51 protein-coding genes (2 of these 51 only partly in view) are annotated in these 56,541 nt (G+C 65.5%); 29 read left to right on the forward strand and 22 right to left on the reverse strand.

Annotated features, from left to right (window positions below; all coding sequences use genetic code 11):
• The 4 genes from ACSQ23_RS15805 to ACSQ23_RS15820 all read left to right on the forward strand — a co-directional run.
• Positions 1–1,227 carry the 3' portion of a hypothetical protein gene (locus tag ACSQ23_RS15805; RefSeq protein WP_436091161.1) on the forward strand. The gene continues 315 nt to the left of window position 1, outside the view, so 1,227 of the gene's 1,542 nt are visible here — the last part of the coding sequence; the start codon falls outside the window, past its left edge; its stop codon occupies positions 1,225–1,227.
• A 62-nt stretch (positions 1,228–1,289) separates the two neighbouring features.
• A complete protein-coding gene (locus ACSQ23_RS15810) occupies positions 1,290–2,267 on the forward strand; it encodes a glycerophosphodiester phosphodiesterase family protein (RefSeq protein WP_436091162.1) in 978 nt (325 codons plus the stop codon).
• Between the two features lie 110 nt (positions 2,268–2,377).
• Entirely contained in the window at positions 2,378–3,361 is a 984-nt protein-coding gene (locus tag ACSQ23_RS15815; RefSeq protein ID WP_055882268.1) for a DMT family transporter, read from the forward strand.
• Positions 3,362–4,321 carry a DMT family transporter gene (locus ACSQ23_RS15820; protein WP_436091163.1) on the forward strand — a complete coding sequence of 320 codons (960 nt, stop codon included), beginning with the start codon at positions 3,362–3,364 and terminating at the stop codon, positions 4,319–4,321. It abuts the gene before it with no gap.
• Between the two features lie 288 nt (positions 4,322–4,609).
• On the opposite strand, the gene alaS is transcribed toward ACSQ23_RS15820, so the two are convergent.
• Together alaS and recA are read right to left on the reverse strand one after the other, a co-directional pair.
• Positions 4,610–7,249, reverse strand: a complete 2,640-nt coding sequence (gene alaS / locus ACSQ23_RS15825) for an alanine--tRNA ligase (protein ID WP_436091164.1) — start codon at positions 7,247–7,249, stop codon at positions 4,610–4,612.
• 446 nt (positions 7,250–7,695) lie between these two features.
• Entirely contained in the window at positions 7,696–8,772 is a 1,077-nt protein-coding gene (gene recA, locus ACSQ23_RS15830; protein ID WP_082528255.1) for a recombinase RecA, read from the reverse strand.
• A 255-nt stretch (positions 8,773–9,027) separates the two neighbouring features.
• Between recA and araD1 the strand changes: the two genes are divergently transcribed.
• The 4 genes from araD1 (at position 9,028) to ACSQ23_RS15850 (ending at position 15,619) form a co-directional block, all read left to right on the forward strand.
• On the forward strand, positions 9,028–10,020 hold the full coding sequence (araD1, locus tag ACSQ23_RS15835; RefSeq protein WP_055882580.1) for an AraD1 family protein: 993 nt from the start codon (positions 9,028–9,030) through the stop codon (positions 10,018–10,020).
• 257 nt (positions 10,021–10,277) lie between these two features.
• On the forward strand, positions 10,278–12,377 hold the full coding sequence (locus ACSQ23_RS15840) for a calcium-binding protein (protein WP_436091165.1): 2,100 nt from the start codon (positions 10,278–10,280) through the stop codon (positions 12,375–12,377).
• 232 nt (positions 12,378–12,609) lie between these two features.
• Positions 12,610–14,328: a type I secretion system permease/ATPase gene (locus ACSQ23_RS15845; RefSeq protein ID WP_436091166.1), complete on the forward strand. Its 1,719-nt coding sequence runs from the start codon at positions 12,610–12,612 to the stop codon at positions 14,326–14,328.
• Positions 14,321–15,619, forward strand: a complete 1,299-nt coding sequence (locus ACSQ23_RS15850) for an HlyD family type I secretion periplasmic adaptor subunit (RefSeq protein WP_056000374.1) — start codon at positions 14,321–14,323, stop codon at positions 15,617–15,619. The genes ACSQ23_RS15845 and ACSQ23_RS15850 overlap by 8 nt, the downstream gene beginning before the upstream one ends.
• On the opposite strand, the gene ACSQ23_RS15855 is transcribed toward ACSQ23_RS15850, so the two are convergent.
• Complete coding sequence (locus tag ACSQ23_RS15855; RefSeq protein ID WP_056000377.1) at positions 15,616–15,831, reverse strand: hypothetical protein; 216 nt, start codon at positions 15,829–15,831, stop codon at positions 15,616–15,618. The genes ACSQ23_RS15850 and ACSQ23_RS15855 overlap by 4 nt on opposite strands.
• Before the next feature lie 125 nt (positions 15,832–15,956).
• Between ACSQ23_RS15855 and ACSQ23_RS15860 the strand changes: the two genes are divergently transcribed.
• Both ACSQ23_RS15860 and ACSQ23_RS15865 read left to right on the forward strand, forming a co-directional pair.
• Complete coding sequence (locus tag ACSQ23_RS15860) at positions 15,957–16,988, forward strand: aldo/keto reductase (RefSeq protein WP_056000380.1); 1,032 nt, start codon at positions 15,957–15,959, stop codon at positions 16,986–16,988.
• Positions 16,988–17,599, forward strand: coding sequence for an HAD-IA family hydrolase (locus ACSQ23_RS15865; RefSeq protein WP_056000383.1), 612 nt, complete (start codon positions 16,988–16,990; stop codon positions 17,597–17,599). Before ACSQ23_RS15860 ends, ACSQ23_RS15865 begins: the two co-directional genes overlap by 1 nt.
• A gap of 261 nt (positions 17,600–17,860) precedes the next feature.
• On the opposite strand, the gene ACSQ23_RS15870 is transcribed toward ACSQ23_RS15865, so the two are convergent.
• The 8 genes from ACSQ23_RS15870 to flgB form a co-directional block, all read right to left on the reverse strand.
• Positions 17,861–19,048 carry a class I SAM-dependent methyltransferase gene (locus tag ACSQ23_RS15870; protein WP_436091167.1) on the reverse strand — a complete coding sequence of 396 codons (1,188 nt, stop codon included), beginning with the start codon at positions 19,046–19,048 and terminating at the stop codon, positions 17,861–17,863.
• 33 nt (positions 19,049–19,081) lie between these two features.
• The gene (gene cckA, locus ACSQ23_RS15875; RefSeq protein WP_055882287.1) at positions 19,082–21,646 is read right to left on the reverse strand and encodes a cell cycle histidine kinase CckA; all 2,565 of its coding nucleotides are present in this window, start codon (positions 21,644–21,646) and stop codon (positions 19,082–19,084) included.
• 360 nt (positions 21,647–22,006) lie between these two features.
• Entirely contained in the window at positions 22,007–23,089 is a 1,083-nt protein-coding gene (gene flhB, locus ACSQ23_RS15880) for a flagellar biosynthesis protein FlhB (protein WP_055882290.1), read from the reverse strand.
• 104 nt (positions 23,090–23,193) lie between these two features.
• Positions 23,194–23,964 carry a flagellar biosynthetic protein FliR gene (gene fliR, locus ACSQ23_RS15885; RefSeq protein ID WP_244488495.1) on the reverse strand — a complete coding sequence of 257 codons (771 nt, stop codon included), beginning with the start codon at positions 23,962–23,964 and terminating at the stop codon, positions 23,194–23,196.
• Positions 23,965–23,966: 2 nt separating this feature from the next.
• On the reverse strand, positions 23,967–24,233 hold the full coding sequence (gene fliQ / locus ACSQ23_RS15890) for a flagellar biosynthesis protein FliQ (protein WP_055882293.1): 267 nt from the start codon (positions 24,231–24,233) through the stop codon (positions 23,967–23,969).
• A gap of 200 nt (positions 24,234–24,433) precedes the next feature.
• Complete coding sequence (gene fliE / locus ACSQ23_RS15895) at positions 24,434–24,757, reverse strand: flagellar hook-basal body complex protein FliE (RefSeq protein WP_055882295.1); 324 nt, start codon at positions 24,755–24,757, stop codon at positions 24,434–24,436.
• Between the two features lie 23 nt (positions 24,758–24,780).
• Complete coding sequence (gene flgC, locus ACSQ23_RS15900; protein WP_055882301.1) at positions 24,781–25,194, reverse strand: flagellar basal body rod protein FlgC; 414 nt, start codon at positions 25,192–25,194, stop codon at positions 24,781–24,783.
• 2 nt (positions 25,195–25,196) lie between these two features.
• Complete coding sequence (gene flgB / locus ACSQ23_RS15905) at positions 25,197–25,595, reverse strand: flagellar basal body rod protein FlgB (RefSeq protein WP_436091168.1); 399 nt, start codon at positions 25,593–25,595, stop codon at positions 25,197–25,199.
• A gap of 200 nt (positions 25,596–25,795) precedes the next feature.
• On the opposite strand from flgB, the gene ACSQ23_RS15910 reads away from it, so the two are divergent.
• Positions 25,796–26,401: a hypothetical protein gene (locus tag ACSQ23_RS15910; protein ID WP_436091169.1), complete on the forward strand. Its 606-nt coding sequence runs from the start codon at positions 25,796–25,798 to the stop codon at positions 26,399–26,401.
• Positions 26,352–27,146 (forward strand): flagellar type III secretion system pore protein FliP, encoded by a 795-nt coding sequence (gene fliP / locus ACSQ23_RS15915; RefSeq protein ID WP_407065074.1) that lies wholly within the window; start codon positions 26,352–26,354, stop codon positions 27,144–27,146. The genes ACSQ23_RS15910 and fliP overlap by 50 nt, the downstream gene beginning before the upstream one ends.
• A gap of 190 nt (positions 27,147–27,336) precedes the next feature.
• Here the strand turns inward: fliP and ACSQ23_RS15920 are convergent, their stop codons facing one another.
• From ACSQ23_RS15920 to ACSQ23_RS15940, 5 genes are all read right to left on the reverse strand, one after another.
• Positions 27,337–30,642 carry a tetratricopeptide repeat protein gene (locus ACSQ23_RS15920; protein WP_055882311.1) on the reverse strand — a complete coding sequence of 1,102 codons (3,306 nt, stop codon included), beginning with the start codon at positions 30,640–30,642 and terminating at the stop codon, positions 27,337–27,339.
• Positions 30,643–30,815: 173 nt separating this feature from the next.
• Positions 30,816–31,814 carry a MotE family protein gene (locus ACSQ23_RS15925; protein ID WP_436091170.1) on the reverse strand — a complete coding sequence of 333 codons (999 nt, stop codon included), beginning with the start codon at positions 31,812–31,814 and terminating at the stop codon, positions 30,816–30,818.
• Positions 31,814–32,245 carry a DUF6468 domain-containing protein gene (locus ACSQ23_RS15930; RefSeq protein ID WP_055882316.1) on the reverse strand — a complete coding sequence of 144 codons (432 nt, stop codon included), beginning with the start codon at positions 32,243–32,245 and terminating at the stop codon, positions 31,814–31,816. The genes ACSQ23_RS15925 and ACSQ23_RS15930 overlap by 1 nt, the downstream gene beginning before the upstream one ends.
• Entirely contained in the window at positions 32,245–33,408 is a 1,164-nt protein-coding gene (gene fliM, locus ACSQ23_RS15935) for a flagellar motor switch protein FliM (RefSeq protein WP_055882318.1), read from the reverse strand. Before fliM ends, ACSQ23_RS15930 begins: the two co-directional genes overlap by 1 nt.
• The gene (locus ACSQ23_RS15940) at positions 33,408–33,893 is read right to left on the reverse strand and encodes a flagellar basal body-associated FliL family protein (protein ID WP_436091171.1); all 486 of its coding nucleotides are present in this window, start codon (positions 33,891–33,893) and stop codon (positions 33,408–33,410) included. The genes fliM and ACSQ23_RS15940 overlap by 1 nt, the downstream gene beginning before the upstream one ends.
• A 277-nt stretch (positions 33,894–34,170) precedes the next feature.
• On the opposite strand from ACSQ23_RS15940, the gene flgF reads away from it, so the two are divergent.
• From flgF to ACSQ23_RS15990, 10 genes are all read left to right on the forward strand, one after another.
• Positions 34,171–34,908, forward strand: a complete 738-nt coding sequence (gene flgF / locus ACSQ23_RS15945; protein WP_436091172.1) for a flagellar basal-body rod protein FlgF — start codon at positions 34,171–34,173, stop codon at positions 34,906–34,908.
• Between the two features lie 14 nt (positions 34,909–34,922).
• Complete coding sequence (flgG, locus tag ACSQ23_RS15950) at positions 34,923–35,708, forward strand: flagellar basal-body rod protein FlgG (protein ID WP_436091173.1); 786 nt, start codon at positions 34,923–34,925, stop codon at positions 35,706–35,708.
• Between the two features lie 14 nt (positions 35,709–35,722).
• Positions 35,723–36,670, forward strand: coding sequence for a flagellar basal body P-ring formation chaperone FlgA (gene flgA / locus ACSQ23_RS15955; RefSeq protein WP_436091174.1), 948 nt, complete (start codon positions 35,723–35,725; stop codon positions 36,668–36,670).
• A gap of 14 nt (positions 36,671–36,684) precedes the next feature.
• Positions 36,685–37,431, forward strand: a complete 747-nt coding sequence (flgH, locus tag ACSQ23_RS15960) for a flagellar basal body L-ring protein FlgH (protein ID WP_407065075.1) — start codon at positions 36,685–36,687, stop codon at positions 37,429–37,431.
• A 245-nt stretch (positions 37,432–37,676) separates the two neighbouring features.
• Complete coding sequence (locus ACSQ23_RS15965) at positions 37,677–39,188, forward strand: carboxypeptidase M32 (RefSeq protein WP_436091175.1); 1,512 nt, start codon at positions 37,677–37,679, stop codon at positions 39,186–39,188.
• Between the two features lie 13 nt (positions 39,189–39,201).
• Complete coding sequence (locus ACSQ23_RS15970; RefSeq protein ID WP_055882342.1) at positions 39,202–40,830, forward strand: MFS transporter; 1,629 nt, start codon at positions 39,202–39,204, stop codon at positions 40,828–40,830.
• 194 nt (positions 40,831–41,024) lie between these two features.
• A complete protein-coding gene (locus tag ACSQ23_RS15975) occupies positions 41,025–42,605 on the forward strand; it encodes an ABC-F family ATP-binding cassette domain-containing protein (protein WP_436091176.1) in 1,581 nt (526 codons plus the stop codon).
• A gap of 115 nt (positions 42,606–42,720) precedes the next feature.
• The gene (locus ACSQ23_RS15980) at positions 42,721–43,695 is read left to right on the forward strand and encodes an ABC transporter substrate-binding protein (RefSeq protein WP_055882348.1); all 975 of its coding nucleotides are present in this window, start codon (positions 42,721–42,723) and stop codon (positions 43,693–43,695) included.
• A 70-nt stretch (positions 43,696–43,765) separates the two neighbouring features.
• Positions 43,766–44,890 carry an ABC transporter permease gene (locus ACSQ23_RS15985; protein WP_055882351.1) on the forward strand — a complete coding sequence of 375 codons (1,125 nt, stop codon included), beginning with the start codon at positions 43,766–43,768 and terminating at the stop codon, positions 44,888–44,890.
• Positions 44,887–45,657 (forward strand): ATP-binding cassette domain-containing protein, encoded by a 771-nt coding sequence (locus ACSQ23_RS15990; protein WP_055882354.1) that lies wholly within the window; start codon positions 44,887–44,889, stop codon positions 45,655–45,657. The genes ACSQ23_RS15985 and ACSQ23_RS15990 overlap by 4 nt, the downstream gene beginning before the upstream one ends.
• A gap of 173 nt (positions 45,658–45,830) precedes the next feature.
• On the opposite strand, the gene ACSQ23_RS15995 is transcribed toward ACSQ23_RS15990, so the two are convergent.
• The gene (locus ACSQ23_RS15995) at positions 45,831–47,315 is read right to left on the reverse strand and encodes a Na+/H+ antiporter NhaC family protein (protein ID WP_248310560.1); all 1,485 of its coding nucleotides are present in this window, start codon (positions 47,313–47,315) and stop codon (positions 45,831–45,833) included.
• 312 nt (positions 47,316–47,627) lie between these two features.
• Here ACSQ23_RS15995 and ACSQ23_RS16000 point away from each other — a divergent pair, with 312 nt between their 5' ends.
• Entirely contained in the window at positions 47,628–48,203 is a 576-nt protein-coding gene (locus tag ACSQ23_RS16000; RefSeq protein WP_082528257.1) for an SH3 domain-containing protein, read from the forward strand.
• A gap of 41 nt (positions 48,204–48,244) precedes the next feature.
• On the opposite strand, the gene ACSQ23_RS16005 is transcribed toward ACSQ23_RS16000, so the two are convergent.
• A complete protein-coding gene (locus ACSQ23_RS16005; protein WP_436091177.1) occupies positions 48,245–48,610 on the reverse strand; it encodes a VOC family protein in 366 nt (121 codons plus the stop codon).
• Positions 48,611–48,621: 11 nt separating this feature from the next.
• Complete coding sequence (locus tag ACSQ23_RS16010; protein WP_436091178.1) at positions 48,622–49,587, reverse strand: alpha/beta fold hydrolase; 966 nt, start codon at positions 49,585–49,587, stop codon at positions 48,622–48,624.
• Positions 49,588–49,735: 148 nt separating this feature from the next.
• On the opposite strand from ACSQ23_RS16010, the gene ACSQ23_RS16015 reads away from it, so the two are divergent.
• Positions 49,736–50,395 carry a TetR/AcrR family transcriptional regulator gene (locus ACSQ23_RS16015; protein WP_436091179.1) on the forward strand — a complete coding sequence of 220 codons (660 nt, stop codon included), beginning with the start codon at positions 49,736–49,738 and terminating at the stop codon, positions 50,393–50,395.
• Positions 50,392–50,895, forward strand: a complete 504-nt coding sequence (locus tag ACSQ23_RS16020) for a GFA family protein (protein WP_436091180.1) — start codon at positions 50,392–50,394, stop codon at positions 50,893–50,895. Before ACSQ23_RS16015 ends, ACSQ23_RS16020 begins: the two co-directional genes overlap by 4 nt.
• 24 nt (positions 50,896–50,919) lie before the next feature.
• Here ACSQ23_RS16020 and ACSQ23_RS16025 read toward each other — a convergent pair whose 3' ends face one another.
• On the reverse strand, positions 50,920–52,344 hold the full coding sequence (locus ACSQ23_RS16025) for an FAD-binding oxidoreductase (RefSeq protein WP_436091181.1): 1,425 nt from the start codon (positions 52,342–52,344) through the stop codon (positions 50,920–50,922).
• A 175-nt stretch (positions 52,345–52,519) separates the two neighbouring features.
• On the opposite strand from ACSQ23_RS16025, the gene ACSQ23_RS16030 reads away from it, so the two are divergent.
• Positions 52,520–53,503, forward strand: coding sequence for an AraC family transcriptional regulator (locus ACSQ23_RS16030; RefSeq protein WP_056000416.1), 984 nt, complete (start codon positions 52,520–52,522; stop codon positions 53,501–53,503).
• 45 nt (positions 53,504–53,548) lie between these two features.
• On the opposite strand, the gene dksA is transcribed toward ACSQ23_RS16030, so the two are convergent.
• Together dksA and ACSQ23_RS16040 are read right to left on the reverse strand one after the other, a co-directional pair.
• Positions 53,549–53,962 carry an RNA polymerase-binding protein DksA gene (dksA, locus tag ACSQ23_RS16035; protein ID WP_055882371.1) on the reverse strand — a complete coding sequence of 138 codons (414 nt, stop codon included), beginning with the start codon at positions 53,960–53,962 and terminating at the stop codon, positions 53,549–53,551.
• Between the two features lie 115 nt (positions 53,963–54,077).
• The gene (locus ACSQ23_RS16040) at positions 54,078–54,494 is read right to left on the reverse strand and encodes a flagellar assembly protein FliX (RefSeq protein WP_436091182.1); all 417 of its coding nucleotides are present in this window, start codon (positions 54,492–54,494) and stop codon (positions 54,078–54,080) included.
• A gap of 217 nt (positions 54,495–54,711) precedes the next feature.
• Between ACSQ23_RS16040 and ACSQ23_RS16045 the strand changes: the two genes are divergently transcribed.
• The 3 genes in view from ACSQ23_RS16045 to ACSQ23_RS16055 are tightly spaced (each overlapping or abutting the next) and all read left to right on the forward strand, a layout consistent with a single transcriptional unit that may run on beyond the window.
• Positions 54,712–55,836: a flagellar basal body P-ring protein FlgI gene (locus ACSQ23_RS16045; RefSeq protein WP_082533449.1), complete on the forward strand. Its 1,125-nt coding sequence runs from the start codon at positions 54,712–54,714 to the stop codon at positions 55,834–55,836.
• Positions 55,836–56,195 (forward strand): rod-binding protein, encoded by a 360-nt coding sequence (locus ACSQ23_RS16050; RefSeq protein WP_436091183.1) that lies wholly within the window; start codon positions 55,836–55,838, stop codon positions 56,193–56,195. Before ACSQ23_RS16045 ends, ACSQ23_RS16050 begins: the two co-directional genes overlap by 1 nt.
• Positions 56,192–56,541: the 5' portion of a hypothetical protein gene (locus tag ACSQ23_RS16055; RefSeq protein ID WP_436091184.1), read on the forward strand. The gene runs 124 nt beyond the window's last position; 350 of the gene's 474 nt are visible here — the first part of the coding sequence; the start codon lies at positions 56,192–56,194; the stop codon falls past the right edge of the window. The genes ACSQ23_RS16050 and ACSQ23_RS16055 overlap by 4 nt, the downstream gene beginning before the upstream one ends.

A 56,541-nucleotide genomic window follows, 5' to 3' on the forward strand; every position in this document is an offset into this window, starting at 1 on the left:
GCCACCGTCGTCGAGCGCGGCAGCGGTTGCTATTCCGCTTGCGCTTTCGCTTTCCTCGGCGGTTCCGCCTGGTCCAGCCAGGACGGCGTCGGCACCTATGTCGACCGGATGGTCGAGCCCGGATCCGTCGTCGGCTTCCACGCCCCCTATTCCGACGAAGTGTCCTTCACCAATGCCCTCAACGAGCGCGGCGCCATGGCTATGCAGGGCCAGACGCGGGATTTACTCGCCCTGATGGTCAAGGAGCTGGTGAAGTGGAACGTCGATCCCGAGGTGATCTTCAAAATGGTCGGCATGGGCCCGGAGGAAACCTACAACCTGGTGACCGCGGAAGACCTCTATTTGGCCCGGGTCACCCTGCCGCCCACACCGTCCTCCGGTTGGATCACCGACCTGCCTTCCGCCATCCGTGAGGCCTGCCTGCGCCTCCTCGCCATCGACGAGCGCGCCGCCCCGTACGACATGCAGTGGCGCTTCGTATCCGACTACACGCCGGCCATCGGCAAAGCCGAATTGGCCGGACCGATCTCCGGATACAAGCTGGGCGACCGGCTGCTCGATATCGGCAGCTGCTCGGCCACCGACGCCTCGATGGCGACGGATGGCAACTACGAGATCGCGCTCTACTTCACCCCCGGCCTCGATGGCCTCAATGCCGCGAGCACCAGTTTCTTCAACCGCCAGCACGGCTGGTCCACAGCCGGCGTCGGGCGCGACCCGCTGAAGCGCATTTTCGCCAAGGGGCCGCTCAACAGTTTCTTCCTGCCGCTCGACGCCGATATCGACGGCCTCGACCTGCCCGGCGAAGCCGATATCGACGCCAACCGCTTCGACACGGCGCTGCCGCCGCTGCTGCCGACCATGCCCAGCGACCTCGTCGTCGACGCCAGCACGCCCAGCTCACGCGTCTCGCATTTGGGCGATGTCTTCGTCTTCGAACGCGTCGGCACTCGCCAGCTCTATGACAGCGCGTTCGACCAGGGCGCGTTGGGCCGCGCCTACACCAACGAGGTCACCAGCGACACTGGTTTCGTGCGCGAAGGCGCCTTCGTCGATACGGCCGCGACCTTTGTCTGGTTCGGCATCCTCAATGGCGAAAGCAGCGCCGTGGTGGAGGCCATCGTGGTGAAACCCAACGGCGAAGCCCCCGCCGACGAGGACCTGGCTAACCTCCGGCGCATCCAGTGCGAAGCCGATTTCCAAGGCTCCAAACTCAACTGCGGCTGAGGCCATCCGGTCATACTTGGGCCATGAACCCACCTGAGCGTCAGCCGCATTGAGGGGTATTGATGTTCAAAAAGATTCTGCTTGGCCTCGCGGTCATTGTCGCCGCGGTCTACGTCTGGAATGCGTCCTGGCGCGTCGCGCCGCCTCAGGGAAAGCTCGAGCTGATCGCCCATCGCGGCGTGCACCAGACCTTCGATCGCGCCGACCTCAACAACGATACCTGCACCGCCGAGCGGATCGATCGGCCGACGCACGACTACCTCGAAAATACCCTCCCCTCGATGCAGGCGGCCTTCGCCGCGGGGGCCGACATTGTCGAGCTAGATGTCCATCCGACCACCGATGGCCAGTTCGCCGTGCTGCATGACTGGACCGTCGATTGCCGCACCGAAGGCAGCGGCGAGACCCGTGGCCACGACATGGCGTCACTGAAGCTGCTCGATATCGGCTACAGCTACACCGCCGATGGCGGCGCGAGCTTTCCGTTTCGCGGCAAGGGCATCGGCCTGATGCCCGAACTCAAGGAGGTGTTCACCGCCTTCCCCGCCGAGCGCTTCCTCGTCAACTTCAAGAGCAACGAGGCACGCGAGGGCGATATGCTGGCCGAGCTGCTGTCGTCGCACCCGCAATGGCGGCCGGCCGTCTGGGGCGCCTATGGTGGTGATCCGCCAACCTACCGCGCCGCCGAGCTGATCGGCGATCTCAATGTCTGGTCGCGCAAGGGTCTGGTCGATTGCCTGCTGCAATATGAGGGGTTTGGCTGGACCGGGTTTGTTCCGGACGCTTGCCGCAACACCAAGGTGATGCTGCCGATCAATGTCGCGCCATTCGTCTGGGGCTGGCCGAACCTCTTCATCGAGCGCCTGCAGCAGGCCGGCTCGGAGGTGATCCTGCTCGGCCCTTACAGCTCCGGCGATCCCGGCACTGCCGGCATCGATACGCCCGAACTGCTGGCTCAGGTGCCCGACAACTTTGCCGGCTACATCTGGACCAACAAAATCGAGACCATCGGGCCGCTGGCGCGTGAACGCTTCAAGTAGAGACGAAATAATTAGGCCCTGTGGCATTCCCGCCCATCGACGGTGCGGCCGGCCCATCGTATAGGACTAACATACCAGTTGCCGTCCCTCCCCTCTTGGATGCCCAGAAGATGCCCTCCGGCGTCGCTTTCGCGCTTTTTGCCTACCTCCTCTATTCCTGCTGCGACGCCATCATCAAAGGGTTCGGCACCAGCCTCTCCGTCTTCGAAATTGCCTTCTGGACGGCGCTGTTTTCCTTCATTCCCGCGATCTTCACCAAGCCCAAGGGCGAGCACTGGCGGCACCTGCATCGCATGCGCCACCCCTATCTGGTGCACTTGCGCAGCATTGCCGGGGTGATCGGCAACCTCTGCATCATCTACGCCTTCACCCATATTCCGCTGGCCGAGGCCTACTCGATCGCCTTCCTGGCGCCGATCTTCGTGGTGGCGCTGTCGCGGAGCTTCCTCGGCGAGACCGTGACCTGGCAGCGCTGGCTGTTCCTTGGCGCCAGCTTCTGCGGTGTGCTCCTCGTCGTCCGGCCGGGCTTCCGCGAACTGCAACTCGGCCATCTCATGGCGGTCGGCGCCGCGGTGATGGGCGGCATCGCCACCACCACGCTGCGCAAGGTCGCCCCGGTCGAAAAGCGCGTCAGCCTGCTCGGCCTGCCGCTGGGCTACGTTGTCGTGATCAACTCCATCCTGATGCTCATCGCCGGGTTCCATTGGCCGACGCTGCAGGAATTCGCCTTCCTGGTTCTGATCGGGGCTCTGGGCGGCACCGGCAACATCCTGTTCATCACCGCGACCCGCACCGCGCCGATAAGCATGATCGCGCCGGCCCAGTACAGCCAGATCGCCTGGGCCATCGTCTTCGGCGCGATATTCTATGCCGAGTATCCCGATACCGTCGCCTATTGTGGGCTCGTCGTCGTTGCCATCTGCGGCATCCTCAACGTGATGTCGGACGAAACGCGCATCCGCATCTTCTCGCGCCTGTCGGTCTTCGGTCCGGCCAGTGCCGTTTCCGAGGTCAGTCCGCCGCTCGGCGATGACGCCAAGCTGCCGCGACGCGGCGATGCCGACGACCAGGCGCAAGCGGCGCCAGGCAAGTAGATGCTGCGCTCCCTCTCACCGGTTTCGCTCGGCGTGCTCTGCGTGCTGGGCGGCATGGCGTCATTCTCGACCGCCGATGCACTGGTCAAAGCGCTGGGCGGCTCACTCAGCGTCTTCGAGATTGGCCTGTTCACCACCGTCTTCTCGTTCCTGCCGGCTCTGTTCTCCAAGCCGCGCGAAGAGCGCTGGCGCGACACCTTCAAGCTCAACCGCCCGGCGCTGATGCTCCTCGTCGCGTTCTGCCGGACGCTGAGCGCCGTGCTGATCACCTACGCCTTCGTCACCATCCCGCTGGCCGAAGCCTATTGCCTCGTCTTCCTCATCCCGGTGCTGGCGACCATCCTCTCGGTCGTCGTGCTCAAGGAGGAGGTGTCGCTCTATCGCTGGGCGCTGGTGGTCATCAGCTTCCTCGGCGTGCTGCTGGTGGTGCGGCCCGGCTTTCGCGAGATCGAGCTCGGGCACATCGCCGCCTTCATCTGCGCGCTCGCCGCTGCCGTGTCGCTCACCACCATCCGGTTGATCTCCGGCGCCGAGCGGCGCGTCACCCTGTTCGCCCTGCCCGGCCTGCTCACCCTGGTGGTCAACCTGGTCGGCGTCTTTATTGTCGGCTTCAGCTGGCCGAGCCCGCTGCTGCTGGGCGGGCTGGTGGCCTGCGGCGTATTGGGTGGCATCGGCTATCTGCTGCAGCTCAAGGGCGTCGCCCTGGCTCCGGCGAGCCGGGTGGCGCCGATGCAGTACAGCCAGATCATCTGGGCGCTGCTGTTCGGGGCCTTGTTCTTCAGCGAAGTGCCCGATGCGATCAGCCTTGCCGGGCTTGGCGTCATCGTCGCCGCCGGGCTCGCCAACATCTTCGCCGATGGCGCCCGCGCCCGCATCGCCGGACGCTGGGCCGAATATCGCGCCCGGCGAGACAATCCCTCGCCGGACGATTTCAAGGGTCCGGGCCCGGACCCGGTCTAGTTCGCTCAGGAAGTTCTGCGGGAAGGGCACGGGCTGCCCCACATTGTCCCCTCGCCCCTGAGGGGAGAGGGCTAGTGCAGCTAGGACCGTCAGGTCCGTAGCGGAACTAGGGTGAGGGGTTCAGCTTCTCAACGAGCGCGCATGGCGCGGCTTCACCCCTCAACCGGCCTTCGGCCACCTTCTCCCCTGAGGGGAGAAGGGAGAGGCATCGCGTCCGGTCGACGCGCCTGCGCCAACTGGAAAGAAAGTCAGGGTGAGGGGCAGCACGCGCCCGCTCACCGCCAGATGCTACAGCCCGCCGCGCACCGCGGCGATTGCGTCGGCGCCCCTGGCGCCATCCGGACCGCCGCCCTGCGCCATGTCGGGACGGCCGCCACCGCCCTGCCCGCCCAAGGCCGCGGTCGCCAGCTTGATCAGCTCGCCGGCCGAATATTTGCCGGTCAGATCCTCGGTGACGCCAACCGCCACGGTGCCGCGGCCGTCATCGCCTTTCAGCACAACCGTAACCACACCCGAACCGATCCGCTTCTTTTCGGTATCGACCAGGCCCTTGACGTCCTTGGCCGAAATGCCTTCGACGGCGCGGCCGACATAGGTAACGCCATTGACCGTCTCGTCAGCCGAAGCCGGCGCCGAACCGCCCCCGCCGAGCGCCAGCTTCTTGTTGGCGTCAGTGAGCGCGCGCTCCGCCTTCTTGAGGTTTTCCTGCAGCGCCTCGATGCGGGTGAACACCTCGTGCGGCCCCACATGCAGCGCGTCGGCGACGCCGGCAACGAGGTTGGCATTGGTGCGCGCATGCTGGCGCGCGCCCTTGGCGGTCAGCGCCTCGAGGCGGCGCACGCCGGCGGCAACGCCGGAATCGCCGAGTATGGTGATCAGCCCGATATCGCCGGTGCGGCGCACATGCGTGCCGCCGCAGAGCTCGACCGACCAGCCGACCGCGTTACCGGTCGGATCGCCCATCGAGACGACGCGCACTTCATCGCCGTACTTCTCGCCGAACAGCGCGCGAGCCCCGGACTCCTTGGCTTCCTCGACGCCCATCAGGCGCGTCTCGACCGGCGAGTTCTGCAAGACGATATCGTTGGCGATCTCTTCGACCTGAGCCAGTTCCTGCGGGGTGATCGGCTTGGTGTGGACGAAATCGAAGCGCAGCCGATCGGCCGAGACCAATGAGCCCTTCTGCGCCACGTGATCGCCCAGCACCAGGCGCAGCGCCTCGTGCAGCAGATGCGTCGCGGAGTGGTTGGCGCGAATGGCCGAGCGCCGGTCGTGATCGACGATCAGCGCCAGCGGTGAGCCGACCTTGATGGTGCCGTCGGTGACCTTCACCTTGTGGCCGAAGACGCCGTTGTTCTTGACCGTGTCGGTCACGGTCGCGGCGATACCTTCGCCGGTAAGCGAACCGGTGTCGCCGACCTGGCCGCCGCTTTCGCCGTAGAACGGCGTCTGGTTGAGCACGACATAGCCTTCGTCGCCGGCTTTCAGCTCGTCGACGATGGCGCCGCCCTTGACCAGCGCAGTGACCGCGCCTTCGGCGGTCTCGGTCTCGTAGCCGAGGAACTCGGTCGGGCCGACCTGGTCGGCAACCGCGAACCAGACCTTGTCCTCGCTCGCTTCGCCCGAACCGGCCCAGCTCTTGCGCGCCTCGGCGCGCTGGCGGGCCATCGCGTCCTCGAAGCCCGAGAGATCCACATTGATGCCGCGGGTGCGCAGCGCATCCTGCGTCAGGTCGAGCGGGAAACCGTAGGTGTCGTAGAGCTTGAAGGCCGTGACGCCCTCGAGCATGTCGCCTTGCTTGAGATCGGCGGTCGCTTCGTCGAGGATGACGAGACCACGGCTCAGCGTCTTGAGGAAGCGCTGCTCCTCGAGCCGGACCGTCTCCTCGATCATCTGCTCGCCGCGGACCAGCTCGGGATAGGCCTGGCCCATCTCCTTGACCAGCGTCGACACGATCTTGTGGATCACCGGGTCGGTGGCGCCGAGCAGGGTCGCGTGGCGCATGGCGCGACGCATGATGCGGCGCAGCACGTAGCCGCGACCTTCGTTCGACGGCAGCACGCCTTCGGCAATGAGGAAGCTCATGGCGCGCACGTGGTCGGAGATGACGCGCAGGCTCGGCGTCGTCGGGTCGCCATTGAAGTTGGTGGCGTGCATGGTCGACGAAACCAACGACTTGAACAGGTCGATCTCGTAATTGTTGTTCGTGCCCTGCATCACCGCCGCGACGCGCTCGAGGCCCGAGCCGGTATCGACCGAAGGCTTGGGCAGGCTGGTGCGCGAGCCGTCCGCAAACTGCTCGAACTGCATGAACACCAGGTTCCAGATCTCGACGAAGCGGTCGCCGTCTTCCTCAGGCGAACCCGGCGGGCCGCCCCAGTACTTGTCGCCGTGATCGTAGAAGATTTCCGAGCACGGACCGCACGGGCCCGTATCGCCCATCTGCCAGAAGTTCGACTTGGCCCCGAGCCGCACGATGCGATCCTCGGGCAGGCCGGCGATCTTCTTCCAGAGCGCCATCGCCTCGTCGTCGTCTTCGTAGATCGTCGCGGTCAGCTTCTCCTTGGGCAGGCCCCACTCCTTGGTGAGCAGGTTCCAGGCCAGCTCGATCGCGTGCTCCTTGAAGTAGTCGCCGAACGAGAAATTGCCGAGCATCTCGAAGAAGGTGTGGTGGCGCGCCGTGAACCCGACATTGTCGAGGTCGTTGTGCTTGCCGCCGGCGCGCACGCATTTCTGCGAGCTGGTCGCCCGCACATAGTCGCGCTTCTCGACGCCGGTGAAGACGTTCTTGAACTGCACCATGCCGGCATTGGTGAACATCAGGGTCGGATCGTTCCGCGGCACCAGCGGGCTCGATGCGACTTCTTCGTGACCATTGTTCGCGAAGTAGCTCAGAAAGCTCGACCGGATATCGTTCACGCTCGTCATGACGGGTCTCTTACAGACAAATGGCGAGGCCATGAGCCCCGCCAAGAACAACAGGAAAGGCCTTCTATCGCGGGGCTTGCGGTTGTGTCCAGCGCAGGGTGGGGAGAGGTGTCAGATTGGGTGCGTAGGACGCGGAGATCGCACTGTCGTCAGTCCCGCAACAAGCACCGGCCGTCATCCCGGCGAACGCCGGGACCCAGTGCACCAAACATTCCGCCAACGTCGACCCATCCGACCTTGCTGTGACGGACCGGCGGGGTTCGTACCCAGTCCATTGTCCGAGCAGTGGGTCCCGGCGTTCGCCGGGATGACGGCCGGTGGATGGGCACAATTGAGTTTACCCACCAGCGCCGGCGTGAATGGCACGATCGTGGAAACGCAACCCACCGCTCAAAACGAAAGGGCGCCACCTGGGCGCCCTCTTCTTCACATCCCGGCGGGTCCGATCACGCGTCCCCGTCGTCGCCCTCGTCACCTTCCGGCCCGGCCAACAGCGCTTCGCCGAGGATGCCGGAGCTTTCGCGCACGCCCTTTTCGATCTGGTCGGCGATCGCCGGGTTGTCCTTGAGGAACTGGCGGGAGTTTTCACGCCCCTGCCCCAGCCGCTGGCTGTCATAGGAGAACCAGGCGCCGGACTTCTCGACCAGTCCCGACTTCACGCCGAGATCGAGCAGTTCGCCGGTCTTGGAGATGCCTTCACCATACATGATGTCGAACTCGACCTGGCGGAACGGCGGAGCCAGCTTGTTCTTGACCACCTTGACGCGTGTCTGGTTGCCGATGACTTCCTCACGCTCCTTGATCGCGCCGATGCGGCGGATATCGAGGCGGACCGAGGAGTAGAACTTCAGCGCATTGCCGCCGGTCGTGGTTTCGGGCGAACCGTACATCACGCCGATCTTCATGCGGATCTGGTTGATGAAGATCACCATCGCCTTCGACTTCGAAATCGAGCCGGTCAGCTTGCGCATCGCCTGACTCATCAGGCGCGCCTGCAGGCCCGGCATCGAATCGCCCATCTCGCCTTCGAGTTCGGCTTTCGGGGTCAGTGCGGCCACCGAGTCGACCACCAGCACGTCGACGGCGCCGGAGCGCACCAGCGTATCGGCGATCTCGAGCGCCTGCTCGCCGGTATCGGGCTGCGAGATCAACAGCTCATCGACCTTCACGCCGAGCTTCCTGGCGTAGATCGGATCGAGCGCATGCTCGGCGTCGACGAAGGCGGCGATGCCACCGTTCTTCTGCGCCTCGGCCACCACATGCAGCGCCAGCGTGGTCTTGCCCGAGCTTTCCGGCCCGAACACTTCCACGATGCGGCCGCGCGGCAACCCACCGATGCCCAGTGCGATATCCAGTCCGAGCGAGCCGGTGGAAATCGCCTCGACCTGGGCAATGGCGCCCTCGCCGAAGCGCATCACCGTGCCCTTGCCGAAATTCCGCTCGATCTGGCTCAGCGCTGCTGCCAGCGCCTTCTCCTTATCCATCGATCCCTCAATAACTCGTAGAGGCGCAACAGCAGCCATCACCGGTCTCCCTTATTCCACTTCGGTCTGCGCCGCGCAAACCGATAAGATGTCCATCTAATGTACTCATTCTGTTCTCATTTCGTTTCCAAATCGTCAAGGGGGTAAATTCGCTGTTCCTTACGCACCGGCGCCTTGCGATTCGACCGCTGCGCACCCTTGGCACCCGCGTTGGTGATCTACATCCAAAATCCAAATGCAATCGCGGCTGCGCCGCGCTATAGGGCGGCAACGAAAATCAAGGGAATGGGCTTCATGCATCTCATCCAGTTCCAGGACGACAAGGGCGCGCGCGCCGTCGGCGCCACCGAAGGCGGCGTCACCAGCGTGGTCACCGGAGCCCAGAGCGTCTATGCGCTCGCTGCCGAAGCCGCCGAGCGCGGGCTGTCGCTGCGCGCCGTGGTCATCGAGAAGGGCCTCGGCGCCAAGCTCGATCGCGAGGCGCTCGCCCGTGAGGGCCGCCTGCTTGCCCCGATCGACCATGTCGATCCGTCGCACCTCTACGTCACCGGCACTGGCCTTACCCACCTGGGTTCGGCTTCGACCCGCGACGCCATGCACAAGTCGAACCAGCAGCAGGCTGAAGCGCCGCTGACCGATTCGATGAAGATGTTCCGCATGGGTCTCGAAGGCGGCAAGCCCGCGCCGGGCGAGATCGGCGTGCAGCCCGAATGGTTCTACAAGGGCAACGGCTACACCGTCACCGCGCCGGGCCAGCCGATCCCCTCGCCTGCCTTCGCCAAGGACGCCGGTGAGGAGCCCGAGATCGCCGGCATCTACTATATCGGCAAGGATGGCACGCCTTTCCGCCTTGGCTTCGCGCTCGGCAACGAGTTCTCCGACCACGTGACCGAGCGGGTGAACTACCTGTTCCTCGCCCATTCCAAGCTCCGCTTCTGCTCGTTCGGGCCGGAGCTGCGGGTTGGCGAGCTGCCGCGCAACGTCTCGGGCATGTCGCGGATCCTGCGCGCCGGCAAGGTGCTGTGGGAGAAGCCGTTCCTCTCGGGTGAGGACAACATGAGCCACACCATCGCCAACCTCGAGCACCACCACTTCAAGTACGACCTGTTCCGCCAGCCGGGCGACATCCACGTCCACATGTTCGGCACCGCGACGCTGAGCTTTGCCGACGGCATCAAGACCGAGCCCGGCGATGTGTTCGAGATCGAGGAAAGCCAGTTCGGCCTGCCGCTGCGCAATGCCGTCGCCTGGAACGACGACCGGCCCGTGACCATCCGCCAGCTCTAAGGGCTGGCCATCGTTGAGTTTTTGAGGAGCCGGGCCATGTGCCCGGCTCCTTGCTTTTCGGCCTTTTCCACAGCGTGCACATTTCGGCCCCCTCCCCGCCCAGATTGATGGGCGATGTTGCGGGAGTTCTCTTGGCAATTTGGTGCAAATCCGATCGATCGGCCTCAGCCGGGATTAGCGCTCGTCAGGAACACTATAGCCGCGGTGCAAAGGGAGGCATTCGCGTCCACCTCCACCTATAGCGAAAGGTACTCCCAATGATCACCGTATCCGCCTCGACCTCCGCGGCCGAGCTGCAGACCATTATTGACTCCGCTCCGGCTGGCGAAACCATCCTGATGGGCGCCGGCACGTTCGAGTTCAATGAGACCGTCGTCATCAACCGCGACGACATCACGGTGATGGGCACCGGTTCGGGCGCCACGACCATCGAACTCACCGGCAATGCCCGCGCCGGCGGCGCCTTCCAGGTCGGCGGCGTCATCGACGTACCAAGCTACTCGGGCGAGTTCGCGCTGGACGAGCCGGCGGCGGAAGGCTCGATGTACCTGCACCTGGCTGACGCGTCGGGACTCGCAGCAGGCGATCACCTGTGGATCGAGCTCGAGAACACGCCCGAATATCTCGACTCCATCGGCGATACCGAGTGGCGCGAGGATAAGCCTTTGCGCACCTCGATGGTCGAGGTCGCCTCGGTCAACGGCAACACCGTGCGGCTGACCAACGGCCTGGCCTTCGATTTCTCCACCATTGCCTCGGTGCAGAAGATCGAGGTGGCCGAGAACGTCAAGCTCGGCGGCTTCACCATCGAATCCGGCCTCGCCGAACAGGATCCAGGCAGCTTCACCAATGTCTCGGAGGCGTTCGACCGCTCCAACGTCATTTCGCTGTCGGGCACCAGCCACACAAAACTGTTCGACATCGCCATCGACAACGCCCCGTCCAACGGCTTCACCTTTGCCCAGTCGATCTTCCTCGAGGCCTCGAACCTCTCGGTCGATGGCGCGGTGAACAAGGGCGATGGCGGCAACGGCTACGCCTTCCAGCTCAAGGCGCTCTACGACAGCCAGCTGGTCGGGCTCGAAGCCTTCGACACCCGCCACGCCGTGCTGTTCGCCAGCTGGACCAGCGAAGCCAACAACACCATCCAGGTGCGCGAGACCAACCGCGACATCAACTTCCACGGCGGCGACGACCACGACAACATCGTCACGGTGCTAAGCTCGGAACGCACCGATCTCGAAGCCACCTACCTGTCGCCGACCCTGTTCGTGAACGACGAGGGCACCAGCTATGGCGCCCCCACTAACCCCCATGCCAACACCGTCACCTTCGACGTCGTCAAAGGCACCAACAAGAGCGAACTGCTGGTGGCCAATGACAGCGGCGTCGAGTTCCATGCCCGCGCCGGCGCCGACATTCTCGTCGGCGGCAATGGCAGTGATCGGCTCTACGCCGAAAAGGGCGACGACCTGGTGTTCGCCTCGAAGGGCAACGACGTCATCGATGGCGGGCTCGGCACCGATGTGCTGGCCTATGCCGGCGACCGTGATGACTACACGCTGACCCGCGACCTCTCCGGCCGCTTCGTCGTGCACAAGGCCGGCGGCAGTTACGACATCGTCGGCGGCGTCGAAGCCTTCCGCTTCGCCGATGGCACGGTGGCTACCTCGACCCTCACCGACCTGCCGACCACCTATTTCGGCTCCGACGACGCCGATCGCATCGTCGTCAGTTCGGTGCATGACGTGGTGCTGTCGGGCGGCGGCTACGACCGTATCGTGGCCTCGACCAGCTACGTGCTGGGCGACGAGAACGAGGCGCTGGAGCTCGTCGGCGATCGCGCCGTCAACGGCTTCGGCAACGCTTCCAACAACAGCTTCACCGGCAACGATGCCGACAACGAGCTGTTCGGCTTCGGCGGCGACGACCGCTTCTTCGCCCGTGGCGGCAATGACTATCTGTCCGGCGGCGACGGCAGCGACGATCTCTACGGCCAGGCCGGCAACGACCGGCTGTTCGGCGGCAGCGGCGATGACCTGCTGAATGGCGGCTCGGGCAGCGACACCTTCGTGTTCTCGGCCGGCCGCGACACTGTCGAGGACTTTTCGCTTCGCTCCGGCGACCGGCTCGACACCGGGCTCACCAGCTTTGCCTCACCGGAAGCGTTCCTCGCGGCGTTCCGAGAGGCGGCGGCCAGCGGCGGCGACAGCTTCGATACGCTCGGCATCGATGTCGATGGCAGCGGCTACCACGTCGAAATCCGCGTCGCCGATACGCATGGCGACCCGCTCGTCATGGGGCTCAACGGCGCGACGCTCGAATCCCTGTTGGCATCGTCGGACTGGATCGTCTGACCTGCCCTGAATTTCGGCACGGGGGCACCCAAATACCTGTTGCTGAAAAATGCGGCACCAACCCCGCATGACCTGAACCCCGGAACCCCAGTGTTCCGGGGTTTTTTCTTGCTCGGCATCGCATCGGCCATGCCATCCAGGCATGGCTACTATCCGACGGCGCCGGTTCATGCATGGCGCGGCCGAAACGAGACTCCGCCGCACTGGCCCAATCGCAGCGACGGGGTGTGAAATGTCGAACGGCGCCAGGCGCGAAAGCGTCGTCCGCGCCCTGATGAGGCGCACCGGCTTCCCGCTGCTGGCGCTTGGCCTCTTAAGCCTTGCCACCAACCTCCTGGTGCTCACCGGCCCGCTATTCATGTTGCAGGTCTACGACCGCGTGCTGGCCAGCCGCTCGGTGCCGACACTGGTGGCGCTGTTCGCGCTGGTCGCTGGCACCTATGCCTTTCTCGCTTTGCTTGACCTCTTGCGCTCGCGCATGGCCTTCCGCTTTGCCGGCGCGCTGGAGGCCTCGGTCGCGCCCGACGTGTTCCGCGCCTCGCTCCGCGCCGGGTTGCTGCCGCTCGGCCTCGTGCGACCCGACGCGGTGCGCGATCTCGATTCCATCCGAAGCTATGTCGGCGGGCCGGGACCGCTGGCGCTGTTCGACCTGCCCTGGCTGCCGGTCTATCTGGGCGTGGTTTTCCTGTTCCACCCGGCGCTCGGCTGGCTGGCAACCGGCGGGGCGCTGGTGGCGACGACCCTGCTGGTGATCAACGAGCGCCTGTCAGGCCGGCCTACCGCCGAAGCCGCCGCTGCCATGGCGCATCGCCAGGCGCTCGGCGAGGATGCCCGCGCCAATGCCGAGCCGGTCTTCGCCATGGGTATGCTCGACGATGTCACCGGCCGCTGGCAGGCGCGCTCCGAGGTGCTGGCCGAGGTGCAGAACCGCGCCTCCGACGTCGGCGCGCTCTACTCGTCGGTAACCAAATCGTTCCGCTTCCTGCTGCAGTCGGCAGTGCTGGCGCTGGGCGCCTATCTGGTGATCCGTGGTGAACTTTCGGCCGGGCTGATGATTGCCGCCTCGATCGTTACCTCGCGGGCCCTGGCGCCGGTCGAGCAGGTGGTGGCGCAGTGGCGCGGACTGACAGCGGCCCGCCAGGCGCTGCGCCGCACCGAGATGCTGCTGGCAATGCAACCGCCGGCGGGCAACCGGCTGAGCTTGCCCGACCCGCAATTCACTCTGGAAGTCCGGCAGTTTGCCACTGGGCCGGACCTGGAAAAGCCGCCGCTGGTGGCCGGTGTCAGCTTCACCCTCGCGGCGGGCGAAGCCATGGGCGTGCTCGGCCTTTCCGGCTCGGGCAAGACCTCGCTGGCGCGCGGCCTCTGCGGCATCTGGCCAGTGCAGCAGGGCGAGGTACGCCTCGATGGCTCGGAGCTCACGCATTTCGATCCGATCCAGCTCGGCCGCCGCATCGGCTACCTGCCGCAAAGCGTCGGGCTGTTCGACGGCACCGTCGCCGAGAACATCGCCCGGTTCCGCCCCGACGCCGACAGCGAAAGCGTGCTGAAGGCAGCCCGGCTGGCCGGCGTGCATGAGCTGATCACCGGGCTTGCCGATGGCTATGACACCCGGATCGGCTCCCGCGGCGCGGCGCTGTCGGCCGGGCAACGACAGCGCATCGGACTGGCACGGGCACTTTATGGCGACCCGTTCCTCCTCGTGCTCGACGAGCCGAACGCCAATCTCGATTTCGCCGGCGACAACGCGCTGACCACGGCGCTGACATCAGCCAAGGCGCGCGGCGCCGTGGTGATCGTCATCGCCCACCGGCCCAGCGCCATCGCCGTGTGCGACAAGCTGATCTACCTGGTGAACGGACGCCAGAGCGCCTTCGGCGCCAAGGAGGAAGTGCTGCGGCAGGTCACAGCCCCTGCCCCACGCATCGAAGGGGTGCGGATCAATGGCTGATCCGCTCGGGAGCCTCAGGCGGCATGCCTTCGCCGGGCTCGGCGCCATGGCGCTATTTATTGGCCTGCTCGGTGGCTGGGCCGGCACCACCGAGATCGCAGGCGCAGTGGTGGCGCAGGGCACTGTCGTGCCGCTCGAAGGCAGCAAGCGTGTGCAGCACCCGGAAGGCGGTGTGGTCAGCGCCATCCTGGTGAAGGACGGCGATGCCGTCGAGGCGGGCCAATTGCTGGTGCACCTCGACAGCACCACGGTTTCAGCCAATCTCGCGGTCATCGTCTCGCAGCTGAGCGCCGCATTCGCCCTCGAGGCGCGCCTCACCGCCGAGAGCATCGGTAACGACAAGCTGACGCTTCCAGCCAGTCTGGATGCCTGGCCGGACCGCGCGACGCTCGACGGGTTGCTCGCCGCGCAGGAGCGGCTGCGCCAGAGCCGTGCCGCGGCGCAGGCCGGTCTCACGACGCAATTGGAAGAGCAGATCGGTCAGCTCGGCGAACAGATCGCCGGGCTCCAGTCCCAGCAGGCGGCGGTGCGCCGGCAGAGCGAAATCCTCGCCGACGAGGTCGTCGATGCCGAGGCGCTGTTCCGCGATGGCCTGATGGAAGCCAGCCGGCTCAACGCTTCCAAGCGCGAACTGGCGCGGCTCGAGGGCGAGGCCGGCAACCTCACAGCCGAGATCGCCTCCGCTCGCACCGCCATCGCCGGCAGCCGGGCCAAGATCGCCGAGAACACCGCCACCTTCCGCGCCGGCGTGCTGGAAGACCTGCGCGATGTCGGGCTGCAGATCGCCGAGCTGCTGCAACAGAAGATCGCCGCCGAGGACCGGCTGGCAAAACTCGAAATCCGCTCGCCACAGGCCGGCATCGTCCACGAGTCGATCGTTCGCACCGTCGGTGGCGTGGTCGCGGCCGGTGAGACGCTGATGCAGGTCGTGCCCCATACCGACCGGCTGGCGCTCGAGGCACGCGTCTCGCCGCTCGATGTCGACAAGCTGACCGTCGGCCAAGCCGCCGCGGTGCGGCTCACCGGGCTCGATGCCCGAACCACGCCCGAACTGGTGGCCGCGGTCGACTCCATCTCGCCCGACCTGTCGCGTGATCCGGCGACGGGCGTCGCCTATTTCTCGATCCGCATGAAACTGAGCGAAACCGAGCTCGCCCGCCTGCCCCACGGCCAGCACGTCACCGCCGGCATGCCGGCCGAAGCCTTTCTGCGTACGGCGGACCGCACGGTGCTGTCGTACCTCTTGGGGCCGCTGGCGGCACAGCTCAGCCATGCCTTCCGCGAGGACTAGTCCTCGTTGCTGGCCACCTGCTGCAGCCGCTTGAGCTGCGGTCCGTCGAGGAGGCCGAGGCGGCTCATGAAGCCGAGCAGCAGCCGGCCGCTGTCGAGCGGCGCCAGCATCAGCACCAGGCTGTCGGAAATCCTTGGGCTTCGCCGGGCTGGTCCAGACTTCCCGTCAGCGAGATCGAGCAACAAGGCGTGGGCAAAGCCGAGCTTGAGCATGGCCATCTCCTGGTCTTTGGTGAGCTTACGCCGCGAACACTTGCGCTACCACCTTTGGCTGGTTTACCCGGTGCAACTGACATGTCAGTGTCCGCCGCCGTCGGGCCAAGGGAGTTTGTACATAGATGAGCGCCACCAGTTTCAAGCAGCGCCAGGTTGGTCGGACCAGCCTCGAATTGACCGAGCTCGGGCTCGGCGGCGCGACGCTCGCCGGCATCTTCTCCGAGGTCCCCGACGAGCAGGCCCGCGCCACCGTCGGCGCTGCCCTCGATGCCGGCATCCGCTACTTCGACACCGCGCCGCAATATGGCTATGGCCGCTCCGAACACCTGATGGGCGATGGCCTGCGCTTCCGCACCGAGGGCGTCGCCATCTCCACCAAGGTCGGCCGCCTGCTGCGGCCGGTACAGTCGGAGGCCGAGCGCGACTATCCGCATAACTGGATCAAGCCGCTGCCGTTCGAGCAGGTCTACGATTACAGCTATTGGGGCGTGATGCGCTCCTACGAGGCCAGCCTCGCCCGCCTCGGGCTGAGCAAAGTCGACATCCTCTACGTCCACGATATCGGCCTCGCCACTCACAGCGCCGAGCAGAACCCGATCTACTGGAAGCAGCTTGCCGAGGATGGCGGCTACAAGGCGCTCAACGAGCTGAAGGCGACCGGCAAGGTTTCGGCCATCGGCCTCGGCGTCAACGAGTGGGAAGTGCTGATGGATGCGTTCGCGCTCGGCGATTGGGACGTGTTCCTGCTCGCCGGCCGCTACACGCTGCTCGAGCAGACCTCGCTCAGCCCGTTCCTCACCACCTGCCTCGAACGCGGCGCCTCGGTGGTCTGCGGCGGCCCGTTCAATGGCGGCGCCCTGATGGGCACCGGCACCTGGAACTACGCCAAGGCGCCCGAGCACATCATCAAGCGCGTCTCCGACCTCGAAGCGCTGTGCAAGGAATTCGGCGTGCCGCTCGGCGCCGCCGCGCTGCAGTTCCCGCTCGCCCACAAGGCGATCTGCAACATTCTCCCCGGCCCCAGGTCGCCGGCCGAACTCAACGGCATCCTCGACTGGTGGAACGTCACGATTCCCGACGCGCTGTGGGATGCCCTCGCCGATCGGAAGCTCGTCGAAGCCGGCACGCCACTGCCGAACGGCCGCACCGCGTGATGCCACACAAGGTGCTGATGATGGACGTCGACGGCGTCCTCGTCAGCGGCCGGCCGACAGACGGCCGCCATCTGTTCGCCGAACTGGAAGCCGATCTCGGCTTGTCGCCTGATCGGCTGCGGGAGACGTTCTTCACGCCGTTCTGGGAAGACATCGTCACCGGTCGCGAAGCGCTGACCGAACGGCTGGCGCCGGTGCTGGCCGAGATCGCGCCAAAAGTTTCGTGCGAGCGGCTGATCGCCTACTGGTTCGAGAACGACTCGCGGGTCGACAAGGCCGTGCTTTCAGCGGTGAAACGTTATCGAGAGCGTGGCGTGCCGGTGTTCCTCGCCACCAACCAGGAGCACATGCGGGCCGACTACCTGATGCAGCAGGTCGGCCTCGGCGCATATGTCGACGGCATCATCTATTCGGCGGCGCTCGGCCACCGGAAGCCACATGCCGAGTTCTTCGAGCGCGCCGCGGCCATTGCCGATGCTGCGCCCCAGGACATCGTGCTGGTCGACGATACGCTGGCCAATGTCGAAGCGGCGCGGCGAAGCGGTTGGAGCGCCGTGCACTGGACTGGCGACAGCACGCTGGACGACGAACTATCACCCTATTTGGGGTGAGCGCGCGCCGTTCGTCCTTACCGTGACGGATCGGTGGCTTACCCCTCACCCGTCTCGGCCTACGGCCGATCCACCCTCTCCCCGACGGGGAGAGGAAAAGTGAGGGTCACCGCACCCTCGTATTCTTCTCCCCGTCGGGGTCGCGGGACGAGGGCGTAGCCCTCGCCCGGAGGTGGCGCGTAGCGCCGGATGAGGGGTGGGCCACAAAAGTTTGGCGCTGCTGGCCGCTCGTGAACCCCGAGCCAGCCTCAAACATGGCTCCTAAAGCCCCACCGCATCCTCGAGATAGTGCCGGCGGATGCCGAAGAACTCTTTGGCCTCCGCCAGCTTCCTCAGCTGCGCGGCATCCTTGCCGCGCCTGGTCTTGGTCGCAACGATCAGTACGTTCTTGGGTGTATGCACGTCCGAGATGAACTCGAACACCTTGGTCGAATAGCCGAAATGCTCGAGGATCATGGCGCGCATCGCGTCGGTGACCATCTCGGCCTGCCGCTCGACGAAGATGCCGTGCTTCATCAGGAAATCCAGCGCATTGCCGCGGTTCGAGGTCTCGATCTCGCGGCGGATCTGCTTGTGGCAGCACGGCGCGACGACGATCAGTTCGGAACCGGCAGCGATCCCCTTGGCGATGGCGTCATCGGTAGCGGTGTCGCAGGCGTGGAGCGCGATCAGCACGTCGGCACCGGCGGAGTCGAAATTCTCGATCGTCCCCTGCTCGAAGCTCAGGTTGCCGATGCCGGTGGCGCGGGCCGTCTCGTTGCAGAAGCTCACGAGATCGTCGCGGAATTCGACACCGACCACCTCGGCGGAACGCCCAAGGTTCTGCTTCAGATAGTCGGCCACGGCGAAGGTCAGATAGCCCTTGCCGGCGCCCATATCGACCACTCGGTTCAGCTTGCCCTCGGGGATCGCCTTCAGCAGTGGCCCGAGGATTTCGACATAGCGATTGATCTGCCGAAACTTGTCGCCGGCCGCCTTCAGCACCTGCCCATCGGCGCCGGTGACGCCGAGCTCGGTGAGCCAGGCTTTGCCGGCCGCCGGGATCGGGCGGGCCTTGGCGCGATCGTGTGACAGAGTGGCCGGCGCCTTGCTGGTCGGCTCGCTCTGCTTCAGCCGCGGCGCCTTGCCCTGGCTGTCGAACTGCAGATCGAACGCCGTGGTGAACAGGAAGGCCTGACGAAAGTCCTTCTCCATCAACCGCCTGAGCTGGCCGATCGCGCCAGCGGGCGGATGGTTCTGCGTGAGGTCGCGGGTCTGGTGGTGGAAGGTGAAGCTGAGCTTCAGCTGCTCGCGGATGGTCGCGGGTTTGACATCGACGCTCTTCAGCGTCTCGTCGGTGCCGAACGGCAGGCGCAGCGCCAGGCGCACGAAGCTGCCATCGGCAACGGCGCTGTCGAGGGCGGCAAGGAACTGGTCGATCTTGGGAAGGCTGGTATCCATGTCCAGCATATAGGCCTGCTGGAGCCGAAAGGCTACTGCCCGCTACTCGGCGCCCTGTTCGACCTTACCCAGCACGTCCTTCACCTTGGTGTTGATCTGGTCGAGCGAATACGGCTTGGGCAGGAACTCGACGCTCTGGTTATCGGCAATGTCCTGCCGGACGTTCTCTTCGGCATAGCCGGAAACGAAGATCACCTTCAGATCCGGCATGTGCTCGCGCACCTTGGTGAGTAGCGTCGGGCCGTCCATTTCCGGCATCACCACGTCCGAGATCATCAGGTCGATCTTGTAGTCGAGCTCCTCCAGCACATCGAGCGCCTCGTCGCCGCTATCGGCCTCGAACACCTCATAGCCGGTGGTGCGCAGCGCCCGCGCCGAAAACGCCCGCACGCTGTCCTCGTCCTCGACGATCAGGATGCGCTCATGGCCGGTGAGGTCCTTGACCTGCACCACTGCCTGTTTGACCGGCACATCGCTTTCGGTCGGCACGTAGCGCGGCAGGAAGATGCGGAACGTGGTGCCCTTGCCGACGATGGAGTCGGTGTAGATGAAGCCCGATGACTGCTTGACGATGCCATAGACCGTCGAGAGCCCGAGGCCGGTGCCCTTGCCGAGTTCCTTGGTGGAGAAGAACGGCTCAAAGATCTTTTCGAGGATTTCCGGCGGCATGCCGGTGCCGGTGTCCTCGACTTCGATCAGCACGTAGTCGGCCGGCGGCATCCCGGTATAGGTGAAGCCGCTGGCCTCGCCCTCGGTGACGTTGCGCGTCCTGAGCGTGATGTCGCCGCCATTGGGCATCGCATCGCGCGCGTTGACCACGAGGTTGACCACCACCTGCTCGAGCTGCACCAGGTCGGCCTTCACCGGCCAGACCGGATTGGAGTGCTCGACACTGAGGGTGATCTGCTCGCCGATCAGCCGCTTCAGCAGCACGGTGAGGTCGTCGAGATGCCCCGGCACCTCGAGCACCTGCGGCCTGAGCGTCTGCCGGCGCGAGAAGGCCAGCAGCTGCCGGGTGAGGCCGGCTGCGCGGTTGGCGCTGTTCTTGATCGACATCAGGTCGGCAAAGCTCGGGTCGCCCGGCTTATGCTTCAACAGCAGCAGGTCGGCGAAGCCGATAATGGCGGTCAGCACGTTGTTGAAGTCATGCGCCACGCCGCCGGCCAGCTGGCCCACGGCCTGCATCTTCTGGCCCTGGGCGAACTGCGCTTCGAGCTTGCGCTGCTCGCTCATGTCGAGCGCATAGACGTTGATCCGCTCCGCCGCGCCCTCGGCTTCCTCGGAGCTCGAGACATAGAGGCGCACCGCGTGGTCGCTGCCACGGGTCAGCGTCGCATCCACCGGCTCGATCTCGGAGCGGCTGGCCAGCGCCGCGTCGATCGCCTTGGCGAAGGCCTCGCGGTTGCCCTCGGCCAGCAGGTCTGCCATCGGCTGCATGTCGATCGACTGCTCGCCACCGGCCCAATCGAAGATCCGGCTGAACGGCGCATTGGTGCGAATGATGCGGCCGGCTTTGTCGAGCGTCGCGATGGCGAACGGCGTGTCGTTGAAAAAACGCGAGAAGCGGACTTCCGACGCGCGCAGCGCCTCTTCCTTGTCGGCGCCCTGCCGGCGGTCGAGCACCAGGGTGCGGGTCTCGCCGAGCTCGCCATCGGCGAGGCGCGCGGCGCGATGCATCAGCCGCACCGGGAAGCTGGTGCCGTTGCGGCGGACGAGGTCGATATCGATGATCTCGGTGCGGATCTCGCCGTCCGAGCGGCCGCGCATCAACAGGCTCGCGCCGTCGCCGCGCACGATGTCGCTGAGCCGGATGGCGGTGGATTCGAACTCGGCGAGATCGTAGCCGAGCCAGTCCGCGAGGGTCGAGTTGAGGTACTGCACCCTGCCCTGCGCGTCGGCGGAGAAGAAACCGGCCGGCGCATGGTCGAGATAGTCGATGGCGCGCTGCAGTTCGAGGAAGGCGTTGTCCTGCCGCTCGCGGTCGCGGGTAATGTCCTCGACGGTCCACAGCACCAGGGGCTTGCCGCCCTCGTCGATGGTGGGCAGGGCCCGCACCCCGACCCGGTACCAGAACGGCTTGGTCGAGCCGCCCACCGAACCGCCGAGCCCGCCGATGATGCGGATATCCTCGATCGCCGGCCGGCCGTCACGCGCCGCGCGCGCCAGCCGATACACTGCCTCGGAGGCCTCGGGCTCACCGGCGAACAGCCGCGGCACCGAAACCGGCACGCCGTCAGTCACCCCGCCGGGAAACTCGCCGTAATGCGCGTTGACATAGCTGATCTTGCCTTCGCGGTCGGTGACCAGCGCGCCGAACGGCAGGCTGTCGACCACGGCGCGGCTGAGCGTCTGGGTATCCTCGCTGGCCGAGAAGCGGAACAGCCCTGCGGCCACCGCGAACAGGCAGAACACCCCGACCACGGCGAGCAGCCCGAGAAACACCAGGATCAGGTCGGCCGGAATGCGGTCGCCCAGCGTCGCCAGCAGCACCGCGCCCGTAATGAAGAAGGCCGCCAGCGCCACCACGCGCCAGAGCCCCGCGCTGCTGCGCCCGCGGTTCAGCAGCGGGTTGGGATAGTTATCCTCGTCGAGCGGCAGAGGTGCCATGCGCTGGTGGTGCCCCGGGGAAAAGTCACGCCGAATCGGCCTTCTCAAGGTCTAGCAAAGCCACAAGTCGGTTGGGTAGCCGCAATGGCGTTATCCCCGTCAGGTCGGGCAGATTTGTGAGGGGGATGGAAGGGATACAGCACCAGCCTATCAGCCATCTCCCCCTCGGCGGGGGAGAAAGCGAAAACTTGGGCTTAGCGCAGCTAAGTCCTTAGTTTTCGCAAGAGAGGGGGACGTGGAGAGGCACGGTGGCTCCGCATCCCCTCTCTCTTGGAATTTCTAAGGCTTAGCCAAGAAGCTAAGCCCAAGAAATCCCATTCTCCCCCGCACGGGGGAGATGGGCATCGAGTTTGCCTCTCCCTACCCAGCCTTCCAGCCGCGGCTCTGCTTCAACCGCATCACGAAGCCGATGACTTCCGCGACCGCCTTGAAGTGCTCGGTCGGGATGGTCTGGTCGATGTCGACGCTGGCATAGAGCGCCCGGGCCAGCGGCGGGTTCTCGACGATCGGCACGTTGTTCGCTTTGGCCAACTCGCGGATACGGAAGGCGATGGCGTCGGCGCCTTTGGCGACGCATTGCGGCGCCGCCATGTCGCGATCGTATTTCAGCGCCACGGCGAAGTGGGTCGGGTTGGTGATCACCACCGTCGCCTCGGGCACTGCCGCCATCATGCGCTTGCGGCTGCGCTCCATGCGCACCTGCCGGATGCGGCCTTTGACCTTGGGGTCGCCTTCCTGCTGCTTGTATTCGTCGCGGGTTTCCTGGACCGTCATCTTCAACCGGTTCCACCAGCGGGTGCGCTGGTAGACGTAGTCGGCGATGGCGACGACGGTGACCACCGCCAGCACCGCCCCGAAAATGTTGAGGCTCAAATCCATGAACTCGGCGGCGATCATCGCCGGCTCGAGCTGGATCATCATTTCCAGGCTGTCGATCTTGGGCGCCAGCACGAACCACAGCACCGCCGAAACCACGGCGAGCTTGATCAGCCCCTTGACGAAGTTGACCAGCGCCTCGGTCGAGAACAGGCGCTTCGCCCCTTCGATCGGGTTGATCTTGGAGAATTTCGGCTTGATCGGATCGAGCGACAGCAGCGGCCGGTGCTGCACCAGGTTGGCGGCAATGCCGAATGCGGCGAGGACGATCGATGGCAGGATCGCCACCATCAGGATCGAGCCCGCGAGGCTGCTCCAGAACGCCGCCAGCGCCTGACTGCCGACCTCGAACTTTTCCGCATTGCCGAGCAGCACCTTGAGCTGTTCGACGAGGCTGGCGCTGGTCGGTCCGGCCATCATGGCAAACACCAGCGCCGAGCCCGACAGGATGAACCAGGTATTGACCTCCTGGCTCTTGACCACGTCGCCCTTCTCATGGGCGTCGCGAAGCTTTTTTTCCGAAGGGTCTTCGGTTTTTGATGACTGTTCCGGGGCCTCGTCGCTCATCTACCGCATGTCTCCCGAAAGTGCGTACCGGTTTCGGGACAAAGACATGCGCAAAAACAAAGAGCTAAGGCGCACGAAGCGACTCCTGGAGATCGCGACGCGCATTAGCGAACGCCGCGCAGCATGGCGAGCACGCCCTCGAAATGCATCAGGTAGAGGCCCATCATCATGGCCAGCAGCAGCGCCATCAGGATCAAGCCAACCCCAACCGTCGCCGGCATGGCGATGAAGAACACCTGCAATTGCGGCATCAGCCGGCTGAGAATGCCCATGCCCAGGTTGAACACCAGCCCGAACACGATGAACGGCGCCGACATCTGCACCCCGATGACGAAGGCGCCGGCGACGGTATCCACCACCGTCTCTGCCGCATCGCCGAACATCAGCGGCTCTTTGGGCGTGAAGATCATGTAGCTGTCATGGATCGCCGACAGCGCTACGTGGTGAAGGTCGGTGGCAAAGATCAGCGTGATGCCGAGAAAGCTGAGGAACGCACCGATCAGCGCGCCCTGCACGCCGCCATTGGTCGGGTCGGCCGCCTGCGCCACCGAGAGGCCGGATGACGAGGCGATAATGGCGCCGGCGGCCTGGGTGCCGGAAACCGCCAGCCGAGCGATGGCGCCGAGGATCAGCCCGACAATCACCTCGTGCAGCACCACCACCACCATCTCGGGCAGGTTGGTCGGCAGCGCCGGCAGCTGCGGCGAAACGATCGGATAGAGCACGGCGGCGAAGACCAGCGCGAAACTCAGCCGCATGCGGGCCGGGATAGCGGTTTCGCCCAGCGCCGGGATCAGCATCAGCATGGCGCCGACGCGGGCAAAGATCAGCACATAGAAATAGGCGGTCTCGGGCAGCCAGTTGAGCGAGATCATCGTCAGCCGCCGGACATGATCATGTCGGCGAGCTTCGTCATATAGCCACCGAGGATGGCGCCCATGAACGGCAGCGACAGCAGCATGGTGACGAAGATCGCGAGGATTTTCGGCACGAACACCAGCGTCATTTCCTGGATCTGGGTCAGCGCCTGGAACAGCGCGATGACCACGCCGACCACCAGCCCGACGATCATCATCGGCGCGGCAACGAGGATCATCACCCAGATGCCCTCACGGGCAAGATCGAGAACCGCGGCGCCGGTCATGCTGTGGCGCTCCCGAAGGCCGCTGGTCCGCCGGCACCCGCCTCCCACTCGGCGTCATCCCCGCGAAAGCGGGGATCCATTCCGCCGCTTGCGCGGGCGGAGACATGGGTCCCAGCTTTCGCTGGGATGACATCTGTGAGTGGGTGGGAATGGTTCATGAGCGGCCCTGCCTGCTGCACGATATCGCGAGTCGCGAACCGTCAGATCGGCATCCGCATGATTTCCTCATAGGCCGAGATCACCCGGTCGCGGACCGTCACCATGGTATCCATGGCGAGCTCGGTCTGGCTGATGGCCGTCACCACGTCGACCATATCGCCGCGGCCGCTGACCATCTCCATCGCCTTGGTGTCGGCGACCTTGCCACTGTCGACCACGCCCTGCACGGCCTGGCCGAGCATTTTGGCAAAATCCTGCCCGCCGCCGAGATCGGCGACCTGGTTGAGCTGCGGCTTCTGCGCCTGCCCCAGGAGCTTGGCGGCATTCGAATAGGCAGCCGTGGCGGCGTTGATTGGAAGAGCCATGATCAGTTCCTGGAAAAGACGCGTCAGCCGCGTAGGATATCGAGGGTGGACCCCAGCATCTGCCGGGTGACGGTGACGACGTTGAGGTTGGCCTCGTAGCTGCGCTGCGCCTCGCGCATGTCCATCGTCTCGATCAGCGAGTTGACGTTGGGGTAGCGCACATAGCCGGTGGCGTCGGCGGCGGGGTGCCCCGGCTCGAAGCGCGAGGTGAAGTCGGACTGGTCGTAGGCGATGCGGCCGATCTCCACCTTGGTGGCGCCGAGCTCGTTGTCCATCACCGCCTTGAAGGTCGGGATCTTGCGCCGATACGGGTCCTCCCCCGGCGTCTTGCCGGCAGAATCCGCGTTGGCGAGGTTTTCGGCGATTACCCGCATGCGAGCCGACTGGGCATGCAGGCCCGTCGCCGCGATTTTGAGGGACGAAAGAAAGTCGTTCATCGCTATGCCTGCTTGCCGAGGGCGGTTTTGATCAGCTTGACCGAGCGCGTGTAGAGCGTCGTGATCGCCTGGTAATCCATCTGGTTGCCGGCAACCTTCATCATCTCGTCCTCGAGCGTCACGCCGTTGCCCTCTGGGGTAATCTCAAAGCTGTTCATCGTGCGGGCGCCGAACCCGTCGGCATCGGTGCCGGAAATCGCGATGTGCCCCGGCTGCGTCGTCACCGTCGCGATCTTTGCCGTCGACAGGGTCTTCATGTGCTCCTCGAAGCCGTAAGCCTTGAGGTCACGACCGCGGTAGCCGGGAGTATCGGCATTGGCGACATTTTCGGCGAGCAAGGTCTGGCGCGTCTGGTGCCAGCGCATCTTCTCGCCGATGGCGTCGAGCAGTCCTAATTTCATGGTGAGCCGGGTCCAGAATCCCCTGAGGAACTGGGCAAATCCTGCCTAGCAAGCGTTAACGAGACATTAACCACGAGCCTCCGCACGCCGAGTTGTCTCGCATTTTGCATAATCTGGGCGCATTACTCGGCAATAAGTTCCACTGATTTGCGTTCGGATGGCCACCCCGAGCGTCGAGGGAGTGCGCGGCGATGCAATTCATGACGAGTTTGCTGGGCGAGTCGGCCGGTACCATCGTCACCTCGGTGCTCGCTTTGGGCATCGTCCTGGTGCTGATCGTCCTCGGCCTGTGGGCGCTGAAACTGCTCACCCGTGGCACCACCGTCGTCGGCCGGGGCCGCAACCGGCGGCTCAGCGTCATCGACCACATGCAGGTCGACGCCAAGCGCCAGTTGCTGATCATCCGGCGCGACAATGTCGAGCACCTGATCCTCACCGGTGGCCCGCAGGACGTCATCGTCGAGACCGGCATTCCGGTGGAGCGCCCGCCGATGCCGACCCGCCGCAGCGTCGAACACGAAGTGCCGCCGCCGGCCACCCCGACGCTCAGCACGTCCGAGATCGACCGGCTGCGCGAGTTCGTTCGCCCGGGCGCACGCAAATCCACCTCGCTCCGCCATACCGGGCTGTTGCGCCCGGTCAGCACCATGGAGCCCGCCATTATCCCGATGCCGGCGATGACTGGGGATAACTCCGGCCGCGGCAAAGCCGACTCAGCTACAACGCCCGCAGGCAAGGACAACGGGCGGACTGCGCTTGGCGCTCAACGCAATCTCGGGGACGAACCCAAAGCGGATAGCCGCTAGTCGCCCCGCACTTCGCCGGGTCCTTACGCTACTCGCCTTTCTCTGTGCGCTGATCCTGCCGGGCCTCGCCTTCGGCCAGGACATCTCGATCGATTTCGGCAACGACGCGACCATCACCGAACGGGCGGTCCAGCTCGTCGGGCTGATCACCCTGCTCTCGCTGGCGCCGTCAATCCTCGTCATGGTGACGAGCTTCACCCGCATCGTCGTGGTGCTCTCGCTGCTGCGCACCGCCATTGGTCTTCAGACCGCGCCGCCCAACTCGGTGATGGTCAGCCTCGCGCTGTTCCTCACCCTCTTCGTCATGGGCCCGACGCTACAGCAGAGCTACGACAACGGCATTGCGCCGCTGGTTGCCGGCCAGATCCAGGTCGAGGAAGCCTTCACCCGGGCCTCGGCGCCAGTGCATGACTTCATGGCGGCCAATGTCCGGCCCGCCGACCTGCAGCTGTTCTTCGACATGTCGTCGACCCCGGCCCCCGCCGATCGCACGGCGATCCCGCTGCAGGTGCTGATCCCGGCCTTCATGATCTCGGAGCTCAGGCGCGCCTTCGAGATCGGGTTCCTCTTGTTCCTGCCCTTCGTCATCATCGACATGGTGGTGGCGTCGGTGCTGATGTCGATGGGCATGATGATGCTGCCACCGGTGGTGATCTCGCTGCCGTTCAAGCTGATCTTCTTCGTCTTGGTCGACGGCTGGCACCTGGTCGCCGGCTCGCTGATCCGGAGTTTTGTGAGTACTTAGGGCAGCTTCAGGCCGCCCGAATACGCCGCCGCCGGCGCGTGCCGCCCCCCACCCTTAATCCCTCCCCGCAAGGGGGAGGGAGACGATGGAACTGCGATGCTGGTGTATGGGTCTCCCTCCCCCTTGCGGGGAGGGGACAGCGGTGGGGTCCACAGCCACCAGCTGCAGAGGCAACACTTCCGGCCGCAGCCTAAGCCGCCCCCGGTACCGACTTGTCCGGCACCATCTCGGCGCTGCCATAGAGCTCCCGGTACGACGCGAGGAACGCGTCGAGCGAGTCGGCGCTGGCGACTTCGCGCGCCACCTTGCGGAACTCCACCGATTGCGGAGCGATGTCGCGGGTCACGTACTCGAACAGCGGCCACTCGGCCGAGTTCGCCATCTGCTCGGAGAATTTCGAGCGGATGCGCGATAGCCCGAGCTCATCCCCGGCCAGCACGAACCCGACTGCCGCCTTGACCACGCTCATCCGGGCCGGCTGCGACAGCTTGCCATCGATCGGCGCGTTGAGGATTTCGAGCAGCTCCGACGCCATGGCGTAGTTCTTCGACTTCCAGTAGCCGTCGACCCTGAGGATATCGGCATCCTTGCCGGTAAGCTTGGAGATCAAATCGAGCGCCAACTCCTGCCGACCGGCATCGATCAGCGCCCGCGATTCAAGGATACGCCGCTGCCGCTCCAGCTGCGGCGGCAGGTCGGCCAGCCGGGTGCGATTGAGCACGCGCAGCGCCCCTTCCGGATTGCGGTCGGCAATGCGGATCAACGCCAGGTCGGCTGCCACCTGCGACTGCGCCACGCCGGTAAGCCGGCTGTCGATCTGATATTCGAGCAGGTCCGCCGCCTGGGTCAGGAGGTCGACCTTCACCAGCCGGCGCGCCAGGTTGCGGATCATCTCGTCGCCGCGCGTCCCCGGCGGGGTGAGCTGGCGGAAATCGTAGTAGAGCGCCAGCGCATCGAGGTCGCTCAGGTTGTCGGCCGCCCCGTTGAGGTAGAGATCCTCAAACGTCTGCTGTGCCTCGCCCAGGAGCGTGTCGGTGGATTCGCTCTCGGGGAAGCTGGCGGCGGCTTGCTTCACCGCATCGAACCCGTCGCGATAGTCGTGATTGGCGAAATAGAGCTCAGCCAACAGCTTCTGCATATCGGCCTCGAGCGCTGTGCCGCGCCACATCAGCGACTCGGCCGAGAGCGTTTCGGTGGCCTTGGCGAGATCGACCTTGCCCGCTTTGCGCAGCAGGACCAGCGTGCGGTACACCGCCTCGGCCCGGGTCGGGCGGAAGTCATAGGCGATCACCTGCCCATAGGTGTCGACTGCGTCCTGGTCGTGCCCTTCGAGCTCGGCGACCCGCCCCTGCATCAGCTGGAAGAAGCTGGTCTGTTCCGGGTCGAGCTTGGGGAAATCCACCTCACCGAGCAGCCGCAGCGCCATCTGCGCATCATTGGTCTCGACCGCCGCGCGCAAGGCCGCGAACAGGAACTTGGTCTGGATCCAGATCGGATAGGTCGCGACGATCCCCTCGGCGGCGATCGCATCGAGCCGCGCGCCGCGGAAATCGCCGCTATCGGTGCGGGCGATGGTGCGCCACATCAGCGCGTCGCTCTCCTCGGGGAAGGTGCCGGCGTTGAGCGTCATCAGCGCATCGCGCCAGCGCCCGGCCAGCGTATCGGCGATGGCGCGGACCAGTCGGGTCTTCTTGCGTAGGTCCTCGCTCTTCAGCTCCTCGTCGAGAATGCCAAGTACGCCGATCGCTTCATACGAGAGGTCGTTGGCGACATAGAGCTGCGCCAGGTCGAGCCGCGCCACATCGCGCAACTGCCCTTCCGCCGCTGCTGCCCGCGCCATCGTCTCTTCCTTGCGCGTCGTGAACGCTGCGGGGTTGTCCTCGCGCCATACGCCCAGATCGAGATAGCTCTGGCGGAACTCAGGCGAGTTGCCGGCATCGAGTTTTCGCGACGTCTCGAGCGTCGACAGCGTCAGGCCGTTCGCCGCGGAAATGACGGCGACCTTGTCTTCCACCTCGACATCGAGGCTGTCATTGCGCGGCTTGATGACGAGGCCATGGGCCGAGCGGAGCGCATCGAAATCGACGAACTGCAGGTTGCGCGTCAACCCGCGTGCCGGCGGCATCACCGTCACCACTCTGAGACTGTCGCCGACCACCGGGTCGCGCAGCACATGCACCTTGCCGGGCCGCTCGATATCGGCGGTCATCTCGAACCGGCCGTCCTCGTCGCGTTCGCGGTCGAGCGTCATCGGCTCGGTGGCGCTGAGCAGCGCATCGCCGAGCGACAGCACCCAGGCCCTGCCCTCCGAGCCCAGTGTCGCCAGCCGGTCGGATGACAGGTCCATGCGCGCGACTTTGGTTTCGCCGGCTGCCACCATTTCGAAATTGCTGGCGATACTGGCCAGCGCATCGGACGGTGGCGGCGCCACCACCGATTGCGGCGTGTCGAACACCATCCAGACGGTATCGCCACGCCGGAACACCGCCGCCGGGGTATCGGCATCGAACGGAAAGGCGATGCGCACGGTCTTGCCGACCGTGGTCACTGTCGGCGTCACCACACCACGGCTGGTCGGGTAGAGCTCGGCGGTGTCGTCGTGCCCGGTTTCGAGCCCGAGGCGGGCGGCGCGGCGCTGCTCCTGCTCGGCTGTGGCGACCTCGAGGTCGAGCCGGGCCTGCTTGGCCTTTTCCTCGGCCGCCAGCGCGGCCTTCAGCCCCTCCTCCGGCGCGATATCGACATCGACCACGAATTGCCGTGGCGACAGCTCGTAAAAGCGCGGCACCACCCCTTCGGCCACGGTGAGATCAACGGACGAGCCGGCCGGACTGACGGCGTTGCTGGCGCCCTTGAACTCCGGCGGCATGTCGGCCTTCAGCGCATAGAGATCGATCGGCACCGGCCAATCGAAGGCCAGCGTCCCCTTGGTCCCCTTCAGCGCAAACTTCGCCTTGGCGTCGACATTCCAGTCAAACTGGATGCGGAGGAATGTTGGGTTGCGACCGACCCGCACCGTGGCCACCGGCTGCAGGAGCTTGGCCTCTGCTTCCTTGCGCTTCTGTTCGGCGATCTTGGCCAGCTTCTCAGAGCGGTCAGCCAGCGCCTTCACCACCTCGGCGGGAAGTGCCGGCGGCAGGCCGACCCAACTGGTCGGCAGCAGGTCGATATAGAGTTTTTCGCCCGCATCCATGCGGTTGATGTTGAAGGTGGTCCTGAGCCCGATGCGGATGCCGCGCTGGTCCGGATCGACGCGCGCAATGGTGGCGTAGTCCGGCATGGCGAGCGAGATATCGGGCAACAGGATCGAAATCGGCTGCTCGAACTCGATGGCGAGCACGCCGTTCTCGTACTTCACCTTGTATTTGGGGAGATCCATCCGCTCCGGAAAGGCAATGATCAGCCGTCCGAACCCGTTCTCGGGCGTGGCAAAGATCTGCGCTTTCTCTTGTGCCGAAGCGAAACTGGGCCACAGGCTGCAGGCGAAGAGCAACGCCAAAGCAACCAAGCGCCACTGGAACGCGAACGCCCCTCGCCGATATGCGACCCGCGATGTCATGCCGGCTTCTGCCCGCCCTACACTCTTCTGGTGCGACGAGCATAGGCAGACGGGCTTAACGGGGGCCTAACCGGAGGCGTGACAAACGCCGCGGAAATGGAGGCTTTGGCAGGCTACTGGCCGACGATCTGCGGCAGGCTGGCGAGGTCCTCGACCGGCGTATCGAGGGACGGTTCCGGTTGCTCGGTGGCCAGCCCCGCAGTCAGCGACTTGGCCTTCATCGGGTCCATCCGGGCCAGCACCGGCGCCATCTTGCGCGGGTTCATCGCCTTCGCCACCCGCATCAGCACGCCCATATCCAGCTGGTTGAAGATGGTGGCGGCTTCCTTGGGTTTCATCGTCTCGTACATGGCGACGATCGAGGCAAACTGCTCGTTCTCGGCCGCCTTCTTCTCGTCGACCAGCGCGTTGATCTTGGCCTCGATGGCCTTCAGCGTCGCGGTGCGTTCGTCGAGCCGCTTCTCCGCCGCCTCGACCAGCGCCATGCGCATCTCGAGTTCCTTCTCCCGCGCATCGAGCGAATCGCGGCGTTCGCCAAGGCGGCCGATCAGCTCGCTCTCGCTGCCACCCTCGCCCTCCATCGGCGCCAGGACGCCCGCGCTGTTCAGCTCCATCGGCAGGGCATCGCCATGCTCGTTGACCGAAGGCGGACAATCGACCAGCGGGGCCGCCGCGGCTGCATCAGCCGAAGCCGCGCCATGCCCGGCCGCTGGCTCAGCAGCCGCATCAGCGGCGCACGCCACTTCGATCGGTGCAGGCGCCTGCTCTTCCGCCGGCGCTGCTTCGGCGGGCGCTTCCGCTGCCGGCTCGGCGCCATGCCCACCGGCTTCGGCCGCGCCCTCGGGCTCCAGCGGCAGCACCGGAGCGCCGTCGCTCAGCGTCGGGCTGGTATCGGCCATCGTGGTATCGGGCGGCAGCGCCATGGTCGGGTCGACCCCGGCCCCACCAGCCGCGGCCGCCCCCGCGTGCTCGCCGCCGCTACCGCCTGCCGCCACCGCGCTGCCCGCGCCGGTCAGCACATAGCCGCCAGTCGTCACCAGCCCGATGCCCTTGAAGAGCAGGAGCGCGGTAGCGGCAGCTATGACGACCGGGAGCAGGCGCGGCGTTTTCATCAGGCGGCGTTACCCCTGATGCGCGGACGCATGGAGAGCTGCTGCAGCGCCGACTGCACCTTGTTGGGTTCATCCAGCCGATCGTCGAACGGTTGCGTGCCGCGCGCCGCGCTGGTGATCCGCGCCAGCCGGTCCATGATCTGCTGGCCGGCATTGACGTGATTGGCGAGCTCGACGCCAAAGCGCTCGGCCTCGCCCAACCGCGTCTCGAGCACCGTCTCGGCTTCCTGCGCCGTGTGCTTGAGCTCCTGGATCGCCGCATTGGCGAGGCCCGTGGCCTGCACCAGGTCGGCCACCATCTGCTTGAGCTCACCACGATCGGCGTGCAGCCGCTTCAGGCGCTGGTTGAGGATCACGCAATAGCCGATTGTCGTGGCGAGCAAAATCGTAACCAGCGTTTCGATCACGATTCCCAACGGCAAACCGAACATCAGCGGCCCTCCTGCTTGTTTTCATCGATGGCTTCGAAGGCCGCCATCGTTACCTTCGGCGCGTTCAGCGGGCGCGACACGCGCACCGACACATGGTTGCCGATATGCCCCATGATCGCTTCGGTGAGATCGACATTGCCGCACCTCAGCCCAATCGGGTCGCTCGGCGTGCGGTCGAACATCACCGTGTCGCCCGGCTGCATCGACAGCACCCGGCTGAGCGGCAGATCCATCTCATGCAGGATCGCGTCGACTTCGACATCGGCGGCAAATATTTCGGTGGCGAGATGGCCTTCCCAGATCGGGTCGCGGCCGAACTTCTCGCCCATATACATCTGCAGCAACTGCTCGCGGATCGGCTCGATCGTCGCGTAGGGCAGCAGGATTTCGATCTTGCCGCCGCGATCGTCCATCTCGATCCTGAGTTCGATCAGGATCGCCGCATTGGCCGGGCGCGAAATGGCGGCAAAGCGCGGGTTGGTTTCCAGCCGCTCGACCCGGAAGTTGACCTCGGTCACCGGCTCGAAGGCGCGATGCGTGTCCTCGAGGATCACCTCGATCATCCGCCGCGCCAGCGCCATCTCGATGGTGGTGTAGGGCCGGCCCTCGACCCGGATCTGCCCGCCGACGCGGCGACCGCCGAGCAGCACGTCGATCATCGAGTAAATCAGCGAGGAGTCGACGGTGAGGAGACCGTAGTTCTCCCACTCCTCGGCCTTGATCACCGAGAGGATGGCCGGCAGCGGAATGGAATTGAGGTAGTCGCCGAAGCGCACCGAGGAGATCGAGTCGAGCGCCACTTCGACATTGTCGGAGGTAAAATTGCGCAGTGAGGTCGTCGCCAGCCGGACCAGCCGGTCGAAGACGATTTCGAGCATCGGCAGGCGCTCGTAGGAGACCAGCGCCGAGTTGATCAGCGCCTGCACTCCGGTGAGCTCGGCGCCACCGCCGGCATTGGGATCAAAGCCGAGCAGGCTGTCGATCTCGTCCTGGTTCAGCACCCGGTCGGCGGCCCCGGCCTCAACGCTGTCGGCCTCGAGCATGGCGGCCCACTCGGCGCCCATGTCGTCCTCGGCCGCCTTGGCGGGCGCGGATGCGCCACTGCTGGCCGGATCCAGCCCCCATTCGTCGCTCAGTTTGTCCTGTTCGCCGGGACCAGCCATCACTGCACCAGGATTTCCTTGAACAGGATCGAATCCACCTGCGCCGGGAAGATCGCGATGTTGACGCGCCGGCGCAGCTCTTCCTTGAGGCGGTAGATACCGGCCGAGCCTTCGAGGTCGGTCTTGCGCAGCTCGCGCAGGTAGACCTGGAACGCGTCGACCACCTTGGCCATGCGCGGCTGGATCTCGGTCATCACCTCTTCATTGGCGACTTCCAGCGCCACGGTGAGCTTCATGAACTGCTCGCGCTCGCCATCGCCACGCAGGTTCACCGTCATTGTCGGCAGGTTGAAGATGAAGGTCTCCGGCACCGCCGCGAGATGCGTCTCGTCCGGCTTGGGCCCCGAAAAGAACAGGAAATATGCCGCGGCGCCGCCGCCGAGCAGCACCACGACTGCAGCGACCATGGCGATCAGCATGATGGGCAGCTTCTTCTTCGCGGGTGCGGCGCCTTCGCCACCCTCGATATCGGCTTCAGCCGCCATGCCCCAAACCCCTGCCCCACCGGACGATTCCAGTCAGGATCGAGCTAAGCGCCCGAGGGTTAACGATTGGTTACGAACTGCATCAACCCGGCACAAATTGCCGGGCAGTTTTTGCCACGCGCCCTGCCGGGTGGCACGTCCTGCCGGGCCACGCCCTGACCTAACTAATTGATTTTGCTTGATATCGCGACTTGGCATGGTTGCTGCAGTGTTAATGGCGAGCCTGACGGCCTGGGGAGGTCGGACGGTTCGGGGACGTAACGGGGACTTCGGCGCCATGGAAAATGCGCAGCTCATCGGATTGTCGCGGCAGATCGCCTTGCAGCGGCAGATGGATGTGGTGGCGAATAACATCGCCAACATCAACACGACCGGATTCAAATCCGAACAGCTGCTGTTCGAGGAGTACCTGATGCCGGTTGCCCGGGATCGCGACTTCCCGACCCTCGACCAGCCCCTCAGCTACACCGACGACTGGACCACCATCCACGATATGTCCGGCGGCGCGCTGGTAGAGACCGGCAACCCGCTGGATGTGGCGCTGCAGGGCAATGGCTTCCTCGCCGTCGAGACCACCGCCGGCGAGCGCTACACCCGGTCGGGCTCACTCGCCATCGATACCACCGGCACGCTGGTCGATCTCAACGGCAACCCGGTGCTCGGCAATGGCGGCCCGATCCAGTTCACCGCCGGCGAGACCGACATCATGATCGGCGAGGACGGTTCGGTCTCATCGAGTGCCGGCCAGAAGGGGCGCCTGCGCATCGTCGAGTTCGCCGACCCGCAGTCGACCACCCGCGAAGGCAGCAACCTGTGGGCCGGTACCGACCCGATCGAAGCGACAGCGACCCAGGTGCTGCAGGGCTCGATCGAGAAATCCAACGTCAACGGCGTCGGCGAGATGACCGAGATGATCCGCGTGCAGCGCGCCTACGAGAGCGCCGCCTCGCTGATCTCCAAGCAGGACGACCAGCGCCGCACGGCGATCCAGAAACTCGGCAACCTCAACGGCTGATCGGAGCACACAAGATGAAAGCCCTCTACATCGCTTCGACCGGCATGGCCGCCCAGGAACGCAACGTCGAAGTCATTTCCAACAACATCGCGAACATGCGCACCACCGGCTACAAGCGGGCGCGTGCCGAGTTCCAGGATCTGCTCTACCAGGTCCAGCGCCAGGCCGGCAGCACCACCTCCGAGGCGGGCACCATGGCGCCGGTCGGCATCGAGGTCGGCTCCGGCGTACGCACCGCGGCGACGCCGCGCGTCATGAGCCAGGGCAGCGTCGCCCCGACCGAGAAGGAACTCGACGTCGCCATTCGCGGCGAAGGCTTCTTCGTCGTGCAGATGCCCGACGGCCGTACCGGCTACACCCGCGACGGCTCATTCGAGCGCAGCCCCGAGGGGCAACTGGTCAATGTCGACGGCTACGAGATCCAGCCCGGCATCACCATTCCCGGCAATGCCAACTCGGTGTCGATCAGCCCCGATGGTACGGTCGAGGTGTTCCTCGACAACGACACCACCCCGACCACGGTCGGGCAGCTGCAACTGGCGCGCTTCGTCAACAAGGCGGGCCTCTCCTCAGCCGGTAACAACCTGTTCGTCGAGACCGCCTCGAGCGGCCCGGCGCAGGTCGGCACGCCGAACCAGGACGGCATGGGCGACCTGCTGCAGGAATATCTCGAAGCCAGTAACGTCAACTCCGTCACCGAAATTGCCGACCTGATTGCCGCTCAGCGCGCCTACGAGATGAACGCCCGCGTCATCTCCGGTGCCGACGAGATGATGCAGTCGGCCAGCCAACTGCGCTGATCGGGAGAAGCTAGATGCAGAAGTTCATCCTCCCTGCCCTGTTCCTGGCCTTCACCGGCTCCACCGCATTCGCGGCGCCGGTGCTCAAGGCGCAAGTCTCGGTCAACCACCCGGTCATCACTGTCGGCGACATGTTCGAGGATGCCGGCCTCCTCGCCGAGCGCGCCCTGTTCCGCGCCCCCGAGCCCGGCACGACCGGCATCGTCAGCCTCGACGCCGTGCGCGCCGCCGCCGCCAAGGCCGGGCTTACCGACTACACCCAGGATGGCCTGCTCAGCGTCCGCGTCGAACGCCGTGCGACGGTCGTGGACACGACCGTCCTCTCCGGCCTCATCTCCGCTGACCTCGCCGTCCGCGGCTTGCTCCCGGCTGGTGCCGAGCTCCATACCCGCTTCGATGACCCGGCGCTCAGCTACAATGCCGAAGCGGTCGAGACCCCGGTCACGCTGCTGGCCCTGCGCTACCAGCCCGGTGCGGCAAGCTTTTCTGCCCGCTTCCAGGTCGCCGGCATGGAACTGCCGGTCGATGTCGCCGGCAGCATCGACCTCTTGGTCGAAGTGCCGCACCTCGCCGCCTCGCTGAAGGCCGGCGCCGTGCTGACCCCCGCCGATATCGAGATGAAACGCGTCTCGCTGGCCTTCGCCGACCAATCCGGCGTCGAGAACTTCGACGATCTCGTCGGCAAGCAATTGCGCCGCAACTCGCGCGCCGGGGTCATGCTGAAGGCCACCGACGTGACCGAGCCGCTGGCCGTGCGCCGCAATACCGAGGTCACCGTGCTGCTGCGCACCGGCCCGATGACGCTGACCGTGGTCGGCCAGTCGCTCGGCGATGCCGTCACCGGCCAGCCGGTGCAGGTGATGAACAGCGTAACGCGCAAAATCCTCAACGGCGTCGCGACCGCCGGCGGCGCGGTGGAAATCACCACCGCCGCCACCAAGCTTCAGGTCGCCGGGCTGTGATGGGCGAAAGGACAATGAAAATGCACCCGATGAAACTCTTCGCCGCCCTCGCGCTCACCGCCCTCCTCGCCGGGTGCTCGACCATGGACCAGTTGGCCTCTGTCGGCCAGCAGCCGCGCCTGACGGCCATCTCCGATCCCACCGCCCAGGCCGGCTATCGCCCGGTGCAGATGCCGATGCCGGAACCGGTGGTGGCCTCGTATCAGCCCAACTCGCTGTTCTCCAACGAGGCCCGCGGCTTCTTCAAGGATCAGCGCGCCCACAAGATCGGCGACATCCTGACGGTGATGGTCACCATCGACGACAGCGCCAAGATCTCGAACTCCACCGATCGCGAGCGCACCTCGTCGTCGGAAGGTAGCGTCGGCGGCGTGCTCGGTTCGATCTTCGGCGGCAAGGTGCCGCTGGCCGACGTGCAGGCCTCCGGCAAGATCACCACCTCGGGCGACATGGCCGATGGCGGCTCGGGCTCGGTGAACCGCAAGGAAAGCCTCGCCACCCAGGTCGCCGCCGTCGTGGTGCAGGTGCTGCCCAATGGCAACCTGGTGATCGAGGGCCGACAGGAAGTGCGCGTCAACTTCGAAGTGCGCGAACTGATCGTCGCCGGCATCGTCCGCCCCGAGGACATTCACGCCGACAACACCATCCCCTCGTCCAAGATCGCCGAAGCCCGCATCTCCTACGGCGGCCGCGGCCAGATCACCCAGGTTCAGCAACCCCGCTACGGCCAGCAGATCGCCGACGCGATCCTCCCCTTCTGACCCCCCAGGGGAGGCGCCTGGCGCCCCCTCCTGATCAGCTTCCCCATCGCTGACGGCACAATCCCCCATTGGTGCCGTCAGCCTCGGCCGGTTCCAGAACAGAACCCGCCCCAGAGGGCGCAGTCTCCCCGGCTGCGCCCTTTCCCCATTCGTTAGCCAATGGGGAATAGCGAGTAGCGAATGGGGTTTCGCCGTCCTTCCCTATTCGCTACTCACTATTCGCCACTCGCTTGTTGGAGTTCCTGATGCCCTCTCCCAATTCCGCCTTCTCCAAACTCGACGCGCTGAGCCGCAAGCTCGAAGCCATCGAGCATGCGCAGTCGATGCTGGGTGTCGACGAGGCGGTGATGATGCCGGTCGGCGGTGGCGAAAAGCGCGCCGAGACCATGTCGATGCTGGCCGGCATGTACCACGAGATGGCCACCGCGCCGGAAGTCGGCGACTGGCTCGGCGACGCCGAGGCCGAGCCGCTCGACGAGATGCAGGGCCTCGCCATCCGCGAGTTCCGCCGCGTCCACACCAACATGACCTGCCTCTCGGCCGATTTTGTTCGGAAGCAGGTGAACGCCCGCATCCGGGCCGAACAGCTGTGGCGCGAACTCAGGCCTACCGGCGACTGGGCCGGCTTCCTGCCGGCCTTCGAAGGTCTCGTCGCCACCGCTCGCGAAGAAGCGCAACTGCGCGCCGACGTGCTCGGCCTTTCGCCCTATGACGCGCTGATGGAGCAGTACGACCCCGGCAACCGGGTCGCCGAGGTGGCGCCGGTGCTCAACGACCTCAAGACCTTCCTCAAGGATTTCGTCCCGGCGGCCCTCGCGCACCAGGAAGAAAAGCTGGCCAGGCGTCCGCTGAAGCCGCTCAACGCCCCGTTCGCCATCGACAAGCAGAAGGCGCTGGGCCTCGTCATGATGGAGGCCGTCGGCTTCGATTTCGCGCACGGCCGTCTCGACGTCTCACACCACCCGTTCTGTGGTGGCGTGCCCACCGATATCCGCATGACCACCCGCTACACCGAGGGCGAGTTCCTCACCTCGCTGATGGGCATCCTGCATGAGACCGGGCACGGCCTGTACGAGCAGGGCCTACCCAAGGAATGGACGCACTGGCCGGTCGGTCGCGCCCGGGGCATGGCCATGCACGAAAGCCAGAGCCTGTTCGTCGAAAAGCAGATCGCCCGCTCGCCCGAGTTCTGGGAATGGGCCATGCCGCATGTGCGTGAAAAACTTGGCGAAGACGCCATTGCCGGCTGGGACCTCGAAGACGTGCTGGCGCATGTCCATCTCATCGAGCGCGGCCTGATCCGCGTCGATGCCGACGAGGCCACCTACCCGCTGCATGTCATTCTCCGCTTCGAGCTAGAACAGGACCTGATCAGCGGCAAGCTGGCGCCCAAAGATGTGCCGGAGGCCTGGGACGCCAAGATGCGCGAGTATCTGGGGCTCTCGACCATCGACAACATGAAGGATGGCCCGATGCAGGACGTGCATTGGCCGTCGGGCGCCATCGGCTACTTCCCCAGCTACACGCTGGGCGCCATCATCGCGGCGCAGCTCTGGAGCGCCATCGAGCGCGACCAGCCGAACGCCCGCGAGGACATGCGCAATGGCCGCTTCGTCGGCATCAACGACTGGCGGCGGGAGAAGATCTGGAGCCAGGCGAGCAAGTACTCGACGCCCGAGCTGCTGCAGCGCGCCACCGGCGAGAAGCTGAACTCCAAGCACTTCCAGGAGCACCTGACGCACCGCTACCTGGGCTGATCGGGGGTAAGCCATGGCCAAGGATCGACCATCGGTCCTGCAGCCGCTGCAGCACGGAACGTTCCGCAACATCTGGGTGGCGAACCTCGTCTCGAGCTTCGGCGCCCTGATCCAGGGCGTCGGCGCCGCCTGGATGATGACGGCGCTGACCAACTCGGTCGATCTGGTGGCGCTGGTCCAGGCCTCCACCTCGCTGCCGATCATGCTGTTCTCGCTGCTCGGCGGCGCCATCGCCGACAATTTCCCGCGCCGCCGGGTGATGCTGGTGGCGCAGTTCTTCATGCTGGCGGTCTCGGCGCTCCTGACCCTCAGTGCGCTGCTCGGGTTGATCACCCCCTGGCTGCTGCTGACCTTCACCTTCCTGATCGGCTGCGGCACGGCGCTCAATAACCCGTCCTGGCAGGCCTCGGTCGGCGACCTGGTGCCGCGCTCCAGCGTCGGCTCGGCCGTGGCGCTCAACTCCATCGGCTTCAACCTGTCGCGTAGCCTTGGCCCGGCGGTGGGCGGCATCATCGTCGCCGTCGCCGGCGCTGCTGCAGCCTTCGCCGTCAACCTCGTGAGCTATCTCGGGCTACTGTTCGTGCTGCTGCGCTGGAAGCCCGCCCCTGCCCCCGCCGGCCTGCCGCGCGAGGCGGTGGGCGCCGCGATGTTCGCCGGTGTCCGCTACATGGCGCTGTCGCCGCAACTGGGCAAGGTGCTGGTGCGGAGCTTCATCTTCGGCCTCACCGCCAGCTCGGTGCTGGCGCTGCTGCCGGTAGTCGCGAGCCAGATTCCCGGCGGCGGGCCGCTGGTCTATGGCCTCTTGCTGGGCGCCTTCGGCCTTGGCGCGGTCGGCGGGGCGCTGATCAGCGCCCGGCTGGCCGAGCAGTTCTCCAGCGAAGCCATCGTCCGGCTGGCCTTTGTCGGCTTCGCCATCTGCGCCGCGGTCACCGGGCTCAGCCCCTCGCCCTGGCTGACCGGCGTCGCCCTGATGCTCGGCGGCGCCTGCTGGGTGCTGGCGCTGACCCTGTTCAACGTCACCGTGCAGCTCTCGACCCCGCGCTGGGTGGTCGGCCGCTCGCTGTCACTCTACCAGACTGCCACATTTGCCGGCCTCGCCGCCGGCAGCTGGCTCTGGGGCGTTGCCGGCGAAGAGTTCGGCGTCAGCAATGCGCTGGTCGCCTCGGCCATCGCCCTTGTCGTCGGCGCCGGCGTCGGGCTGCTGCTGTCGATCCCGCCGCGGGTAATGCTCGACCTCGACCCCGCCAACCGCTGGCAGGAACCGCAGATCGCGCTGCCGATCGAGCCGCGCTCCGGGCCGATCGTCATCAGCATCGAGTACAAGATCCGCCCGCAGGATGTGCGCGAGTTCCTGCGCGTCATGGCCGATCGCAAACGGGTGCGGATGCGCGACGGAGCCCGCGAATGGGTGCTGCGCCGCGACCTCTCGGAGACCGACGTCTGGGTCGAAAGCTACAAGAGCCCAACCTGGACCGAATACGCCCGGCACAACCAGCGTCTCACCCATGCCGACGAGGTGATCGGCGAAAAACTGCGCAACCTGCACCAGGGCCCGGAACGCCCGGTGGTGCGCCGGATGATCGAGCGTCCGCCCAACTGGTTCGCAGCGATTGCCGCCAACCGGACGATCGATCCGCCGTAAGAAGTGGAACGCTCGGGCCTTCTGCTCCCCTCCCCCTTGAGGGGAGGGATTGATCGCCTCGTCACCGAGCCTGCAAGGTTGACATCTCAGCGAACCTCCCTATTTTCCGCCCATCCGCAGCACCAACCGGCAGGTCCCAATGGATATCCGCATGACCGATCAAACCACCCTGATCCGTCACCCGGAGTCCAACCATGCCCGGTTCTATTTCGCTCAAAGCGGTGAGCTACAAGACGCCTAATGGCGTCAACCTCTTCTCAGATCTCGATCTTTCCTTCGGCCCGGTTCGCACCGGCCTGATCGGCCGTAACGGCACCGGCAAGACCACGCTGCTCAAACTGCTGCTCGGCGAACTCGCGCCCTCCAGCGGCGAGATCGTCGTCTCCGGCACGCTCGGCGTGTTGCGGCAGACGGTGCAACGCTCCGATGCGAGCGTCGCCGACGCGCTGGGCTGCGCCGAGCAGCTGGCCCGGCTCGACCGGCTCGAGGCTGGCACCGGCTCGCTCGAGGATGCCGAAGGGGCCGACTGGCTGTTGCCAGCAAAGATCGAGACGGCCCTCGCCGATGTCGGCCTGCCGTGGCTCGCCCTCGATCGACCCACCGCCACGCTGAGCGGTGGCCAGCGCACCCGCCTGTCGCTGGCAGCGCTCTTGATCGACCAGCCGGATATGCTGCTGCTCGACGAGCCCACCAACAACCTCGACCGCGATGGCCGGGCGGCTGTCACGGAACTGCTGAAACGCTGGCGCGGCGCCGCCATCGTGGTCAGCCACGACCGCGCGCTGCTGCGTGAGATGGACGCCATTGTCGAGCTCACCACGATCGGCGCCCGCACCTATGGCGGCAACTGGGATCTCTACCAGGAACGCAAGGCAATCGAGCTGGCGGCCGCCGAACAGGGCCTCGCTTCTGCCGAGCGCACCCTCGGCGAGCTCGACCGCAAGACGCAGCTGATGCGCGAGCGCAAAGCCAAGAAGGATGGCGCCGGGGCGCGGAAAGCCGCCAAGGGCGATATCCCGCGCATCATGCTGGGCGGCATGAAGATGAACGCGGAGAACACCAGCGGCGAGCAGATGAAGCTCAGTGAACGGCGCCGCGCCTCAGCCAGCACGGCGCTCGCCGCCGCCAAGGCCGAGATCGAGGTGCTGCAGCCGATGGCGGTGAAGCTCGAGCCGAGCGGCCTCGCTAATGGCACCACGGTGCTGCAGCTCGATCGGCTCACCGGCGGCCCAGTGCCCGAACAGCCGGTGATCCGGACCCTGAGCTTTGCCATCACGGGGCCTGAGCGTGTGGCGATCACCGGCCCCAACGGCTCCGGCAAGACCACCCTGCTCCGGCTGATCACCGGCACCCTTGCCCCAGTGACCGGTGCGGTTCGCATCGCGCGGCGGCATGCGTTGCTCGACCAGGAAGTCAGCCTCCTCGATCCGCTTGAGACCATTCGCGAGAACTACCTGCGGCTCAACCCCGAGGATGGCGAGACCACGGCGCGCTCCGCCCTCGCCCGCTTCATGTTCCGTGCCGACGCCGCGCTGAAACCGGTCGGTCAGCTCAGCGGTGGCGAAATGCTGCGCGCCGGCCTCGCCTGCACCATCGGCAGCGGCCGGCCGCCCGAACTGCTGATCCTCGACGAGCCGACCAACCACCTCGACATCCACGCCATCGAGGCGGTGGAGGCTGGCCTCGCCGCCTATGACGGCGCGCTGCTGGTGGTCAGCCACGACCGCGACTTCCTCGCGGCAATCGGCATCGAGCGCGAAATCGTGTTGCCCTAGCGCGGTTTGAATATATCCGGCCAGTTTACAAATGTGAGCGCGCGGGCCTATCGTTGGTGATCTGGCGGAGGAGTTCAAAGGAGCCGCCGGATCACAACAATAAGGGGAGGTTTCGATGCGTAACGCGTCGACGATGACTGCTGCCCTGCTGGGCACGCTATTACTCTCTACGGCCACCGTTTCCGCCGCCGACATCAAGATCGGCTTCCTGCCGGGCGTGGTCGATCCGTTCTACCAGGTCATGCAACTGGGCGTCGAAGCCGCGGCCAAGGACCTCGGCGTCGAAGTGGTGACCCAGGTCCCGCCGACCTGGGGTGTCGAAGCGCAGACCCCGATCCTCGATGCGCTGGTGGCGCGAGGCGACCTCAACTACATCATCACCGCCCCCACCGATAAGGATCAGATGGTGGCGCCGCTGCAGGCAGCACTCGATGCCGGCATCAAGGTGATCACCGTCGACACCTTCCTCGGCGATGGCGACTATGCCAACGGTCCGGTGAAATTCCCGATCAGCTATATCGGCTCCGACAACGTCGAAGGTGGCCGTATCTCGGCCCGCGGCCTCGCCAAGGCGATCGGCGGCAAGGGCACGGTCTACATCAACTCCACCAACCCCAACGTCTCGTCGGTCGAAGGCCGCGAGCAAGGCTTTGCCGAGGTGATGAAGAACGAGTTCCCCGACATCAAGGTGCTCGGCCCCGACTACAACCTCGATGACCAGAACAAGGCCGCGCAGCAGACCGCCGCGGTGATCGAGCAGAACCCCGACCTCGCCGGCGTGTTCGGCACCAACGTGTTCAGCGCCGGTGGCGCCGGTAACGCAGTGGTCAATGCCGGCCTCGGCGGGCATGTGCAGGTCGTGGCCTATGACGCGACGGCCGAAGCCATCGAGTTGATGGGCAAGGGCGTGGTGTCGCTGGTGCTGGCGCAGAAGCCCTTCGACATGGGCTATATGGCGGTGCAATTCGCCGTCGCCGATGCCGCCGGCGTCACCAGCCTGCCGCGCCGCGTCGAGACCGGCTTCGCCATCATCGACAAAGACAATGTCGCCGATCCCGAATACGCACGCTTCATCTACAAGGTGAACTGACCATCCCGCACGAGCAGCCGGAGGCCTCAGGTCTCCGGCCACCGCCGTCTCTCACCAAGCCGGGGCAGCCGTGACCGACAGCAAGACAATTCCAGCGGAGCCCCGGCTCTCGCCCGACAAGCGTTTCATCCTCCTCGCCAGCCGGCTCTGGGCCTGGGCGTTCCTCGGCCTGATGATCGCCTTTTTCATCATCGTCGTGCCGCTCTCCGGCGGCGCCACCTTCCTGACGCTGCGCAACGCGATGAACATCCTCGTCGCCATCACTCCGGTGCTGCTGCTCGGACTGGGGCAGACCTTCGTCATCATTTCGGCGGGGATCGACCTCAGCGTCGGCTGGGTAATGAGCCTCGCCTCGGTGGTCTCGGCTCACGCCATCCGCGCCTCGTTCAATGCCGGCGCGCCGCTGTTTCTCGCCGCAACATTGGGCTTCCTCGCCGCGGTCGGTGCCTCGGCCGGCGTCGGCCTGGTCAATGGCCTGATCATCGCCAAGCTCAAGGTCCCGGCCTTCATCGTGACGCTCGGCTCATCCTTCATCGTGCGCGGCATGGCGCTGCTGTTCTCCGAGAACACCACCGTCATCGGCCTGCCTGCCGATATCCGCGACTATGGCAATGAATCGCTGTTCTACGTCGTCAACGGCGAAGGTGGCGGCTTCTATGCGTTCTTCCGCCCCGACGTCACCGGCGCCATGCTGCGCCAGATGGATCGCATCTTCACCTGGCCCGTGGTGATCACGGCCATCGTCGTGATCATCTGCATGTTCATCCTCAACCGCACCCAGTTCGGCCGGCATACCTATGCCATCGGCGGCAATATGCAGGCGGCGCTGCGCACCGGCATCCCGGTCGATCGCCACATCGTCAAGCTCTACATGCTGAGTTCGGTCACCGCCGGCATTGCCGGGTTCCTCTCGACGCTGCGCTTCACTGCTGGCTCGGCGGTGATCGGCGATCCGCTGCTTTTGAGCTCCATCGCCGCGGTGATCATCGGCGGCGTCAGCCTGTTCGGCGGCGCCGGCTCGATCATCGGCACGGTGATCGGCGCGCTCATCATCGCGGTGCTGACCACCGGGCTGGTGATGATGAACGTCCAGGCCTTCTGGCAATTCATTGTCGTCGGCGCGGTGGTGATCATCGCCGTGCTCATCGACCAGTCACGCGACCTGATCCTCGGCCGCCGCGGGAGAGGGTCATGAGCGAACCGGTTCTGTCGATCCGCAACCTGGTGAAGCGCTTCGGCGGCCTCACCGCGGTCAACGATGTCAGCCTCGACATCAACCCCGGCGAGGTGGTGGCGCTGCTCGGCGACAACGGCGCCGGCAAGTCGACGCTGATCAAGTGCGTTTCCGGCGTTCACCTGCCCGATGAGGGCGAGATCCGCTTCGAGGGCAAGCCGGTCAGCTTCCCCAAGCCCATCGACGCGCGCAGCGCCGGCATCGAGACGATCTACCAAGACCTGGCGCTGGCCAACAATCTCGACGTGCCCGCCAACATCTTCCTCGGCCGCGAGGTGAAACACCGCTATCTCGGCGGGCTGATCAACACGCTCAACGACAAGCTGATGCTGGCCGAGGCCGAGCAGAGCCTCGCAACCCTCGATATCCAGTTCCCCAGCCTCACCCAGCCGATCGAGAGTCTCTCGGGCGGCCAGCGGCAGGCCGTCGCCATCGCCCGCGCCATCTACTGGAAGGCGCGGCTGATGATCATGGACGAGCCGACCAATAATCTCGGCGTGCCCGAGCAGCAGAAGGTACTGGAGCTGATCCGCCGCCTCCGCGACCAAGGTGTGCCGGTGATCCTCATTACCCACACCATGCCCGACGTCTTCGCCGTCGCCGACCGCATCGTGGTGATGCATCGCGGCCGCAAGGTCACCGAGAAACGCACCGGCGAGACCAACGCGTCCGAACTGGTGCAGTACATGGTGGGCGCGTTGGACGATAGTCGCGAGGCGGTGGCATAGGATATTGCGCCATTTGGCTGCAGCCGCGCCGCGGTTAGGCTCGATGGTCGCCTCACCTCCGCTGTCATCCCAGCGAAAGCTGGGACCCAACTCACCACCTGCGCGGGCTGAGAAATGGATCCCAGCTTTCGCTGGGATGACAGCGGAGGTGGGGCGTCCATCGGTGGAACACCCTAAGGCGAGACTGAATCCGCCTCTTCCACCTTCGGCTCCACCGGCTCGATCCGAAACCCGCTGAACCCCAGCAGCAACGTGACCAATGGGCTCGCGATGTTGAACAGGCAGAACGGCAGGTAGACCAGTGTCGGCACGCCGAGCACCGCCGCCATATAGGCGCCGCAGGAATTCCACGGGATCAGCGGCGAGGTGACGCTGCCGCCATCCGCCACTGCCCGCGACAGGTTGGTGGCGGCGAGACCGCGTTTGTTGAACTCGGCGCGGAAAATCCGCGCCGGCAGCACCACCGCCACATATTGGTCGCCGGCGACGATATTGAGTCCGAACGCCGTGCCAACCACGGTGGCGATCAGCGAGCCGGTGCTGCGGGCCCGCATCAGCACCGGCGTCACCAGCTTCAGCAGCAGCCCGAACTCATCGAGCAGCGTGCCGTAGACCAGGGCGCCGAGGATCAGCCAGATGGTGAGCAGCATGCTCGCCATGCCGCCACGCGACAAGAGGCTGTCGACCACCTCGATGCCCGAGTTGGCTTCGAACCCGGTGCCCATCGCCTGCCACCCGGCCTTGAGGTAGGCGGCGGCCGGCGCCAGCTCGGGGTCGTTGACGAAGCGCAGCACCGCCTCGGATTGCAGCAACGGCGCCAGCACCGCCGCAGCGAGCGCCGAGCCGATGATCGCCAGCGATGGCGGCACCTTGAAGATCGACAAGACGATCAGCAGCACCAGCGGCAGCAGGGTCAGCGGTGTGATGTTGAACAGCGTCGACAGCGCCGAAAGCTCCGAGGCGATCACGCTGTCGCTCGCGCCGCTCGAACTGTCGGCCCAGCCGAAGATGCCGAAGCCGATGGCGGCGACGAGCAGCGCCGGCACCGAGCTCCAGACCTGCGCCCGCAAATGCGCGTAGATGGTGGTGCCGGTGAGCTGCGCGGCAAGGATGGCCGTCTCGGATAGGGGTGACAGCTTCTCGCCGACATAGGCGCCGGAAATCACGGCTCCTGCGGTGATCGCGGGCGAGACGCCGGCGAGGAACGACAGCCCCACCAGCCCGACCCCGATTGTGCCCGCCGTGGTCCACGAGCTGCCGATGCCCATGGCGATGGCGGCGCAGACCAGCAGAGAGGCGAGGTAGAACCAGTCCGGATTGATCACCTGGATGCCATAGTAGACCAGCGTCGGGATGGTCCCGGCCATATTCCAGGTGCCGATCAGCGCCCCTACCGCGAACAGGATGAAGATGGCGCCGACCACCGAGGAGACGCCCTTACGCCCGGCCTCGGCCACTTCCTCCCAGCTGTGCCCATTCTTCAGCACAATGAACGAGGTGAACATTGCCGCGAGAATAATCGCCACCTGCAGCGGTCCATCCGTCGCCTTGAGCCCGAACAGCGTCACCGCACCGGCGATCAGCACGGCAAGCACCACCAGTGGCGCCACCGCGTCGAAATAGGACGGTTCGCGGATATGCCGCGGAGCGGTGCTCAACGTCGCCTCCTCGCCTTTGGCCGGCCAAGCGGCTTGTTGCGGGCCATGTCGGCTCTCCGCGTCCAACGAACACCAGCAGCCATCGCAGCTATTGCCTAAGCTTCCGCTTGCGCCGGATGGCCATGTGACATCAAATAAGATGCAACTATTTACGCGACCGGTTCAACGATTTTGAACTGAACAGCGCGCCATGCGCATCAATTCGCCGCTTTGAATGGTAGTACTTGCGCAACGGACGGCCAACACTTCTCGCGTTCTGTACGAAACCGCACAGTGCGCGCGTCTGTTTCCAGCCGGGTTGAGGAGATCGTTATGATAAGAGCACTATTCATTGCGGCGATGCTGGCTGCTGGCCTGGGAGCGGTGCCCCAGGTGCTGGCGCAAGAGACGTTTGTCATCGTTCCCGACAACCCCGGGGGCGGCAGTGGCGTGGGCAACGCCGTGGCGACCTCCAACGTCAACGTCCGTCGTGGTCCGGGCACCAGTTATGCCGTTGTCGACGTGCTGCGCGCCGGCCAGAGCGTGCGCATCAGCAATTGCAACGGCGGCTGGTGCTGGGTCAACCACGGCGGCCCTAGCGGTTGGGTGTCGCAGAACTTCCTGTCACGGACCGGCGGTGGCGGCGGCGACTCGAACGTCCGGCGGCGGGCCTGCTTCTACGACGACATCCGTTTCCGTGGCCGCAGCTTCTGCGTCGGCGTCGGCGACAGCAACCGGGATCTCGGCTCCTGGAACAACCGCATCGCCTCGATCAGCATCAGCGGCTCAATGACGGTTGAGGTCTGCGAGGATCGCAACTTCCGCCGCTGCGAGGACTTCAACCGCGATGTCGCCACCCTGCCCTGGTGGCTGGACGGCAACATCTCGTCGTTCCGCACTTTCCGCTGACTGAAAACCGGAGGTCCCGACTCACGCCGGGACCTCCAGATTCAGTAGCTGCCGATCACCATCCGGTTGCCCTCGCTGTCGCGGAACTCCGCCACCACCCGGCCCGGCTGCCACGGCGCCTCGCCCGGCTCGGTGGTGATCTCGACGCCCTTGGCGCGGAGCCGCTCGATGGCTCCCGCCACGTCGGCCTCGACCAGCACCAGCACCGGCTCGGCCGATGGCTTGTCGTCGGGGCGGCGGAGGAAGTGCAGCGCCGTGCGGGCGCCGGGGAACTTCACTTCGACCCACCGCCAGCCATCCGCGCCCATCGGCGCATCGGCAACCACCTCGCAGCCGAGCTTGTCGACATAGAAGGCGATGGCCCGGTCCTGGTCGAACACCGGCAGTTCGGCGAACTGGATATGCATGCTTGCCTCCGTCAGTTGGCGAACGAGCTGTGCAGCGCGTCCGCAAACGCGGCAGCCTGGGGTCCAAAGCCCATGTGATCGCCGGGGAATTTCGTCGGCGCGATGCCGAGCGTGTTGGTCAGCGCCAGGCTCATTTCCTCGATCGGCTGGCCGGCCGACGCCACGCCGATGGCGACGACGATCTTCGGGCTGCCTGCCTTCAGCGTCGCCACATCCGGCGTATAGAGCGACAGCGGCAGCATGCCGTGCGCCAGCCAGTACTCGAAATTGCCGCTGACCCGGGCGAAGGTTTCCGCCTCTTCCGGCGGCATCTCGAATTCCGGCGGCGCTTCGGTCGCGTCGCCCGCCTCCTCGAGCCCGTTCATCGAGAAGAACATCCCCATCGCCGCATCGACGCCGTCTTTGACGTAGGTGTCGTAGAGCGCCTTGTCGGCCGCCACGGCCTCGCTCGGATCGTCCATCAGCATCATCGACGGCGGCTCATGCGCCACCAGCGCCTGCACCAGCTTGGGGTGCCGTGCCGCGAGGTTGAGCCCGATCTGTGCACCACCGCTGGTGCCGAACACATAGGCCGGGCCATTGCCCAGCGCCTCGATCAGCGCCGCGGCGTCATCCGCCTGCTGGTCCATCAGCAGCGGCTTGATCTCGCCGTCAAACGTCGAGCGCGAATTGCCGCGCGGATCGTAGGCGACCACGGTGTAGCGGTCGGCGAGGCGCTGCGACAGCTCGGCGAACACGCCCGCATCCTGTGGACCGCCGGGGATGATCAGCAGCGTCGGGCCGCTGCCCTGCACCTCGTAGTAAAGCGTCGCGCCCGGGACCTTGAGGGTGGCCGATCTGGTGTGGTTGGTCATCGAAACGTCTCCTGCGGTGTGATTTTCAGGCGATTGCATTGCGGTCTCTGCCAGCGTGCCAGGGATCGGCAGGGCAAGCGCTCCGACCACAGTGGCAACCAGCACGAAGCTTCGGTTCGACATTCAAGCTCTCCCTGCTTCTCGTATGACGGCGCTGCCGCCAACCCATTCAGAACTGGACCGTCCAGTTCTGCGCTGTTGTCAGAAACTAGACTGTCCAGTACTGTGATGTCAATCAGGGCTGTGAAGGTTTTTGGAAAGTGGCAGGTCGATGGGCTCGGAAGTGAACGAACACGCGGATGCGGAAGGCGATGGCCGCTCTGCCCGCAAACGCCGGGCCATTCTCGACGCCGCCACCGAGGTGTTCCTGAAAAGCGGCTATCTCGGCACCAACATGGATGAGATCGCCGCCCTCTCTGCCGTGTCAAAGCAGACCGTCTACAAGCACTTCTCTTCGAAGGAGGCGCTGTTCGTCGAGATCGTCGGCGGCATGACCACTGGCGCCGGCGACACCGTGCATAACGACGTGGCGCAGCTCGGGCCGGACGAGGACCTCGCTGACTACCTCGTCGAATATGCGCTACGGCAGCTGACCGTCGTTCTGACGCCCCGCATCATGCAGTTGCGGCGCCTGGTGATCGGCGAGGTGACGCGCTTCCCCGAACTGGCCCGTGTGCTTTACGAGCGCGGCCCGGCACGCGCCATGAAGATGCTGGCCGCTGTGTTCGAGGGCCTGGCCAAACGCGACCTGCTTGCTGTCGACGACCCGGCAACCGCGGCGGAACACTTCAACTGGCTGATTATGTCGGCTCCGCTGAACCAGGCCATGCTGCTCGGCGACGATGCCATTCCCTCGCAGGCCGAACTGCGTCGCAACGCCGAGGCCGGTGTACGAGTCTTCCTCGCCGCCTATGGCAGAACGAAGCGATGACGGTGCGGTATGTGGCACGCTGTGCCTGCGGCAATGTCGAACTCGAGCTGACCGGCGCGCCGGTAATCAGCCTCGTCTGCCACTGCGATGACTGCCAGGCCGGCTCTCGCCTGATCGAAGCCCTGCCCGGCGCACCAGCGATTCTGGATGCCGGCGCCGGCACGCCTTACCTGCTCTATCGCAATGATCGGGTGCACGGCACCAAGGGCGCCGAGCTGCTCGAGGGCTACAGGTTGAAATCGGACTCGACCACCAGCCGCATGGTCGCCAGCTGCTGCAACTCAGCCATGCTGGCGCGGCTCCCATCCGTGCTGCACTGGACCCCGGTCTATCGCGACCGCATCGTCCCGCCGGCGCAGCCGCTGGAAATGCGCATCCAGACCAGGTTTGTGCCCGCCGACGTCGCCGTGCCGGCTGACCTGCCAAGCGTCACGGGCGTGCCGCTCCGATTCTTCACCCGGCTGATCGCAGCTCGGGTTGCGATGACGCTACGGCTGTAGCGTCATCGCGAACCAGGAGTCGGACTAGGCCGACGGCCGGATGTTCTGATTGACGTGGAAGAGGTTGGTCGGGTCGTACTTGGCCTTGAGGCTGGCCAACCGGGAGTAGTTGTCGCCATAGGTCGCCCGAACCCGCGCTTCGCCTTCCTCCATCATGAAGTTCGGATAGGCCCCGCTGAGATCGTAGGGGTGGACCGCATTCCAGTAGCCATTGGCCCAATCCTTCAGCGCCCCTGCCCTGGCTGGATCCGAATCGACCCCGACAATGACCATCGACCAGCGCGCGTTGCGGCAGTTCCAGGCCGTATCGCCGCTCGCCCGGTCATGGACCGCGCCATCGATCGGATAGAGGTGCATAGCCGAAATCGGAGTGGGCACCGTGGCGGCATGCTTCAGGTGTTCCGCAATCGCCTCATCCGACAGCGTCTCGACGAAATCGCCCTTCCAGTACCACTGCAACCCCGTCGGATAGAGCGCATCGAACATGCTCTGCAGCGCCGGATAGGCGATCGGCCCGGCCCAGTCGATGATCGGCGCCGGGAGCTCGGCCCGTATGCGATTCACCGCCGCCTCGGCATTCTCACCGTTATGCGCAACCAGCAGGACGCACATCTTCTTGCCCCAGTGCTCCCTCGGGAACGGGTCGCCGGGTGGGACTGACTGCAGCCCAAGCCAGATGTAGAAATCCTTTGGCGCCCCCTCCTGGAACGCCCGATACCACCGCATCACCGTCTCGGCATCGCTGAGATCGAAGATGATCGGGCCACCATACAGCATCTTCGCCGGGTGGGTTCGGAACAGGAAGCTCGTCACGACGCCGAAATTGCCGCCGCCGCCGCGCAACGCCCACATCAAGTCGCTGTTCTCGGTCTCGCTGGCGGTGACGAAGCTGCCATCGGCCAGCACCACGTCGGCTTCGATCAGGCTGTCGATCGCCAGCCCGTATTGTCGGCTCAGGTACCCGTGCCCGCCCGACAGGGTGAGCCCGCCGACGCCGGTAGTCGAGATGATGCCGAAGGGCACTGCCTGGCCGAAGGCATGCGTCGCGTGATCGACATCACCCGTCGTGCACCCCGGCCCCACCCGCACCGTTTGCGCCTTGGGATCGACCCGCACGCCTTTCATCATCGAAAGGTCGATGACGAGACCATTGTCGACGCTGGCAAATCCCGGCCCGTTGTGTCCGCCGCCGCGCACGGCAATGGCGAGGCCGTGCTCGCGTCCGAAATTCACCGCCGTGATCACGTCGCCGCTGTCGACGCATTGCGCGATCAGCATCGGCCGCTTGTCGATCATGCCGTTATAGAGCTTGCGGGCACCGTCATAGGCGGTGTCGCTGGCTCGGATGAGCGTACCCCTCAGGTTGCCGGCAAAGCTGTTGATGTCCTCGTCATGCATGCTGTCCTCCCAGAAATCGATCAGCCGGCAAAAGCTACCCACGCTCTCCATTCTGACGAATATCCGATCGTCCCGTTTCATTGCTCGGGCGTCCGGACCCGACACGGCAAGAACGTCGGGGCGCTGCGCCTTGCCTCGCCCAGTCGTTTCGGTGATAGTCGATGCATATCGAGGAAGGCATTTTGTCCCGTGTTGCGGTAATTCCGGCCGCGCGGAGTGCCTGCGAATGGACGTTCTTTCAGACGTGCTTGCCGCCGTACGGCTAACCGGCGCGATATTCTTCGACAGCACTTTCCGCGAGCCCTGGGTCGCGGAAGCGCCGCGCGCCTCGGTGATAGCCAGCAAGGTGATGCCGAACTCGCAATACGTGTTCTTCTTCCACACCCTGATCGAGGGCGCCTGCTGGGTGGAGATGACCGACGGCTCAGCCGAGCCGCTTCGCCTCGAGGCCGGCGACATCGTTGCCTTTCCGATGGACGATGCGCATGCCCTCTGCTCGGCGATCGGCATGCGGGCCAAACCCGACCTCGCCATGTACCATCATCCGATCGATCGCCAACTGCCCTACGTCGTCAACGAAGGCTCCAGCATCGGCTCCTGCCGCTTCGTTTGCGGCTATCTCGGCTGCGATATCCGTCCCTACAACCCATTCATCAAATCGCTGCCCCGGGTCCTGCATGGACGCGGTACCGCCCGGCAGGGCTGGCTGGTCAACCTCGTCCATCATGCCGTCTCGGAGACTGACCGGGGCAACCCGGGTGGCGAGACGGTTCTTGCCAAGCTTGCCGAGCTGATGTTCGTGCAGGTGATCCGTGAATATGTGGAAGGCCTGCCCGAGGATGCTCGCGGCTGGCTCTCGGGGCTGAAGGACCCGCATGTCGGCCAGGCCCTTCGTCTGATCCACGGCCAGCCGGCGGCAAACTGGACACTCGAGGGCCTGGCGCGCGCCGTCGGGTTGTCGCGGACGGTCTTCGCCAACCGCTTCACCCACTATGCATGCGATCCGCCAATGCAATACTTGGCGCGCTGGCGCATGCAGCTGGCAGCGCGGCTGCTGGAAAATCCAGGCATAAGCGTCGCGCAGGCCGGCGCCCAGGTCGGCTACGACTCCGAGGCAGCCTTCAACCGAGCCTTCAAGAAGGTGGTCGGACTCCCGCCCGGTACATGGCGCAAGGGCCGTGCTCCCGGGCCGGGCCTGTCAGCGAACTAGCCGGAGCCACAAACAACAAGGCCCGCATCGCTGCGGGCCTTCTTGTCATTCGTCGCGGTACACCTTCTCGCGCCGCTCGTGCATTTCCTGGGCTTCCAGGGAGAGCGTGGCGATCGGCCGGGCGTCGAGCCGGGCGATCCCGATCGGGTCGCCGGTTTCTTCGCAATAGCCGTAGGTGTTATCCTCGATCCGCTTGAGCGCCGCATCGATCTTCGAGATCAGCTTGCGCTGCCGATCACGGGTGCGGAGTTCAAGTGCCCGATCGCTCTCCGAGGAGGCGCGGTCGGCCATATCCGGATGGTTCTGGCTTTCTTCCTGCAGGTTCTCGAGCGTTTCGCGGCTTTCTGCGAGGATCTCGCTCTTCCACCGCTCCAGCTTCTGCCGGAAGTACTCCCGCTGCCGCGGGTTCATAAACGGTTCGTCCTGAGTAGGTCGGTATTCAAGAACTTCAGTCGACATTCTGACTCGATTCCAAAACGCCCCTAATGGCGGGCCTTATAGTGGCGCAAGGGCATGCTTCGCAAGCTTTCAAAAGCTTGGTGATTAATCCGTGAGTGGAGAGGCGCCAACTGTGTCAGGCGGGGTACAGTCCGCGCTTGGCCAGTTCGACCCTGGCGCGCAGCTCGATATCGTCGAGCAAAGCGTCCAATCCGGGCTCGCTGTGCTCCCGCGCCTGGGTCAACACAGCCATGAGCTGGTTGAGGCGTCCCTCGGCCATCCGGCCGACCAGCAGGTCGCCGCGCAGCCCCTCGAGCGTATCGATCAGCTGGTTGCCGCGACGCACCACCTTCTTGCGCCTGAGCAGCGGATCTTCGACCGCCTGCAACGCCAGCAATGCATCGAGCGAAGTGGTGGCGGCGATCGTTGCGGTCGGCCGCGCCTCCTGGGCCTGCGGCCCCTGCCCGATCTCGAACGCCACGCCGGACGAGCTGCGGCCGGCCGCCGAGCGCCCCGCCACATTGCCTACCCGCACATTGTTCTCGATCCGCACCGGACTCACCTGCCTGCCATTGCCCGGCAAAATCTGCCGCCAGCAGTTAAGCAAACGTTAATGCACCCGGCAGGACTTGCCGACCAGCATCATCCAAACCCACTGGCCGAGCGCCAATCTCGTGCAATTTCAACGTATTGGCGAAACTGGCACGGTTCTCGCAACACCACTGGCAATCACGGCGCATGGGGATGTGCCGCACTCCGGGGACTGCCAGATGGCTAAATTCAACCTCAAACGCGCACTGCTTGGTCTTATGACGGCATTGCTGCTGCTGCCGCAGCCAAGCGTGACCTACGCCGCTGCCGCCCGCATCAAGGATGTCGTCAACATCGAGGGCGTCCGCGACAACCAGCTGGTTGGCTACGGCCTGGTGGTCGGCCTCAACGGCACCGGCGACGGGCTCAACAACTCGCCCTTCACCAAGCAGAGCCTGCAGGCCATGCTCGAGCGGCTGGGCGTCAATACCCGCGGCGAGAACATGCGTACGGGCAACGTCGCGGCAGTGATGGTGACGGCGAACCTTTCGGCCTTCTCGACCCAGGGCTCGCGCCTCGACGTCAATGTCGCCTCGCTCGGCGATGCCAAGAGCCTGCAGGGCGGCACCTTGCTGGTCACCCCGCTGCTCGGCGCCGATGGCGAGGTCTATGCCATCGCCCAGGGTTCGGTCACCATCAACGGCTTCTCGGCCGAAGGCGACGCCGCCTCGGTGGTCTCGGGCGTCCCCACCACCGGCCGTATCTCTTCCGGCGGCCTGATCGAGCGCGAGATCGGCTTCGTGCTCGGCGCCCAGCGCACGCTGCGGCTGGCCTTGCGCAACCCCGACCTTACCACCTCGCGCCGCATCGCGCTGGCGATCAACGATTTCATCGGCGTGCCCTGCGCCACCCCCGAAGATCCGGCGACCATCCGGCTCAACCTGCCGCGCAACTTCAACGGCAACATCGTCGACCTCCTGACCGACATCGAGCAGCTGGTGATCGAGACCGACTTGCCGGCCAAGATCGTTATCGACGAGAACTCCGGCATCATTGTCATGGGCAAGGACGTGCGGGTTTCGACCGTCGCTGTGGCCCAGTCGAACCTCACGGTGACCATTGCCGAGAGCCCCACCGTGGTGCAGCCGAACCCACTGAGCCTCGGCCAGACCGCAGTAGAGCCACGCACCGACCTCTCGGTAAACACCACCGAAACCAACCTCGCGGTGGTGCCGGAATCGGTGAGCCTGCAGGAGCTGGTCGATGGCCTCAATGCGCTGGGCATCAGCCCGCGCGACCTCATCGCCATCCTCCAGGCCGTGAAAGCCTCCGGCGCGCTGCAAGCCGAGATCGAGGTGCTGTGATGCTGAGCTCCGCCTCGGGCCTCGGCTTTGCCGGCCAAAACAAAACGACGACGCTCTCGCCCGCCCAGGTTGGGCACCTTCGCGAGCAGGCAAAGGACCTTGAGGGGGTTTTCCTCAACACCTTGATGAAGGAAATGTTCGCCTCGTTGAAGACCGACGAAAGCGCCATGGGTGGCGGTTTTGCCGAGGAAACCTGGCGCGGCATGCAGGCCGAGCAGATGGCCGACGTGCTGGCCCGCTCTGGCGGCGTCGGCCTCGCCGATGCGCTGCTGCCCGATCTCATCGCGGCGCAGGAAGCCGCGCAGAACTCCATCCCCAAGAACACAACAACGCCAAGAACCAGCGGAGCGCTGAAATGATGAATGCTGCTGCCGAACGCCTCGCGGCCCTCGACTCCCTCCCCGCCGCCGAGCTCTGCGGCCTCGCCATGGAAACGCTCGAAAGCCTGGTCGTGGTGCTGAACCAGGAGACCACCCTGCTCCGCGCCGGCCGCGCCAAGGATGCCGGCCAGCTGACCGCTGAAAAGACTCGCCTCGCCCAAGATTACATGGGCTTTGCCCGCTCGGTACAGCGCCAGTCGGCTCGGCTGCGCGCCGAGGCCCCGGCTCTGGTCGACGCCTTGCTCGGCGGACATGATCGGCTGGCCACGCAGATGGCCGAGAACCTGCGCGTTATCGCCACCGCCCGCTCGGTCACCGAGGAGCT

The sequence above is a fragment of the Devosia sp. LjRoot16 genome, from assembly GCF_964252795.1.
Lineage (GTDB): Bacteria > Pseudomonadota > Alphaproteobacteria > Rhizobiales > Devosiaceae > Devosia_A.

Excerpts from the sequence above, each read along its gene's own strand:
- ACSQ23_RS15810 (WP_436091162.1), top strand. The coding sequence starts at position 1,290 with ATGTTCAAAAAGATTCTGCTTGGCCTCGCGGTCATTGTCGCCGCGGTC.
- ACSQ23_RS15815 (WP_055882268.1), top strand. The coding sequence starts at position 2,378 with ATGCCCTCCGGCGTCGCTTTCGCGCTTTTTGCCTACCTCCTCTATTCC.
- ACSQ23_RS15820 (WP_436091163.1), top strand. The coding sequence starts at position 3,362 with ATGCTGCGCTCCCTCTCACCGGTTTCGCTCGGCGTGCTCTGCGTGCTG.
- alaS (WP_436091164.1), bottom strand. The coding sequence starts at position 7,249 with ATGACGAGCGTGAACGATATCCGGTCGAGCTTTCTGAGCTACTTCGCG.
- recA (WP_082528255.1), bottom strand. The coding sequence starts at position 8,772 with ATGGCTGCTGTTGCGCCTCTACGAGTTATTGAGGGATCGATGGATAAG.
- araD1 (WP_055882580.1), top strand. The coding sequence starts at position 9,028 with ATGCATCTCATCCAGTTCCAGGACGACAAGGGCGCGCGCGCCGTCGGC.
- ACSQ23_RS15840 (WP_436091165.1), top strand. The coding sequence starts at position 10,278 with ATGATCACCGTATCCGCCTCGACCTCCGCGGCCGAGCTGCAGACCATT.
- ACSQ23_RS15845 (WP_436091166.1), top strand. The coding sequence starts at position 12,610 with ATGTCGAACGGCGCCAGGCGCGAAAGCGTCGTCCGCGCCCTGATGAGG.
- ACSQ23_RS15850 (WP_056000374.1), top strand. The coding sequence starts at position 14,321 with ATGGCTGATCCGCTCGGGAGCCTCAGGCGGCATGCCTTCGCCGGGCTC.
- ACSQ23_RS15855 (WP_056000377.1), bottom strand. The coding sequence starts at position 15,831 with ATGCTCAAGCTCGGCTTTGCCCACGCCTTGTTGCTCGATCTCGCTGAC.
- ACSQ23_RS15860 (WP_056000380.1), top strand. The coding sequence starts at position 15,957 with ATGAGCGCCACCAGTTTCAAGCAGCGCCAGGTTGGTCGGACCAGCCTC.
- ACSQ23_RS15865 (WP_056000383.1), top strand. The coding sequence starts at position 16,988 with ATGCCACACAAGGTGCTGATGATGGACGTCGACGGCGTCCTCGTCAGC.
- ACSQ23_RS15870 (WP_436091167.1), bottom strand. The coding sequence starts at position 19,048 with ATGCTGGACATGGATACCAGCCTTCCCAAGATCGACCAGTTCCTTGCC.
- cckA (WP_055882287.1), bottom strand. The coding sequence starts at position 21,646 with ATGGCACCTCTGCCGCTCGACGAGGATAACTATCCCAACCCGCTGCTG.
- flhB (WP_055882290.1), bottom strand. The coding sequence starts at position 23,089 with ATGAGCGACGAGGCCCCGGAACAGTCATCAAAAACCGAAGACCCTTCG.
- fliR (WP_244488495.1), bottom strand. The coding sequence starts at position 23,964 with ATGATCTCGCTCAACTGGCTGCCCGAGACCGCCTATTTCTATGTGCTG.
- fliQ (WP_055882293.1), bottom strand. The coding sequence starts at position 24,233 with ATGACCGGCGCCGCGGTTCTCGATCTTGCCCGTGAGGGCATCTGGGTG.
- fliE (WP_055882295.1), bottom strand. The coding sequence starts at position 24,757 with ATGGCTCTTCCAATCAACGCCGCCACGGCTGCCTATTCGAATGCCGCC.
- flgC (WP_055882301.1), bottom strand. The coding sequence starts at position 25,194 with ATGAACGACTTTCTTTCGTCCCTCAAAATCGCGGCGACGGGCCTGCAT.
- flgB (WP_436091168.1), bottom strand. The coding sequence starts at position 25,595 with ATGAAATTAGGACTGCTCGACGCCATCGGCGAGAAGATGCGCTGGCAC.
- ACSQ23_RS15910 (WP_436091169.1), top strand. The coding sequence starts at position 25,796 with ATGACGAGTTTGCTGGGCGAGTCGGCCGGTACCATCGTCACCTCGGTG.
- ACSQ23_RS15925 (WP_436091170.1), bottom strand. The coding sequence starts at position 31,814 with ATGAAAACGCCGCGCCTGCTCCCGGTCGTCATAGCTGCCGCTACCGCG.
- ACSQ23_RS15930 (WP_055882316.1), bottom strand. The coding sequence starts at position 32,245 with ATGTTCGGTTTGCCGTTGGGAATCGTGATCGAAACGCTGGTTACGATT.
- fliM (WP_055882318.1), bottom strand. The coding sequence starts at position 33,408 with ATGGCTGGTCCCGGCGAACAGGACAAACTGAGCGACGAATGGGGGCTG.
- ACSQ23_RS15940 (WP_436091171.1), bottom strand. The coding sequence starts at position 33,893 with ATGGCGGCTGAAGCCGATATCGAGGGTGGCGAAGGCGCCGCACCCGCG.
- flgF (WP_436091172.1), top strand. The coding sequence starts at position 34,171 with ATGGAAAATGCGCAGCTCATCGGATTGTCGCGGCAGATCGCCTTGCAG.
- flgG (WP_436091173.1), top strand. The coding sequence starts at position 34,923 with ATGAAAGCCCTCTACATCGCTTCGACCGGCATGGCCGCCCAGGAACGC.
- flgA (WP_436091174.1), top strand. The coding sequence starts at position 35,723 with ATGCAGAAGTTCATCCTCCCTGCCCTGTTCCTGGCCTTCACCGGCTCC.
- flgH (WP_407065075.1), top strand. The coding sequence starts at position 36,685 with ATGAAAATGCACCCGATGAAACTCTTCGCCGCCCTCGCGCTCACCGCC.
- ACSQ23_RS15965 (WP_436091175.1), top strand. The coding sequence starts at position 37,677 with ATGCCCTCTCCCAATTCCGCCTTCTCCAAACTCGACGCGCTGAGCCGC.
- ACSQ23_RS15970 (WP_055882342.1), top strand. The coding sequence starts at position 39,202 with ATGGCCAAGGATCGACCATCGGTCCTGCAGCCGCTGCAGCACGGAACG.
- ACSQ23_RS15975 (WP_436091176.1), top strand. The coding sequence starts at position 41,025 with ATGCCCGGTTCTATTTCGCTCAAAGCGGTGAGCTACAAGACGCCTAAT.
- ACSQ23_RS15980 (WP_055882348.1), top strand. The coding sequence starts at position 42,721 with ATGCGTAACGCGTCGACGATGACTGCTGCCCTGCTGGGCACGCTATTA.
- ACSQ23_RS15990 (WP_055882354.1), top strand. The coding sequence starts at position 44,887 with ATGAGCGAACCGGTTCTGTCGATCCGCAACCTGGTGAAGCGCTTCGGC.
- ACSQ23_RS16000 (WP_082528257.1), top strand. The coding sequence starts at position 47,628 with ATGATAAGAGCACTATTCATTGCGGCGATGCTGGCTGCTGGCCTGGGA.
- ACSQ23_RS16005 (WP_436091177.1), bottom strand. The coding sequence starts at position 48,610 with ATGCATATCCAGTTCGCCGAACTGCCGGTGTTCGACCAGGACCGGGCC.
- ACSQ23_RS16010 (WP_436091178.1), bottom strand. The coding sequence starts at position 49,587 with ATGTCGAACCGAAGCTTCGTGCTGGTTGCCACTGTGGTCGGAGCGCTT.
- ACSQ23_RS16015 (WP_436091179.1), top strand. The coding sequence starts at position 49,736 with ATGGGCTCGGAAGTGAACGAACACGCGGATGCGGAAGGCGATGGCCGC.
- ACSQ23_RS16020 (WP_436091180.1), top strand. The coding sequence starts at position 50,392 with ATGACGGTGCGGTATGTGGCACGCTGTGCCTGCGGCAATGTCGAACTC.
- ACSQ23_RS16025 (WP_436091181.1), bottom strand. The coding sequence starts at position 52,344 with ATGGAGAGCGTGGGTAGCTTTTGCCGGCTGATCGATTTCTGGGAGGAC.
- ACSQ23_RS16030 (WP_056000416.1), top strand. The coding sequence starts at position 52,520 with ATGGACGTTCTTTCAGACGTGCTTGCCGCCGTACGGCTAACCGGCGCG.
- dksA (WP_055882371.1), bottom strand. The coding sequence starts at position 53,962 with ATGTCGACTGAAGTTCTTGAATACCGACCTACTCAGGACGAACCGTTT.
- ACSQ23_RS16045 (WP_082533449.1), top strand. The coding sequence starts at position 54,712 with ATGGCTAAATTCAACCTCAAACGCGCACTGCTTGGTCTTATGACGGCA.
- ACSQ23_RS16050 (WP_436091183.1), top strand. The coding sequence starts at position 55,836 with ATGCTGAGCTCCGCCTCGGGCCTCGGCTTTGCCGGCCAAAACAAAACG.